The organism is Campylobacter concisus, assembly GCF_002914005.1.
GTDB classification, from domain to species: domain Bacteria; phylum Campylobacterota; class Campylobacteria; order Campylobacterales; family Campylobacteraceae; genus Campylobacter_A; species Campylobacter_A concisus_N.
The window spans coordinates 1-57,375 of record NZ_POZU01000033.1 but is presented as its reverse complement, the minus strand read 5'-3'; the positions used below and the strand labels follow the sequence as shown (position 1 = coordinate 57,375).

Sequence of the window (57,375 nt, the reverse complement as noted above, 5' to 3'; positions counted from 1 at the left end):
CTAAAGCCTTTAAGCTGCGATAGTTACTTGGTAAATTTTCTATATCTATCTGACTAAAATCATCTCCAAGCTTATCAAAAAGCTCTTTTTTACCGCCCCTAAATTTATAGATACTTTGCTTCGTATCTCCAACATAAAAAAAGCTTCCGAGTCCGTTTTGTCCGTATCCCGAAACAATTTCATTGATAATTGGCAAGATGATCTCATATTGGATCACGTTTGTATCTTGGAACTCATCTATCAAAAGGTGATTTATGCGGCCATCAAGCCTGAAATAAAGCACATCTTTATCAAAATTTTCAACCAAAAGCTTAAAGACCAGCTTATTTATATCAGCAAAACTTAAAGCATTTATCTCCTTATTTAGCTCTAAATTTGAGTATTTATAAACGTTTAAGAGCTTGCTAAAACCGCTAAGTCTGTATCTTTCAACCTCCAAAATATACTCTTTTGCCGCCTCTTTTAGCTCGTTAAAGAGCCTATCAAGCTCACTTGTATAAATTTTGCTAAAAGTGCGGTAATCTAGGCTCTCTCTTTCAAAGACCTTATTTTTAAAAAGCTCAAACAAATTCTGCTCTTTAAATGTCTTTTTGGCCGTATCGCTAGCACCATTTTGCAAGGCTATATGCTCATTTATCTCTTTTTGCGCTGCTCTTACCTTGCTATCATCTGGATAGCTTGCGCCACTATCTTTTAGCTCACCGCCAAAGCTCTCATAAAATTTAGCCAAAGTCTGCGAAAAACTCGCCTCTTTTTGGCTTGAGATTATCATCATGAGTGCAAGCTCACTAAGAAGCTTTTGATCTTTACTTGCCTCTTTTACAAATTTTTTCCACGCCAGGTCTTGCAGACTATCTTGCACGCTGTAATCAGGACTAAGTCCTAAATTTTGACTAAATTTCTTTAGAATTCCAGAGAAAAATGCATCAAATGTATAAATTTTTAACTCACTTTGTAAAAACCTATCAAGCTTCTCATCGCGTCTTTTTATGACCTCATCTTGGCTCAAACTAAGCTCTTTGCAAAGCTTATCAAGCTCGTCTTTTTTGTTTTGCAAGTCCAAAAAAGTTGTGATTATGCGCTCTTTCATCTCATTGGCCGCTTTTTTGGTAAAGGTTAGAGCGATGATCTCGTTTATATTTTCGCCTCTAAGTACCAAAGCGATATAACGAACGCTTAAAGCGAATGTTTTCCCGCTTCCAGCACTTGCTTTTAGGGCTAAAAAATCTTTCATAACTCTCTCCTACAAAGTATGGCATACTCGCAAAATTTACAAGCTCCGCTCTTTCTTTCAAAATTTATCTTAGTATTATTTATACTCTTTAGATTTTCTATCTCAGTCTTTAGATCATCCACGCTTTTTTTCGAGTTAATAAGCACTGGTTCATTCTTTAGAGCAAAATAAGCACTTTTTACCTCGCTACCATAAAGTGCTTCATAAAATGCAAGCTGAAGTGAGTTCGCATTTGCCTCACCAGTTTTATAATCAAGTATAAAAGGCTCACCATCAGGGCCAGCATCGATCCTATCGATAATGCCTTTTATCTTTACATCACAAAAATCACTCTCTATATCTTTTTCACACTCAAGCACTCTAAAGCCAGCACTTAAACGTTTATTTTCAAACTCTGCGTATTCTTTAAATTTCTGCGACCAAATCTCAAGCTCAAGCGAAGAAAAATCTTGCTTTGCGAGTATTTCTTTAAAAATAGCCAAATCAAAGGTATTTTTTTGTCTATAAAAATCACTTGTGTAGTATTCATAAAGCGCCTTATGCACGCTATTTCCTTGCTTAGATCCTGGCTCAGTTGCTATTGCTTTTGCTCCTTTTATACCAGCTATCTTTGCGTAATAATACTTTCTTGGGCAGGTTAAAAATAAATTTAGTGTCGAAAATGATAGCGGTTTAGTGAAAAAATCATACTCCAAAATAATCTCGTCATCGCTTAAATTTAGGCTTGTATTTCCTTTTAAAAATAATTTTAAATACGCCTCATCACTAAATTTCTCATCTTTTATTGTTTTGAAATTTTTTAAAAATCTTGAAGGAATACTCTCTTCATTTAAAACACAGCTTATGGCGACCTTTTTGGCATTGTTTATAAGGCTTTCATAGTAAAATCTCTGCAAATTTTCACGCTCAAGGTAGCTTATAAGCCCTGCTTTTTGCCTCACTTTTGAGTTTAAAAACATCTCATTTGTGCTTCTTGCTGGGATAAAGTTATCATTAAAATCAACTATGATCACACCATCAAATTTCATTCCACGGCTCTCAAGCATGCCCATGACACTGATCTTTCCACCGCCCACATCATTGATGCTAAGGCGTAATATATTTAGCAAAAAAATTTCACTTAACTGCTTTAAGCTAAAGCTAAAATACCTACATAAATTCTCGATCCTAAAAAGCTCAAGTGCGAGCTTTTCTTCGCATCTTGACTCATTTTCAAGCATTAAAAGCTCATCTATTAGCTCTTTAAATTTAGCAAAGTCGCAAAGGTCAAAATATCTTGATTTAAATTTATTAAAAAGCTCTTCGCTTACACCAAGCGTGCTCAAGATAAAGCCAAGCTCCTCGTAGCTCTCACACTTATTTTGATCAAAAATCGGCCTTGCCTCTTCATTGATCGCTCTTGTAATGTAAAAAATCACCTCATAAAATTTTGTATTTTTAAAGCTCTCGCCCATAGCGTAGTTAAAAATTTTATCTCTATCATGAAGCCTTAAAATTTCACTAAAACTCTCATCTGGTAATATGACAGCGATATTTTCAGGCTTTATTCCATCACGCACAAACTCGCTCGCCTTTGCCATAGCGTAGGCACATTGCAGGCTTCTAGTGGCAAATCGCTTTTCTAAAACTGGCTCAAATTTTTTGATATTTTCTAAGCAAATTAGCTCATTTGTCTTTAAATTTAGCTCATATTTTTTGTAATTTTCAATCTCGCTAATAGCTGAAATTTGCTTTATTTTATTAATTAGCTTTGCATTGAAAACACTGGTTTGAAAGATAATTTTTAGCGTAGTTAGCTTTGAGATTTTCTCTAAAATTTCCCACTCAAACTCACTTAAAATTCCATCTATATGCAGTGAAATTTCACTAAAGCTTTTGATGTAAGTCTCATTTATGTTATAAATTTTTGGCAAGGTTATATCATCGTAGAGATTTTCTCTATCAAGCAAGCTCTCATACTCTTTTAAAACCTCTTCAAGTATGTTTAAATGCTCCTCAAAATTAGCGTAAATATCGTTAAATTTGATCTCTGCGATACTCTTTTTACTAATAGCTAGCTCTTTAAAAAATGAAAAAAGATAGTCATTATTTTTCAAAAACTCAAAAAACTCAGTTGGAATTTTAAGAACTGAGTTTGCCTTTTTGACACTGGCACAGGCTCTATTCATAAGCACTAAAGCATAGGTGCTATCAATCTCAAATCTACCATCTACATAAACTATCTTTTTATAAAACTCGGCAATGCTTAGGCTTTTTGGGATTAGCTCATCATTAAAACTTGCATTAAATTCACGAATCTTACGCGAGTTCGTAAATACAAAAAGTTGGTTTAGGTTATGCATTTTTCTCTCTTAAATTTTTAAGCAATGATAGCTAAATGCTGATAAAAGAGCGCTTTTTACGCTTAGCCAAAGCTTTAAATTTTCATCTAAATACATTAAAATTTTAAGCCTTAAAGAGCCAAAAGCTACAATCACAAAAAAGGAGCAAAAATGCATAAAGAGTTAAACAGACAAGGTTTTTACTACGGCTTTCCGGTTTTACTGGCTACCACAAAAGATAAAAACGCAAACGATGATATCACGGTGCTTTCATCTTCTTGGACATTAGGGAACACGGTAGTACTTGGCATAGGCATTGAAAATCAAGGCTTTAAAAATATCAAAAATGGTTCAGATATCACGCTAAATTTATGTGATGAGGGTCTGTTAGAAGCTGTGCAAAAAATGGAAAAACTAACTGGCGATAGTAACGTACCAGAAGAAAAAAAGAATCTTGGCTACATCTACGAGCACGACAAATTTAAGGTGGCAAATCTCAGCAAAGAGCCTGGTATAAATGCAAAAACCGTCAGAATAAAAGAGTGCAAGATACAGATAGAAACAGTTATAGAAAAGATAGAGTTAAAAGAGTGGTTTAGCATCGTTACTTGCAAGATTGCAGGCATTTTTGTAGATGAAAATTTGCTAAAAGATGAAAAGATAGATACGCAAAAATGGCATCCATTAATCTATAAATTTAAAGAATATGTCGGCACTTGCGAGCGTTTAGGATTAAATTTTGGATTTAAAGAGATTTGATTTATAGCTTTATTTAATAAAAACTTAGTATTTTGGTTTTAAATTTGGCCAAAAGATTAGTTTATTAAAATTTAAGCCCAGCTTTGAAATCTTTTCCATATACCAAAGCTGCAATTTTAAGATCATTTTGTGACATTAATGTCAAATTTATAATACCTTGTATCATTAGTGTCACTTAGCCTTAAAAGTAGCTGCCACCTGCCTTCTCTTAGACTTGTTTCTTCGCTTACTAGATCATTTTCTTGCCGTGAAGCTCTTAAAATTTTATTTTCTTTATTTGTCTGTGGGCGAGTAAGTAAAATTTCATATTTTAAAGCTGAAATTTCTCCTTTTTTAGGAGTTAGATGAAATTTAAACTTAGCATTTAGAGCATTAAAATTTGGCTCAAATTTTAGATCAAATTTCTCATCAAAACGTTTTTCACTATCTTTGATAAAGGTTATGTTTTCATCGACATTTTGGTAGCTTTGCATATAAGAGCTATCCATTTCGACTGGATGTTTCAGTGCTATGATGATCGTTACTGCACAAGCGATAATGATAGCAATGAAGCTAAGCACAATAGCATAAGGCCAAAAGGTTTTTTTATCCATTTTTTACCTTTTTATAAAAGATAACAATTATAAAAAATGCAACCAAGCCATAGATGAAAAATCTTAAAAAATTTAACGTAGTTTTGTTTGAATTTCCAACACTACTTTTAAGCTGTAAATTTAAGCTAGATGCGATTTGCTCGGCAATATCAGCGTAGCCATTTAATATAGCAGCATTATAGATATCTTTGCCATTTTTAGAAACTAAAATAGGAATTATCGTTCCTGATTCTGGATTTACACTTAAAATTTGTCCTTTATTAAAAAGCTTTGAAGTATTAGCATCGGCAAAAATTTCTACTTTCTTTTTGCCTTTTATAAGCAGTAAAAAAGCATAAGGTGAGCTAAGGTTTTGCTCTTTAAAAAGAGTTTCTAGCTCACCATCTTTATATACGCCAACTACTAAATTTATACCGCTTTTTGTGTAAAGCTCACTGCCGATCTCATTTAGCTTTACACTTACTTTTTGGCTTAAAATTTCATCATTATTTATCACAAAATTTGCTCCCAAAGCCAAACTTTGTGAGAGCAAAAATATAAAAATGAGTATAAATTTTCTCACACCTAGCCTACAAAAAGGTGGTTTGATGTAAGCACTGACCACGCACAAATAGCTCCTGCAACAACTATAAGCAAGATTATGGCTTTTTCTATTATGCTTAGCATCACTACTCCTTTATAATGACGTGTTTAGCGTTATCAACGCTCTTCATCTCAATGCTACTTGCATCTTTTAATGAGTAAGGCTTGGTTGCTACATCTTTTTGCAAGCCAATACCAATATAAGTAAGTACACCAAGGATAGATAGCAAAAGCAAAACTGCCACCAAATAACCGCTAATGCCATTTAAAGCAAAGATGTTTCTATTTTTATTTTCCATTATTCGCCCTTTGATAGCGATATGACATATTCGCCAACTGCTTTTTGTTGTATCTCGTTTAATCTACCATCATTAAATTTAGGCATAACACCGATGTTGCCGTTTTTACCACGATTTAGTACATCTACGATGAACTCACTTGAACCATATTTACTAATATCAGCCGACATACCATCCATGCCTTTGCCATCATCTCCGTGACAAGCTGCACAAGCTGCGTAAAGCTCTTTTCCCATAGCTACTAAATTTTCATTTTTTGTACTTTTTATAGCACTTATCTCTTTTGCAACATAAGCTGCGATAGCCTTTGCTCCATCAGCATCAGCTAGCCCTGCTGGCATCTCACCCATAGGATAATCAAGCCCTTTTGAGCCATTTAGTATCGTATCAATTATTCCTTGTTCGCTACCCCAAATTTGCAAATTTGCAGCTTTGCCACCAATGCCATCGCCTGTGATGCCATGACATGCTGAGCATTGCACCAAAAATACGCTCTCTCCCATAGCGTGAAGCGTTTCTTTGCTTGGGTTTGAATACTCTTTTTCAAATTTAGCGTTTGCCTCTTTTACCTCTTTATTATATTCACCGATTTGTGAGTAAGAATTTAGTGGATAACCTAGTAAATAATACCAGATCGCCCAAACAAGCGTTAGTAAAAAAACTACCGCCCAACCGAATGGAACTGGATTTTTATACTCGCCTATCCCATCCCAGTTATGCTCGCTAAGCTCTACACTTTCATCTTTTTTAACTTTCATTTGACCAACATACTTACCAGCTACAACGACAGTTAGTACGATAATTAAGATGGCACCTATTAACGCAAGTAAATTTATATTATCTTCTAAATTTAGCCATTGCATACGCTCTCCTTTGTAGCCTTTTGCTCTAAAATTTTACTTCCGATCTCATCATCTAGGGCTAATTTCGAATATTTCTCATAATTTCTTCTACCTTGCTTTTCACTTTTGTAAAGATGAAAAAAATAAGCGTACAAAGTGATAGCTAAGAATGCTGTCAAAATAAAATAGCCATAAGCTTGAAGTTCTCTAATATCCATTATTAACTCCTATTTTAGGCTATTTAGATAGGCGATAAGTGCCACGATCTGGCGAATTTCACCCTTTGCAAAGGCACTTTTTACTTGCTCATCTTTCATACTTTCAACGATACTTGCAGCCTGCTCTTTCACGTTGGCATTTGCTTGCTCAAAAGTACCAAGAGCTGGCATATCTTTCTCATCATAAGGCGTGTTAAAGACCTTTTTAACAGTTAGTGCTTCAGCGTAAGCGGTCTCTATATCAGCATTTTTCTTAAATAAAAATGGATATGCTGGCATGATCGAACCTGGCACAACAGAGGCTGGGTTTAACATATGATTTTCATGCCAATCTGTCGTTCTATAATTACCCACACGCATAAGATCTGGGCCCGTTCTTTTTGAACCCCAAAGATGCGGACGATCATAAGCAAATTCGCCACTTAGCGAATACATGCCATATCTATCAGTCTCAGCTTTAAACGGACGTATCATCTGTGAGTGGCAGGTGTTGCAACCATTTTGTATATATATATTTTTTCCAGCAAGCTCTAAAACCGTATAAGGTTTTGTACCCTCAAGTGGCCTAGCTCTATTTGCAAAGTCAGGTAAAATTTCTACCACGCCAGCATAAGCTATGACTATAAAGACGCAAACTGCAAAAAAGAATGGATTTTTTTCTAACCAAGCAAACATTACATCACCTCCGCATTGGCTTTAGCACTACCCATAGGCGTTGCACTTTTTGGCTCTGCCAAAATAGCTTTAGCAGAAGTTGATTTGTAGATATTGTAAGCAAACATCAAAAAGCCAATCAAATATAAAAGTCCACCAATAGCTCTAATGTAATAATAAGGTATAAGTACTACGACAGTATCAATAAATGAGTAGAGTAAATTTCCATAGCTATCGGTCGCTCTCCACATCATACCTTGCGTAATACCAGCAATCCACATCGAAGCAAAGTATAAAACGATACCTGTTGTTTGTATCCAAAATTGAGCTTCCATTAAGGATTTTGAATAAATTTCACGCTTAAAGACACGTGGCGTCATATGATAAAGTGCCGCCATAGTCATAAAACCAACCCAGCCAAGTGCACCATCATGTACATGTCCTGGTACCCAGTCAGTATAGTGAGCTAGTGCATTTACAGATTTAATAGCTAAGATAGGACCTTCAAGAGTTGAAAACATATAAAAAGTTGAAGCTAGAATCATAAATTTAATAAGCGGGCTCTCGCGAAGTTGCGTCCATTCGCCTTTCATTGTAAGAAGCATATTAATAGCTGAACCCCAAGAAGGTAAAATCAAAACAATAGAAAAAACCGAACCCATAGTCTGCATCCAATCAGGCACAGCAGTATATATTAGGTGGTGACCGCCAGCCCAAAGATATATAAACATAAGGCCCCAGAATGAAAATAACGAAAGCTTATAAGAAAATATTGGCTGTCCGCTCTCTTTTGGCAAGAAATAATAAATTTGGGCAATGATCGCTACTGTAAATACAAACGCAACTGCGTTGTGACCGTACCACCACTGAACCAAAGCATCATTTGAGCCAGCATACATCGAAACTGAGTGTAGCCATGAGCCATATCCACTAACTAGTCTTGTTGGAATTTCCATGTTATTAAATAGATAAAGCATAGCAACGCCAAGAAATGTAGCAATGTAATACCAAACTGAGATGTAAAGTGTCTTCTCACGGCGTATACCAATAAGTCCAAATATACTAACGCCCCAAAGCACCCAGACTACTACTACTGCGATATCTAGTGGCCACTCAAGCTCGGCATACTCTTTAGATGTACTCTCGCCCATAAAAAGTGTCACGACAGCTAGAATCATAACAAGTATATAAAGCCAAAAATGAAGCTTACCAATGAACATCAAAAACGGAGATTCACTCATTGATACTTTTAGGACACGCTGTCCTATGTAATACCAAGTGGCAAATATACCAGAGAGCATAAAACCAAAAATGATACCGTTAGTATGAAGAGGACGCAATCTACCAAATGCCGAATACTCACCAGCTATATAGTTTAGATCAGGACAGGCAAGCTGAAAAGCTACCAAAACACCAATAGCCATGCCAACAATACCAAAAAATATCGTGGAGAACATAAAGAGTTTTGCCACACTATAATCATAATGTAGCAACTGGGATGGTCGCATAAATTTTCCTCCTAGTTAAATTTATATTAATTTTCGGTTATTTTAGAGTAGAAAAACTATAAAAAGACTTAATTAATATAAATTATCTTTTACTAAGAGAGTCTTCTATCTATTTTGTAACCAAGCCCAGGAACATTTTTTATAAAATTACTGCCAACTTTATCTCTAACACGTTTAACAAAGGTCCTAATAGCAGCTTCTGTTACGCTCTCGCCAATCCAAACAACATTTTTTATTTCATCGTGAAGTACAAGCGTACCAAGTCTTTTTATGAGTAAGGATATAAAAGCAAGTTCTTTTTTTGTAAGAGAAATTTCAACACCATCTCTGATAAGCACACGTTTTATTTTATTAAAACTATATCCATTTGTAACCTGAATAATATTTGCTGTTTCTATCTTATTTTTAGCAACATTTTCTAAAGTAACCAAAAAATCATCAAGATCAATCGGCTTTAAAACGTATTTATCAATACCAACATCTATCGCTTTTAGAAGTGTTTCTTTTTCACTATTTGTACTAAAAACTATAATAGGTGTATCTTTTGAAATTTCTTTAATGCTTTTAGCCATATCAAGGCCATTCATTATAGGCATAAAAACGTCTGTTATAACCATATTTGGATTATATTTTTTAAATTTCTTAAGTCCTTCATCTCCATTTTGAGCAGTGATAACTTTTTCGAATTTATCTCGCATAACTTCTTGTACTATTTTTTTACCATCTCCCTCATTTTCAACGATAAGAACAGTTAGATTATTAAGAATCTTGCTCATTTATTCTTCCTTTTTGGTTATATTTATCAAACTTCATAAATTTTGACGCAATTAACAATTATTTCTCTTATTTTTTATCTTAAGCATTTGCTCTATATCCTAAAAATGATAGATAAATTCCATTTATTATCATTATGCTAGCTGAGATCTTAAACATTATGTCTTTAAATTTTTCATTTAAAATTCCAAATACAAAGCTAGCTAAAAGCATAGCTGGCAATGTACAAAGACCAAATACAAGCATTATAAAAGCCGAATCAATAAAATTTGCACTTAAAATCCCAAGTGCCAAAAAATAATAAACCACACCACAAGGCAAAAAGCCATTTAAAAAACCAAGTAATAAAAAATTTGCTAAATTTTTCTTTTGAATCCTTGTTTTTGCAATTCTTACTACAAAATTAAGCGCCTTTTGATTCTCTACAAATTTTAAAAGCTCACCCCTAAAAAGTAAGGCAATGCCGATAAACGCGATCACTAAACCAACTATGAAAAATATAAGACCTCTTGCCTGCATGCTAAAGCTAATAACAACTCCAAAGGCGCCAAACAAAGCTCCTAAAACTACATAAGCAAAAATTCTAGCTAGACTATAAAGTGTGCTTAGCATTAAAATTTCTATTTTATTCTTACCTTTAAAAAATAGAGTCTGCAAGCTCAAAAATCCGCTGCACATACCTACACAATGACTAAAGCTACTTAAAAATGCAACTGAGACAATCATGTAAAGGTTTATGTTTTGCATCTTATAAAATTTCTAAAAACTGCTTAAATATATATTTACTCTCGCTTGGACCACCACTTGCTTCTGGGTGGTGCTGAACTGAAAAGATCGGATAGTCTTTGTATCTCACACCCTCGATCGTGTTGTCAAATAAATTTCTATGAGTCACAACAGCTACTTCTGCGATACTCTCAGGTACGTTGTAGTTGTGATTTTGTGTTGTTATCTCGATCGCTTTTGTCTCTAAATTTAAGACTGGGTGATTTGCTCCGTGCTGACCAAATTTAAGCTTATATGTCTCATATCCAAAGGCATTTGATAGTAGCTGATGCCCAAGGCAAATGCCAAATATAGGTATCCTAGCCTCTATCATCTTTTTGATCTCGCCTATTTCGGCCTTTAAATTTTTTGGCTCACCAGGACCATTTGATAAGAATACCCCATTTATCTCACCGTTTTTAAATTTTTCTATTAAAATTTCAGCCTTAGTGTCGTGTGGCACGACAATAACCTCAAGGCCAATTTCACATAGCTCGTTTAGGATATTTTTCTTTACACCAAAGTCAAAAACAGCTATCTTTTTGCCAATACTTTTTAGCGGCTTATATGACTTTAAATTTCTATCCCAAGCGCCTTTTTTGTGCTCATACTCATCCATCGCACTAACTGTTTTTACGTAGTTTATGTTTTCTATACGTCCGCTACTTTCAAGTCTACGTTTTAGCTCATCTTTATCACTTATTTGCGTTGAGATATAAGCCATCAAGGCACCTTCATCGCGTAGCATCTTTGTGAGGTATCTAGTATCAACGTCATAAACGCCGAATTTACCTTGCTCTTCGAAAAATTTTCCCAAAGATTTTTGCGAGCGGTAGTTTGATGGAATTTCATTGTAGCTTCTCATTATAACGCCACTTGCATGAATCCTAAGACTCTCCATATCGTCTTCATTTATACCTACTATGCCTATTTCTGGCATCGTAAAGACGATAAACTGACCAGCATAGCTTGGATCGCTCATGATCTCTTCGTAGCCAGTCATCGAGGTATTAAAAACGAGCTCGCCAGCACATTCACCGTGAGCACCAAAAGCTTTTGCTTCTAAAAAAACACCATTTTCAATATAAATGTAAGCTTTCATTAAAGCATGCCTCTTTTTTTAAGCTCATCTTGATACAAACGCTCAAAGACAAGATCATATTCATCAGTTCCTGGGATTAGCTTATGTTTATAATTTTGTATCATTTCATAAACATCATCTTCTATCTTCTCATAGCTTTTTAAGTACTCGTCTATCGAGTTATAAATCACATTTTTTACGCGATTTTCAGATACATTATAATCAACAAGACCGCTCTTCCAAATAGTTTCAAGCACTTTGTGAGCGATATTACTAAATCTATCTTCGTGGGTTAAGATTACATCAAATTCACCTGCGAGCTTCTTTTTAACGAGCCAAAACATATTTTTGCGGTCAATTTGCATAGTTTGCATCTCATCTTCATTTTTCTCCAAAAGCTCATTTACTCGCTCATCTAAAGCTCTTTCTTTTTGAATATCGACTGTTAAAATTTCACTTGTTTTTGCTACGATTGGCTCAATGCCTTTATTTAGTCTTACGAAACCACAATTTAGAAGATCTATTGCTATTTTATGTGAAATATACGGAACGTGTGGGAGTTTTAAACGCATTTTAAACCTTTAAATTTTTATGCCATTTTAACTAAATAAAGGTAAAACTTTACTTTGAAATTTTAACGACTTTATTATTATCGCTTCTTAAAAAATAAATTTCTCTTCGTCCTTCATAAAGTATCTTTCCATCAGTCTTTTGCTCATTTTCTAAATTTGATGAGATATCTAAAGATAGCGATTTGCTCATAAAATAATTCTCTCCTAAAGTGCGTCCAAAGTCAGGATACCAACTAAAAGCACAAACTATCAGCAAAACTAAATAAAAGGCTCTAAAAATTTTTCTAAAAGACGCGTAAAAAAAGCAATACCCAAATATAAAAAATACGGGCAAAAGCCATAAGAAAGGCACGTTATCAACAAAAATAACATTAAAATACTCACTTATGCCATAGTAAGAAAAGTAGTTGTTGTAAATTCCAACAAATAGCGTAAAAATAGGAGCAAGGACAAATATAATACCCGTAAAAAAAGCATTTAAAATTTTCATAATCTCTCCTTTTGAGTGAGATTATATTAAACATAAGCTTTAATATTACTAGATTGATGAAAGCTGGACTAAAATTTAAAGCAAAATTCTATATATGGGCATCTATTACTTCTAATAATACTTTAAAAAAACAGTTTAGCTATAAGCTAAACTGCCTTAAATTATTATTTTTTAGATAAATACTCTTGCAAGCTTTTTACCTCAAGTGCTTTGCCGGTTTGTACCGAGCTTAGCGACTTAGCAGCTGCAAGTGCTGCACGGATCGTTGTAAAGTAAGGAATTTTAAATCTAAGCACATTTTGGCGGATCTTTTTGCCATCATCCACGCTTGATTTTGTATCGCTTGTATTTATAACAAGTGCGATATCGCCGTTTTTGAGCCTATCTTCGACGTTTGGTCTGCCCTCGCTTATCTTATAGACAAACTCGGCCTCCACACCAGCCTCGCTTAAAATTTTATGCGTACCGCCAGTTGCGACGATGCTAAAACCAAGGGCTATTAGTTCTCTTGCAAGATCAGGCGCGTAAGATTTATCAGCGTCAGCTAGCGTTAAAAAGACCCTACCCTTGCTTGGTAAAGTGTTGCTAGCAGCGATCTGACTCTTTGCAAATGAGCTTGCAAAGTCGTGGCTAATACCCATGACCTCGCCAGTGCTTTTCATCTCAGGGCCAAGGATGAGATCGGCGCCACTTAGCTTGTTAAATGGCAATACACACTCTTTTACACAAATATGCGAGCTAACGCGTGGTTTTAGGATGTCGCCGTCCTCATAAACAACTTTGTAATCATCATAAAATTTAAGCGCCTCACGTAAATTTCCCTGCCACATAACTCTTGTCGCCACCTTTGCCATAGGCACGCCAGTAGCCTTGCTCACAAACGGCACAGTCCTGCTCGCGCGAGGATTTACCTCGATCATATAAAGCTCGTTTTCATAGATGGCAAACTGGATATTCATAAGGCCGACAACGCCTAAATTTAGTGCGATATCTCTGGTTTGCTTCTCTACTTTTTTTATCATTTCATCACTTAAGCTCATCGGTGGCAATATGCAAGCTGAGTCGCCAGAGTGGATGCCAGCCTCCTCGATATGCTCCATTATCGCGCCGATATAGACCTCTTTGCCGTCACATATCGCATCTACATCAAGCTCTTTTGCATCTTGTAAAAATTTATCAAGTAGCACCGGCGAGTGGTTGCTAACCTTTACCGCCTCGCTCATATACTCTTTTAGCTCGCTCTCGTTATGCACCCTTCTCATCGCCCTGCCGCCTAAGACGTAGCTTGGGCGAACAAGCACTGGATAGCCGATAGTTGCGGCCTTTTGCAAGGCTTCTTCTAAACTAGTGGCGGTATCGTTTTTAGGCTGAAGGACGCCGATTTTATTTATAAATTCGCTAAATTTCTTTCTATCCTCGGCCACGTCGATCACTCTTGCGGTTGTTCCGATGATCTTTGCGCCGATCACGCTTAGGCGTTTTGCAAATTTAAGCGGAGTTTGACCGCCAAAATGCACGATGACGCCGTCTGGCTTTTCACGCTCGATGACAGCTCTCACGTGCTCAAAATCGATCGGCTCAAAGTACAAAATATCGCTCGTGTCGTAGTCGGTTGAGACGGTTTCTGGGTTACAGTTGTACATTATTGTTTTTACGCCAAGGTCTCTTAGGGCGTAGCTTGCATGTACGCAGCAGTAGTCAAACTCTATGCCTTGTCCGATCCTGTTTGGACCGCCACCTATTATCATCACTTTTTTATCTGTTTTTGCTAGCTCTTTTTTAGGAAATTTAGTGATATTTGTAGATGAATAAAGATACGGCGTTAGTGCCTTAAACTCACCTGCGCAAGTATCAACCTCGTTGTATTCAAGCTCGATGCCAAGCTTTTGCCTAGCAAAATAGATATCATTTTGACTAAGCTCAAGATCGTCTTTTTCATTTATAAGCACAGCTATCATCTTGTCTGAAAAGCCCATGCTTTTGGCCTCTCGTAGCAGCACTTCGTTGTTTAAGATATCCATGTCGATCTTATCTTCAAATTTAACTATCTCATAAATTTGCTCTAAAAACCAAGGATCAATCTTGCTAAACTCATGCACTTCAGCCACGCTAAAGCCATCTCTAAATGCCTGCGCAATATATAAAATTCTCTGCTCGTTTGCATTTCTGATGCCATAAACCAAGGCATTTTTCTCTAGACTAAGGCTATTGAATCCGCAAAGATCACGCTCCAAGCTGCAAAGCGCCTTTTGGATACTCTCTTTAAATGTCCTACCTATCGCCATAACCTCACCAACTGACTTCATAGCGGTGCCTAGATATGGGTTTGATCCTGGGAATTTCTCAAATGTAAAGCGCGGGATCTTTGTCACGATGTAGTCGATCACCGGCTCAAAGCTAGCAGGCGTGCCTGTGATGTCGTTTTTGATCTCATCTAGGCTAAAACCAACTGCAAGCAGTGTCGCGACCTTTGCAATAGGATAGCCAGTAGCTTTACTGGCAAGTGCTGAACTTCGGCTAACGCGTGGGTTCATCTCGATAACGATCATGCGGCCACTTTTTGGATCTATGGCAAACTGCACGTTGCTGCCACCAGTATCAACGCCGATCTCACGAAGTATGGCAAAACTAGCATCACGCATAGCTTGATACTCTTTATCTGTTAGCGTTAAAGCTGGTGCGACCGTGATACTATCGCCTGTATGCACGCCCATTGGGTCAAAATTTTCGATCGAGCAGACGATGATGCAGTTGTCATTTCTATCTCTAATAACCTCCATCTCGTACTCTTTCCAGCCAAGCAAGCTCTCTTCTATCAAAATTTCATGTATTGGGCTTGCGTCAAGGCCGGTGTTGGCTAGCTCTTTAAACTCATCCATATTATAAGCCACGCCACTTCCTGCACCACCAAGCGTATAGCTAGCTCTTATTATTAGCGGGAAGCCTATCTCATTTGCTGCATTGAGCGCGTCATCCATGTTATAAGCATATCTACTCTCAGGCAGGTCCATGCCAATCTTTTGCATAGTTGCTTTAAAAATTTGTCTATCTTCGCCTTTTTTTATCGCTTCTGGGTTTGCACCAAGAAATTTCACATCCTTTAAAAGGCCACTCTCAAATACTTCCATAGCTGCGTTTAGCGCTACTTGACCGCCCATCGTTGGCAAGATGGCATCAATATTTTCTTTTTCGATGATCTTTAAAATGCTATCTTTTGTGATCGGCTCAATATACGTTGCATCGGCAAAATTTGGGTCAGTCATGATAGTGGCTGGGTTTGAGTTTATAAGCACTACGCGGTATCCGAGCTCTTTTAGTGTCTTGGCTGCTTGCGTGCCTGAGTAGTCAAATTCGCACGCTTGACCGATAACGATAGGGCCAGAGCCGATTAGCAAAATGGTATTTATATCTGTTCTTTTTGGCATTATTTTTCCTTTGTAACAACGTATAGGTAGTTTGGTATATTTAGCTTCACATAAGGCTCGACTATCACGCTTTGATAGGAGCTCTCTTTTAAAATTTTACTCACGCGCCCTACTGGCACTCCACTAAAAAATATCCCATCAAGCCCGCTTGTAAAGACCTCATCGCCCTCTTTTGGACTGAGCCATTGCGGGATAAATTTCACCATTATTTGGCCTTGATTTCCATGGGCAACGCCTGGAATTTTATCATTTCCTATGTAAACTGCAAAGATACTTTTTGGGTCATTTTGCAAGTAAGCTAGCGGTTTACCGTCTTTTGATATGACGATACCAGCACTACTTCCTTGATAGATGAGCCCATAAATTTTATTTGGATCGTACCCTTCAAACTCGCTTATCCAAATTTTATTATAATCCCCGATATGAACGTAGCTAAGCCCTTTTACAAGCTTTACAGCTGGGGCGTAGGCAGTCGAGTTTTTATCTTTTAAAATTTGATTTAGCTCGTTTGCAAAAGTAGAAAGAAGCGTAGCTGAGCGCTCTAGCTCTTCATTTTGCGCTCTTAATTTTTCTATCTCGCTAGCCTGCCTAAAATATTCGTTTATATAGTCTTTCACGCTTTTAGCAAAATTGTCGTATGAATTTGTAGCATAGTTACTAAGCCCAATAGAAAGATTACTTAAAATTTCTCCCTTGAAAACTGAGGCCATAGCAAGCAATGCTATAAAAACAAAAAGAACAATCTTACTCTTCATTTGTCAGCTGTTGTAAAAGCCCAATCTCTTCAAGTGCCTTGCCCGTTCCTCTAGCAACCGCAAGGAGTGGCTCATCTGCTACAAAAACTGGAAGTTTAACGATATCAGATAAAAATTTATCAAGCCCTCTAATAAGAGCACCGCCGCCAGTTAGTACGATACCAGTCTCCACAATATCACCAGCAAGATCAGGCGGCATCATCTCAAGCACAGTTTTTAGCGCATCTGCGATCTCTTTTAGCGGCTCTCTCATCGCCTCTCTCACATCTTCGCTTGTTAGTTCGACTCTACTTAAAAGGCCGCTCACTTGGTCGCGACCTTTTACCACTACGCTTAGCTCTTTTTCAAGCTGCACAGCAGAACCTACAGCAATCTTTATCTCCTCGCCAGTTCGCTCACCTATTAGTAGGTTATATTTCTCTTTTATGTAATTAACAATGCTAATATCAATCTTATCGCCAGCTGTGCGGATTGATTTTGAAATAACTAGACCACCAAGCGAGACAACACCTATCTCAGTCGTACCACCACCGATATCGACTACTAGGTTGCCTTGTGGCTCACGGACTGGTAAATTTGCGCCGATTGCTGCTGCCATAGGCTCTTCGATCAAAAATACCTCTCTTGCTCCAGCACTTAAGGCACTTTCTCTAACAGCTTTTCTTTCGACCTGAGTTAATCCATAAGGAACTGAGATGATGATCCTTGGGCGTAGAAAGCTTTTTCTTTTGTGAGTCTTTTCTATAAAATAGCGTATCATGCGCTCAGTCATATCAAAATCCGCAATAACGCCATCTCTCATCGGCCTTATCGCCTCGATATCGCCTGGAGTTTTTCCTACCATCTCTTTTGCAGCATGTCCGACCGCTAAAATTTTTTGTTTGCCATATTTCTCACGCCTTACTGCAACAACAGAAGGTTCATTTATTATTATGCCTTTATCTTTTACCAAAACAAGTGTATTTGCCGTACCGAGATCTATGCCCATATCACTTGAGAAAAAACCTATAACCTGATCTAAAAACATCTATTTCCTTTACGCTATTTTCTTATCGTGCTTTATTAAAATTGGCTTTGCCTTATCTTTTACAGTCTCTTTTGAGATAACAATATCATATTCTTTTAACTCTGGTAGCTCATACATTATGTCTGTCATGAGCTCTTCCATTATGCTTCTAAGCCCTCTGGCTCCAGTCTTTCGCTCGATAGCTAAACTTGCTATCTCTTCAAGTGCTTCATCATCAAATTTAAGTGTAGCACCGTCAATCGCACAAAGCTTTTGGTATTGCTTCAATATCGCATTTTTTGGCTCGGTTAAAATTTTAACCATATCTTCTTTTGTTATCTCGTTTAAAGTAGCTACTACGTGAAGTCTGCCAATAAGCTCTGGAATGAGGCCATATCTTACAAGATCGTCTGGCTCAAGTAGGCTTAGTAAATTTTCTTTTTCATTTTTGCCACGTTTTTCTTGGTTAAATCCAAGTACGTTTTTACCGACTCTTCTCTCGATAATATCAAGAAGTCCGTCAAATGCACCGCCACAAACAAATAAGATATTTGTCGTATCTATCTGTATGAAGTCTTGGTTTGGATGTTTTCTGCCACCTTTTGGTGGGATATTTACAACGCTTCCTTCAATGATCTTTAAAAGCGCTTGTTGTACACCTTCACCCGAAACATCCCTTGTAATGCTTCTATTTTCACTCATTCTAGCGATCTTATCGATCTCATCGACAAAGACAATGCCTTGCTCCGCCTTTTTAACATCGCCATTTGCAGCCTGTAAAAGCCTAGTAAGGATATTTTCAACGTCCTCGCCGACATATCCAGCCTCAGTTAGGCTTGTCGCGTCGCAAATCGCGATAGGCACATCAAGAAATCTCGCCAAAGTCTGAGCCATCAATGTCTTGCCGCTTCCAGTTGGACCAACAAGTAAGATGTTTGATTTTGAAATTTCAGTATCGTCTTTGATGTCGCTTTGTTTAAAAATTCTCTTATAGTGGTTATATACGCCGACGCTAAAGACCTTTTTAGCCCTATCTTGACCGATTACATAGTTATCAAGTACCGCTTTTAGCTCCTTTGGTGTGAGCTTTTGATACTCTATCGTTTCGTCATTTTTACTCTCTTCTACGCTAGTATCTCCATGTATCATATCGTATGCAGCAGCGATACAATACTCGCATATATAGGCATTTCCTTCGATATCAGCGAGTAATCTTCTCTCGGCAGACTCTGCCTCTCCACAAAAATTACACTTTCTAGCCATTAATCTCTTCCTTTTGCAAGCGGAATTCCTCTTGTCGTTTCTAATATAAATTTACACATTTTTTTAACATTTTCATCGCTGGTTTTTGCGATTAGCTCGTTTGCTTGATCTTTTAGGCTAATGCCTTGATTAAACAAAAATTTATAAGCGCGAACTAGCTCCTCAACCTGCTCTTTATCAAATCTGCGTCTAATGCCAACTAAATTTAAGCTTCTTATATAAGCTCTGTTGCCCTCAGCTAGGCAAAATGGCACCACATCTTGGCTAAGTGCGCTTGCACCTGCAATCATGCAGCTTTCCCCTACTCTAACAAACTGATGAATTGGCGTAAGACCACCCACAACAGCGTAGTCACCAAGCTCGACGTGACCTGCCAGGGTTGCGTTATTTGCCAAGATTACGTTACTACCGATGATACAGTCGTGTGCGATGTGAGAATACGCCATAATAAAAGCATTATCTCCGATCCTTGTTATACCATCGCCCTTGTGTGTACCAGAATTTATCGTGCAGAACTCACGTATAGTTGCTTGCTCACCGATAACGACACCGGTATCAACCTCATCTTTATAACTGATATCTTGCGGGATGTCACCCACAATCGCGTAGCTAAATACACGAGAGCTATCGCCGATTTTAGTCTTGCCAAGCACCCTTGCGCCTTGCTTTATCGTGACGTTGTTGCCAAGGACCGCATCTTTACTTACAAATGCATAAGCCTCTATATTTGCGTCATCTCCAATGATCGCTCCATCTTCTATAACGGCTGTTTGGTGGATATTTTTCATTGTCTCTCTTTTTCTTAAAGCCTATTTATCTACTATCATCGCTTTTAGTTCAGCCTCAGCGCAAAGTGCGTCATCTACGTATGCCTTGCCTTCAAGCACCCAGATATTTCCCTTGTGCTTTAGCACATTTAGTCTATACTCTAGTCTATCTCCAGGGCGGACCGGATGGCGAAATTTTGCTCCGTCTATGCTCATAAAATAGACTACTTTATTTTCAATGCCAGCTTGATGCTCGTCACTCATGCTCTTAAACGCTAGCACGCCACCAGCTTGCGCCATACCTTCGATTATCATTACGCCAGGATATATCGGATGGCCCGGGAAGTGTCCCTGAAATATCGGCTCACCAATGGTTACATTTTTATAAGCCATGATATTCTTAGCTGGCTCTAGCTCGACAACTCTATCGATAAGCAAAAATGGAAATCTATGTGGGAGAATTTTTTGAATTTCTACGACGTCTATCACGTTTTAGCCTTAGTAATGTAAATTTGTGGCGATTGTAACAAATTTATACTAAGAAAAAAATTATTAGCCTCTTTTAAAAATCTCTAAATTTCGCCTTATGTGGCAAAAATTTAATTCACTGCTTTAAGATAAATTTTATAAACTCGCCTTTTAGTCTAAAACCAAAATTTCTTCGCTGTCGTTATAAAAAACAGCCTTTGCGTAAATTTCATAGCTGCCCTTTTTGACCTCGTCTAAGATGACGATAGGATTTTGCGAAAACTCCCCGCTTATATCACGGCGAAATTTCATCTCAGCGTCAAGCTCAAGCGGTCTTTTGCAAATCTCATCTATGCTTGCAAAATTACTATTTGTAAATTTATTAAATCGATTTAAGCTCATAAAAACCACACCCTCTTTTAGTTCATCATCCATCTCGCAGTCTCTTGCTACATTTAGCTTTAAATTTTCTCTTTTAAAACCAGAGTAAAGCACAAAGTAGCTCGGTGTCGCATGACCTTCAAATTTTACATAAGCACGTAAAAGTCTATAGTTTAAAAATCGCCTCCTAAAAAGGTGAAATTTCTCCCCCTTTGCCTCGCACTCGCGCACCCTTTTGTAAAGCTCAAGTCTTGCCTCTATGCTGCCATAAAGTGCCCTTGCGTGTAGCTCGCTTATTAGCTCACTTTGGGGCAAATTTTGTGAGTCCCTCTGTTTTTTTAGCGCAAAGACGCAGCCGCAGTAGTTTTGGTGATAGAGCTTGTCCTTTTTAGCGAGGATAAACTGCTCGCTTGTGCCGCCATTTTTTCTATAATCAACCGCAACCGCCTCTAAATTTGAGCCAGCCACCGCCTCATCGAGCGCCTTTTTAAGCTGATAAAAGTCTTTTTTTGGGCTCATTAAAAGCGTCGTCGTGATCTTACTAAGTCCTAGCTCAAGCGCCTTTTTAGCGGAGTCTTTCATACGAAAATCAAAGCAGTATTCGCACCTTTTGCCCTTTTCTGGCTCATCTTCAAGCCCTTTTGTGCCGCCAAGCCACGCTTCGTAGTCGTATTCGCCACATATTAGCTCGATACCAAGCTTCTCGCAGCTTCGCTTCACGTCCTCAAAACGCAGTAAAAATTCGCTATATGGATGTATGTTTGGGTCATAAAAATAGCCTACTATTCGTTCATTTGGATGATCTTTTCGTAGGCGCTGTAAAAAGTAGTGGCTATCGACCGAGCAGCAGATATGAACTAGCAAATTTGACCTTTTTTGCTTGCATTATATCAAAGTTTGTCATCATAAAATTTAGCTGCATCGAGGTATTTTTTAAGGACATTTTGGCTAGTAAGATCATCAAATTTACCAAAAGCCACTTGCTTGCCAGCTTCGATTATTAACACCTTTTGTGCTATCTTTATCGCGCTTAAAATATCGTGTGTGATAAAAATAATGCTGATCTTTTCATCTAAGCTTAAAAGCAAATTTATGATCTTTTGCTTTGTCGCATTGTCAAGCCCGCTTGTTATCTCGTCGCAGATTAGGATTTTTGGCTTTGAAAGAAGCGCTAGCAGTATCCCAACCCTTGTCGCCTCGCCACCACTTAGCTGAGAAGGAAATTTCTCTAAAATTTCATCTTTTAAATTTAAATTTCCCATTAGCTCTTTAAGCTCATTTTCACTAAAGCTAAGCTTAAGATACGACCTTACGTGAGCGATGGCTGTTTTTACTTTTAGCGCTGGATTTAGGGCTTGTTTTTGGTTTTGCAAGATATATCTGATATCTTTTTTGAGCTCATTTTTGTCCGTGATCTCCTCATCGTTTATATAAATTTTACCCCCGCTTTTTGGCTCGCTAAATGATATGAGCTTTGCAAGCGTGCTTTTGCCACTGCCACTTTGACCCAAAATGGCTAAATTTTCGCCATCGTCAAGCTCGAAATTTATCCCCTCTAAAAGGTGCAAAACTTCAGCCTTAGCGTTAAAATGTTCCTTAAAACTTAAACTTTTTGAGACGTTTTTGAGCCTTATTTTCACGCATTTTCCTTTAAATTTAGCCGCCCATCTCTCATCTGCCAAATCTCATCACTAAGATAGTTCGTCAGCACCTCATCATGCGAGATAAAGATGACGCTCATCTTGCCCTTTAAGCTCTCTAAGATGCCAGCCACGTGGCTACCGCTAATGCTATCAAGCCCGCTTGTTATCTCATCGCAGATTAGGATCTTTGGCTTCAGGCAAAGCGCCAGAGCTATCTGCACGCGGCTTGCCTCGCCACCACTTAGCTCGTATGAGTATTTGTGCCAGATAAGATTTGCATTATCTAGCCCAAACTCTCTAAAATAAGCAAACGCAAGCTCTTTATTTGCCTTTTTGTCGCCATTTAGATAGGCATTAAAGTGATCGCCCACGTTTAAGAGCGGATGAAGGCTGGCAATAGAGTTTTGAAAAACGAGCGCAGCGACCTTTCTTCGGTGCTCTTTTAGCTCATTTTGACTAAGTTTTAAGATATCTTTTTTATAAATACTAAATTTATCCGCCCTCACTCTAAACTCATCATCAAAAAGCCTTATTAAACTCTTTGCAAAGAGCGATTTGCCACTGCCACTAGCGCCTGTGATACCTACAAATTTACCCTCGCTCATGTCAAAATCAAGCTCGCTCAAAAGCTTTTTGTCCTTATAAAAAACGTTTAAATTTTTAATCTCTATCATATTTTTATATTGCCATTTTTTGAATTTGATGTGATGATCGATGTTGCTAGGATGAGCAAAAAGAGCGTCACGCCAGGGAAAAGCACCATCCACCAAGAGCCAAGGAAAAGTGCCTCTTTGCTCTCATTTAGCATGATGCCAAGGCTTATTTTATTTGCGTCACTACCCACACCAAAAAAGCCAAGCGTAGCCTCTATGACGACCGCGTTTATCGCGTTTATGCCAAAGATACTAACTATTAGATGCTTTAAATTTGGCAAAATTTCAAAGCATATAAGGCTAAATTTGCTAGCGCCATTTATCACGGCTTGCTCGGCGTAGTCGCACTTTTTATTAAGTCTTAAATTTTGCATAAAAACTTTTGCGCCCTGCATAAACGAGCAAATGGCGATGATAAAAGATGTTATTAAAAGATCTCCGCTACTAAATGAGCTAAAAAGCATGATAAAAACGATGTTTGGTATGCTTAAAAAAGCATCAAGCCCCTTATCAAAAAGGCTCTCGCAAACTCTGCTCTTGCTCGTGCCAAAATATGCGTAGATGAGCGAGAAAAGCGTCGTTAAAAAGCCAGCTAAAAGCAAGATAAGAAGCGAGTTTTTAAACGCGTAGGCAACCCTTATAAGATTGTCCCTGCCTAGGATGTCAGTGCCAAAGATATGCTCGCTACTTGGGGCTAAATTTACCGCCATAAAGTCAGTGAAATTTGGCTCAAATTTAGAAAAAAATGGCGTCACAAAGGCAAATGTGACAAGCGCTAAAAAGACAAAACAGGCTAGGAAAAATATGACTTTTCTCATAAATTTCTCTTATCTGCCAAGATGGCAAAAATTTTAGCCAGTAAATTTGCAAAAACGACAAAAACAGCCGTTAGCAAAATGGTCGCAAGTGCGACTGGATAGTCCTTGGCGATCACCGCATCAAGGCTAAGCTTGCCTATGCCTGGAAATGAAAAAATGCTCTCAATGACGTACGAGCCAGCAAAAACGCCAGCCACAAGGGTTGCGAAATAATAGACTATATCGGTGCTTGCGTGCTTTATAGCAAAGAGATAAATTTTGCCGCGTCCCAAACCTCTAGCGTGAGCCGTCTGGATGAAGTCGGCATTTAGGCTTTGATTTAGCCTGTCACGCACAAATTTCACGTTTGCGCCAAGGTGTGGCAAGATGATGGCGAGCGTTGGCAAGATGATAAATTTCACCCTAACACTGCTAGATCCTAGCTCGTTTGCCCCAGAGCTTGGCAGCACGTTTAGATAGATGCTAAAGATCGCTATTAGCACAAGAGCGATGTAAAAATGCGGCAATGATGCCAGCAAAAAGGAGCTAAAATTTATAAAGATGTCGGCAAATTTATTCTTATAAATGGCACTTAAAAGCCCTAAGAAAAAGGACAAAAGAGTTATCAAAAAAAACGAAGCAAAAAATAAAATGAGTGAGTTTAAAAGTCGCTCTTTGATAAGCATAGAGACACTTGCCCCGCTTACAAAACTGGTGCCAAAGTCGCCTGTGATAAAGTGAGTAAGCCATCTAAAATACTGCACGAAAAAGTTATCTTTTAGCCCTAAATTTCTTAAAATTTGCTCTTTTATGGCGAAATTTATCGCCTCACTCCTTGAAAACATCGCGTCAGTGACATTCCCTGGTAAAAAATATATGAGCAAAAATAGAAAAAACGAGATAAAAAACAGCAATCCAAGACTTGAGATCGCTGTTTTTAAAATGGCTCTAGACAAAATTTTTATCCACTATTTTACTTGCCACTCTCTTATATTCCATAAAAATCCAGCCCCATGGTGACCTAAAATTTGCGTCTTAATGCCTGAAATTTTGTTATTAAACACAAGTGGATAGTCAAGATAGGCTATAAAAATGTAAGGTGGGTTTTCATGAAGCGCTTTTAGAAATTCTTTATAGTGTTTTTTCCTAAGCTCCACATCCTTTGTATATCTCGCGTTTTTTAAGGCAAGATCGACATTTGCGTCCTTGTAGTGGCTAAAGTTCCAGCCATTTTCATTTACGCTCACATCGGCAAACCCGCCAAAAATTCTATATGTGTGAAAGTCTGGGTCAAACGGACTTCCCCAGCCGATCACAAAGCTATCCACCTTGCTTAGGTCAAAGGCTGTTTTTGGCTTTGCATAGGCTTTGGCTTTTACGCCAAATTTTTCGAACTCGCTGCTTAAAATTTTGGCTAGATTGACCCTTAAAACGTCGTTATTAAAGGCGTAGATGTCAAAGCCAAGCTCCTTGCCGTCCTTTTCAAAAAATCCAGCCTTGTTTTTCTTAAAGCCGCTTTTTTCAAGTAGCTCTTTAGCCTTTTGCGGATCGTAGCTGAATTTAAACTCGCTGTCATTTGCAAAGCTTTTTTCTATCGGATTGTTCGCTACGCTTGCATATCCGTGAAATAAGCTTTTAACTATCTCATCTTTATTAACCGCATAGTTTAGGGCTATTCTTACATTTTTATCTTGAAAGATAGGATCTTCAAGGTTAAACATCAAAGCCCTGTAGTCTGCACTTTTAAACTTAAGCAAGCTAAGTTTTTTATCATCTTTTATGAAATTTACCCCAGTTGGAGAGATGAGCGCAACGTCGATCTCACCGCTTTTTAGCCCAACTAGTCTTAAATTTTCATCGCCAACAATTTTAAAAAATACCTTTTTTATCTTTGGCTCACCCTTGTAAAATTTCTCATTTACCGCAAATTCCAAACTCTCATCTTTTTTCCATTTTACTAGCTTGTATGCGCCAGTGCCGATAGGGGCATCGTTAAATTTATCAGTTGCAATATCTTTTCCTTTTAGGATATGCTCAGGTAAAACGCCAAAACTAAGCGCATCAAGAAATGGCGGAAATGGCTCACTAAGCGTGATCTTGACCCTATAATCCCCTAAAATTTCAACGCTTTTTACCACCTCGTAGTTTGATATAGCTGGCGCGTTTAGCTTCTTATCTTGAGCTGCTTCAATGGTAAATTTAACATCCTTTGCGCTAAATTTCACCCCATCGTGCCAAAATGCGTCATCTCGTAGCTCAAAAACATACTCCAGCCCATCATCACTCACCTGCCAAGACTTCGCGAGCTCTGGCACAAGCAAGCTATTTTCATCGTGGCTTGTAAGGCCAGAAAACACTAGCGAAAGTGTTGGATCGTGATCTTCGTCGTAAAGTGGATTTATACGAGGTGTTTGCTCCTCGATAGCAACTACGACTTTACTCTCATTTGCGTAAAGATAGGTGCTAAACAACAAGAAAAATACGAATAAAATTCTCTTCATCACTGCATCCTTTGTTTAAAAAGTATTTGTGAAATGGTAATACGAATTTTATAAAAGTATTATTAACTAAAATGTAAATTTATACGTCTAAAAATTTGGAAATTTCTAACTAGAATTTAACCTTATTTAAAGTAAAATCAAAGTTTATTTTAGATCACTTCAAGGTAAAAATTTAAATGAATAAAAATAAAAAAATAGCCCTAATTTCAGGCATAAGTTTAGTTTCGCTTTTGCTTATTTACACGCTTCTTGGCTTTTTTGGTGTTCCTTATGCTATCAAAAATATTGCTCCAAAGTATCTAAAAGACTACAATGCAACACTTTTTGTGAAAGAGGCTAAATTTAACCCATTTACTTTTGAGCTAAACGCTACAAATGCCGAACTAAACAGCACTTCGCCACTTTTTAGCACAAAGCAAGTCGATGTCAAGCTAAAGCCATTTTCTATCTTCAAAAAGCTCATAGAGATTGATATTTTTAGACTTGATGAGCCAAGCGTAAAGATCGCAAGAACTAAGGATGCGAAATTTAACTTTAGCAACTTCATAGGTGAAGATAATGCAAGCAATGAGGACAACAGTACAAGCTCGATAAATTTCGCTCTAAATAGTGCCAAGATTATCAAAGGCTCATTTTCGTATAGCGACCAAAATCTCACAAAGCCATTTAATGTAAGTTTTGATGATATAAACTACGAGTTAAACTCGCTAAATACAAAAAAGAATAGTGCTGGCAATCATATCTTTGACTCAAACTCAAGCCTTGCACACAAGATCGATTTAAAAGGCGATATCAGGCTAAACCCGCTAAACATAAATGGTAGTGTCGTCATTAAGGACTTTAGCATCAAGCCAGTTGCGATAAGCTTCATCGATAACGATACACTAAACCTTAAAAATGCAGTTATAAATTTAGGTATCAACTACGATATAAACGCCGATGAAAACGCCACTAAGATAAATTTAAAGGATAGTTTTTTAAATATAAAATCACTAAATTTAAACGAAGGTGAAAATGAGATAAGCCTTGGCGAGCTTGATCTGCCAAAATTTGACCTAGATAGCAAGATAGCGGACAAAACAGACGCTACTCTAAATTTAAGCGCTATAAATTTAAACGATATCGCCTTTAAAAGTACGGTATCAGCGAGCTTAAAAGCGCTAAATCTAAGCGACATCTCACTTCTTGCAAATTTAAATGAAAAGAGCGAACTGGACGCCAAAGCGGAGCTAAAAAATATAAGCGCAAGCAGCCTAAAGGTAGATGAAGTCAGTAAAAATTTAGCTACATTAAAAGACCTCAATGCTTCAAATTTAAAGGCAAATTTGCTAAATGAAAAGATCGAGCTTAGCCTTGAAAAAACCGCGCTTAGTGGCATAAATGCACCACTTAGTAAGGATGCGACCACAAACGTAACAAACATACAAATTTTTGGCACAAGTTTTACACAAGATAGCAACAAAAGTGAGGCTAGTGTTAATGAGCTTAATGTAAATAGCATAAATTTAAAAGCTAAAAACAAGGAAATTTTAAATGTGCCAGAAGTCATTGCAAAGAGCATAGGCTTTAATATTTTAAAAATGGCTCTAAATACTGCTAGCATCGATGTAAATAAACCTAAATTTACTTCTGAGCTAAGTGATAATGGGCTAAGCGCTATAAACGAATTAGGACTTGGCAAAGAAAAACCAACAAAAACAGCCAAAAAAGTATCAAAAGATGAGAAAAAAATGCAGAGCAAAGCTGCTTCAAAAAGAAAAGGTAGCGAGTTTAAATTTGATATAAAAAATATCAATGTAAATAACGCTGACATCGCTTTGACACACCTTTTTGAAGGTGAGAAGATCGCTCATAAATTTGATAATCTATTTATAAAAGTTGCAAATTTAAGTAGTGATTTTAGTAGGCCATTTGATGTAAAAGTGGATATTAAAAGCTCACAAAAGCTAAACCTCAATGTAGACTCAAAGATCAAGATCGAGCCACTTGATGTAAATGCAAAAATCAAACTAAATGATACAAATTTGCCAAAGTATTTTGCCTACGCAAAGCCATTTTTAGAGGCAGACCTTTCAAGTGGAGAGATGAGCGCAAACGCCGAACTTCACTATACAAAAGATATAAAAGCAGATGCAAAGCTTAGCGTAAAAGATATTAGATTAGATGATAAAAATAAAGAAAAGCTAATCGCGTTTAAAAGTTTAGAAGTGGATAAAATTTCACTTTTTAAAAATAATCTTGAAATTACTGGAGTTGCTTTAAATTCGCCGTTTATCAAGGCTCATCTAAGTAAAGAGCGCGAATTTAATCTAAGCAAAATCGTAAAAGAAGATAAAAATAAAGTTCAAAATGAGCAAAAAACCGAGAGCAAAAAGGCAGCTAGCAAAAAAGACAATGAGCTAAATTTTAGTATAAAAAATTTCTCACTTAACAACGGCGAGGTTGATTTTTCAGATGCGTCACTATTTATGCCATTTGCTACAAAAATTTCAAATCTAAATGGCAAGCTAACTGACATTGATAAAAAACGTCCAAGTTCGGGTGAGTTCAAAGGCACAGTTGGCAGAAATGGCTTTTCTCAGATTACAGCAAAATTATTTCCTTTTGAGCTAAAGCAAAATACCGATATTAAGCTAGATTTTAAAGATATCGATCTAATTGATATAACGCCATATAGCGGACAATTTTTAGGCTATAAAATAAAAAAAGGTAAGTTAAATTTAAATCTAAATTATAGCGTTGTTGATTCAAAACTAAACGGCTCAAATCTTATAAATTTTGACACACTCACACTTGGAGAAAAGGTTGATTCAAAAGATGCTGTAAATTTGCCACTTTCGCTTGCTATATCGATATTAAGCGATCAAAATAATCAAATAAATATCGACCTGCCAGTTGAAGGAAATTTAGACGATCCTGACTTTAAATATGGCGGTGTCATTTGGGCTGCTGTTAAAAAGCTCTTTGCTGATATCACATTAGCTCCGTTTAGATTTTTAGGTAATGCTCTAGGGCTTGGCGGCAAGGATCTTAGCTCTATTGATTTTCTTGCTGGAAGTAGCGAGCTAATAAGCTCAGAAGCGCCAAAAGTAGCTGATTTTATAAAATTAACTACTGCAAAGCCTATGATGAAACTTAGCATCACACCTACTTACTCTGAAATAGATGTGCTCTACTTTGAAGAAAAAAAGCTTGATCAAAAGATAAATCAAATAATCGCCTCAAGCGGGAAAGATTATATTACCGTGCTAAATTCTCTCGTTCCAAACGCTAAAGACAAAAGCGATAAGGCCTTAAGAGAAGAGGCAATAAAAGCTATCGAAGTGGATAAGGAAAAGCTAGTTGAGCTAGCAAATGAGCGTGCAAATGCAGTAAAAGAAGCACTCATAAAGGCTGGGCTTGAGGCTAGCCGCATAAATATAAACGATGCAACAAGCTCAGAGCCTAAGCAAAATACCTACACAAGCGTGCTTATGGGAGTGGTGAATTAAATTTCATTTATCTCGCTACTTCTTGCGTTGTAAACAAACCAGCTAAGAAGTATAAGCATCATGAATGCGCCAAAAACTAGGCTTGCGTAAAAATATAAGTTAAAGTCTTCGCCTAGTAAATTTGCATTGTGAAGAGCGATCATAACGCCAGCAAGTGAAATTAAATATCCAATTAGCTTTATGATGAAAATTTTTGGATTAACAAGGATGAGTAAAAGCCCGCAAAGCATGGCACCAAGGGCTATTTGTAAATTTAAAATGTCAGTTTGAGTGCTTGAGCCAAATGTCAAAAAACCGAGCAAAAATATGACTAAAACCATCAAAACAGCATAAACTACCCTGCTTCGTCCAAAGCCATACATAAAGCAAACAAAGCCTTTATTGTGTTTGTTGTAGTCCATTTTCCGCTCCTAGTAACAAGTTTTTGTATTTTAATGCCTAATTCTTAAATAAAGGCTTTAATCTGAAATTTCACTCAATTTAGTTAATATTTCACATCTTAAAAAAGGAGTAAAAATGCCTTATGTAAATATAAAAATAGCAGGTCCAGAGCCGACAAAAGAACAAAAAGATCAAGTTTTTAAAGAGGTGACTGATACGCTTGTAAGAGTGCTTGGCAAGAAAAAAGAGGCGGTGATGATTTTCATAGAAACTCACGACGCTAGCAACATCGGCGTAGGTGGCGAGAGCGTAGAAGATAAGAGAAAGGGGATAAAATGAGCGAATTTAGCAAAGCAGATATTGAACGAAAAATAACACTTGAAGTTGGTGACAAGGCGCCAGAGTTTGAAGCGCTAAATCAAGACGGTGTAAAGGTCGCACTAAAGGACTTTATAGGCAAAAACGTGGTGCTTTACTTCTACCCAAAGGACAACACTCCAGGCTGCACGACTGAAGCTTGCGAATTTAGCGCAAACTACGATCAGTTTATCAAAAATGACACAGTTATAATCGGCGTTAGCCCAGATAGTGTGAAGTCTCACGTTGGCTTTATCGCAAAGCAAAATTTAAAGCACATTCTATTAAGCGATGAGGATAAAGAAATTTCAAAGCTTTATGGTGTTTGGCAAGTTAAGAAAAACTATGGCAAAGAGTATCTTGGCATCGTTAGAAGCACCTTTGTGATTGGCAAAGACGGCAAGATAGTTAAAATTTATAAAAGCGTAAAAGCCAAAGACCACGCCGCAAAAGTGCTAGCTGATCTTGTAAAATAAGGAGCAAAGATGAAGCTTATAAAAATGCTAATTTTAAGTGCGTTTTTTGCGCTAAATTTATCAGCACTAACTGAAGGTGTGGAGTATCAAACTCTAGCAAAACCGCTTAATGTGCCTAAAAACTCGGTAGTTAAGGTCTTTAGCTACGACTGCCCACACTGCTATAAATTTGACCGGACTATAACAAGAAAGCTGATGTCAAAGCTTGAAGATGTGAAATTTATCCCATATCACCTAAGCACAAAAGGCAAGCTTGGTGAGACTGCGAGTAAAATATTTGCCGCTCTTATATCGATAGATGAAATAAATGGGACTGATCTACTAAGCGATGAGTCAAAATTTAAGCAAGCAAAATTTGCGATCTATAAAGCAAGACATGATGAGAAAGATGATTTTAATGATGGCAAAGACAAAGAGAAATTTATAAATTTAGCCCTTAAAGCAGCTCACGTGAGCAAGGACGACTACGAAAAAGCACTAAATAGCGAAAGAGCAAAAGAGCTTTTAGACACATGGTTCGCCTCTTATGATGTTGCAAGTATCAGCGGTGTGCCAGCTTTTGTAGTAAGCGGCAAATACCTAATAAATTTAAGCGCAGCTTCATCAATCGATGAGATGGCAAAGATCATACAAGAGCTTTTAGATAAGTAGTTTTGGCGGGTAATATCTGCAAATTTTGGTCTTAGAAATGTAAATTTAAAGCAATTTTAGATAAACTCAGACCAAAATTTCTAAGAAAAAAGAAAGGTTTAACAATGAATGCTTCAGAATTTATCTGGATGGATGGAAAATTAGTTAAATGGGACGATGCAAAAGTACACGTTCTAACTCACTCTTTGCACTACGCTAATGCCGTATTTGAGGGTACAAGAGCTTATAAAACAAAAAAAGGCCTAGCTATTTTTAGACTCCAAGATCACACAAAAAGGCTTTTAAGATCAGCAAAAATGACTGTTTTAAATGTACCTTATACAGAGGAAGAGCTTGAAAAAGCGCAAATAGAGCTTCTTCGTGCAAATAAATATAATGGCAATGTTTATATCCGCCCACTTATCTTTTTAGGATACGGCGTAATGGGCGTAGCTCACACAAAAGCGCCAGTGCAAACCGCTATCGCTTCATGGGAATGGGGTGCTTATCTTGGCGATGAAGGCCTAGAAAAAGGTATCAGAGTTAAAATTTCAAGCTTTGCCAAACTCGCACCTGCTGCTCAAATGAACAGAGCAAAAGCTAGCTCAAACTATCTAAGCTCACAAATGGCAAACTACGAGGCAAAAGAGGCTGGATACGACGAGGCACTACTTCTTGATAGTGAGGGCTTTGTGGCTGAAGGTCCAGGCGAGTGTTTCTTTATCGTTGAAAATGGTGTTTTAATCACTCCGCCAAACGACAACAGCCTACTTAGCATCACTCAAGATACAGTCATAAGACTTGCTCACGATCTTGACATCGAAGTAAGAAGGGAGCGCATCACAAGAGATCAGGCATATACAGCTGACGAGGCATTTTTCACAGGCACAGCAGCTGAAGTAACACCGATAAATAGCATAGATAACCGCATCATTGGTAACGGCGCTAGAGGCGAAGTGACAAAGAGACTACAAAAAGCTTATTTTGACGTAGTTTATGGACTAAATAAAAAATATGAATCATTTTTAACATATATTTAAAAATTTAAAGGAACGAAATGCCCGCTGATTTAAACGATTATTTCAATAAAAAAAAGCCAGGTAGTGACAACAGAGGCTCAGGTCAAAATAGCGACAAAGAGTCGCCTTTCAAAAAGGACTTTAAAATGCCAAATTTACCAAGTGGCTTTGGTAAATTTGGAGCACTTGCCTACATTGTAATTGCAATTATTGCTATTTTTGCTATCACTCAGCCATTTAAAGTGATTCACTCAGGTGAAGTTGGCATCAAGTCTACAGCAGGTAAATATGAGCCAAATCCTTTACAGCCAGGCTTTCACTTCTTTTTACCTTTTATCCAAGACATCATCATCGTGGACACCAGAGTTAGGATCATAAACTACACTTCTGGTGAGGATATGGGCGAATCAATGCAAAAATCATATCAAGGCGTTGGTGCTGGAATTTTACGTAAAAATTCTATTTCAGTGCTTGATGCTAGAAATTTACCAGTTAGCATTGATATTACTGTGCAATACCGTTTAAATCCAGAAAATGCCCCTCAAACTATTGCCTCTTGGGGTCTTAGCTGGGAGAGCAAGATAGTTGATCCTGTCGTGCGTGATGTGGTTCGCAGTATCGCTGGTAAATATACAGCAGAAGAGCTTCCAACAAAGAGAAACGACCTAGCAAGACAAATCGATGATGGCATAAGAAAAGACATCGACTCTCAGCCAAATAAGCCAGTTGAGCTTTTAACAGTGCAGCTTCGTGAGATCATCTTGCCTTCAAAGGTAAAAGAGCAAATTGAGCGCGTCCAAATTGCTAAACAAGAGGCCGAGAGAACAAAATACGAAGTAGAAAGAGCAAATCAAGAAGCCTTAAAACAAGCTGCACTTGCAGAAGGTACCGCTAAAGCTGCGATCATTGAAGCAAAAGGTAAGGCTGATGCCATTAAAATCGAGGCTGACGCAACTGCGTATGCAAATAAAGAGGTTGCAAAAAGTGTCGATCAAAATCTACTAAATTTAAAGCAGATCGAAACACAAAACAAATTTAACGAGGCTCTAAAAGAAAACAAAGATGCTAAAATTTTCTTAACACCTGGTGGGGCTGTGCCAAATATCTGGCTAGATGCAAAAGATAAAGTAAGAGCTAGCTCAGTAAGCGAGAGATAAAAATGAATAGCGTAACAAAAAGTATAGACTGGCAAAAGGTTGGTGGATTGCTTCCAGTAGTAGTTTGCGATCATGCCACAAACGAAGTTTTAATGCTTGCTTACATGAACGAAGAAGCATTAGATTTAAGTCTATCTAGCCGTTACGCTCACTATTTTTCACGCACTAAAAATAGAATTTGGAAAAAAGGCGAAGAAAGTGGCAACACTCAGGAGATAAAGGCTGCTTTTTTAGACTGCGACAACGATACTTTGCTTTTAAAGGTGATTCAAAACGGAAGCGCTGCTTGTCACACTGGAGCAAGGTCGTGTTTTTTTAATGAGATAAATTTGCATGACGGCAAAATTTTAGATACAAAAGTTGAAGTCAAAAAAATAAATTATGGTGTGCTTGATGAGCTTTACCATGTGATAGAAGATAGAAAGCTAAATGCTAACCCTGAAACTTCATATGTGGCAAGTCTTTTTAAAAAAGGCAAAAATCAAATTTTAAAGAAAGTTGGCGAAGAGGCTGGCGAATTTATAATGGCTGCAAAGGATCTTAGTTTCGCGGAAAACTCAAAGCAAGATGAGCAAAAAGCAAAAGATGATCTGATCTACGAAGCAGCCGATCTTTGCTTTCATGCACTTGTAGCACTTTCAGCCCATAATATCCATCCAGATGCTGTAAAAAACGAACTTGCAAGGCGTTTTGGTATGAGCGGCATTGAAGAGAAAAGATCGCGAGATGTTAAACAGCATTAAGCACAACTTGCTTTTTGTATTGCAAAATGCAAAGCTCATTGATTTTCTAACCTATGGCTGGATATTTTTAGCATTTATACTAATTGTGCTTTTAGGGATTTTTATAGCGATAAAGTCGTGGTGGCAGATAGGATTTTTATTTATTCTAGCTGGTTTTTTCGGACTTTTTGTAGGTAATTACTACGCAAACAAATATATAAATGAAAATTTAAGACCAGTTAGCATAAGCAAAATAACCACCAAACAGCTTCAATATGTCGATGCGCTAATGGTTGATTTTAATATTACAAATAATTCAAATAATATACTTAATATCTGTAAAATCGAGCTTGACTTCTATCTAAGCTCAAGGCAAAATACGAAAGACTTTTTTAACTCACTTAATCCATTTGCTAGAAAAAGAATCATCTTAAACGAGGAATTTTTGCCAAAGCAAAGCATTGAGGTTAAAGAATTTGTCAATGATTTCGCATTTATAGACTACAATATCTCTAAAAAAGTGGAGTGTTTTTGATGAGCTCAGCATATTTTACGATCGTTCATATTATCGTTCTTTTTGCGATTGCTCTGCTTTCTATTTTATTTCTTGTTCTCTCACTTAGAGCTGAGCGAAAGTTATTTTTATCACTATTTTTTACAAACATTCTAGTCTCAACCACACTTGCTGTTTTTTTGATGCTAGTGCTTGATAAATATACAAAAAAAGGCATGCTCGAAAATGTAAAAAGTGAGCGAATTTTACGAAATGAGAGTATCGTTTTTAAAGGGCAAGTGAGAAATATCGGTAAATTTACAATTAGCAACTGCACACTGACAGTCAAACTAATCAATCAACCGCTAAATAAAAATGATCTTGGTGGGGAAGCATTTTTTAAGCCAAGTGGGCTTTCATTTTTCTCATGGGTTCTTGGCACAGATAAGGATGAGAGGCCAAATACAGTTGAATATAAATTTGATGTAGCCAAAAATTTACCAAAGCAAAAAAGCACACCATTTACCGTATATATGCCATATCCGCCTTACTTTAAAAATGGCATGAATATCACAAAACTAAATTGCTACTAAGTCAAATTTAAAGCAAATTTTTACAAATTTCATAGGATAAAACGCTAAGTCTTGGTTTGATTTTAGATTAAATTTTATCTTTTTAGCATCTGCAATAAACACGATTTTTTAAGATAAAGATTTAAAAAGTACAAAGTATATCAAGTAGCCTGCCCAATTTTTGTAGGTCATTTAAAAAGAGCTGCTTTGTCTTTTGTGTAAATTCTTTTGCTTCTTCTAGGATTTTAGTCTCGGCTATATTATAAACAAACTCTTTTTTTAGGATCTTTGAACCTTTTTTATAAAAGAAATTTGCATCTATTAAGCTTGCAAAAAAGCTATCATCTCTTAAATAATAGTTTGTTGCCACATTTATATGCACTGGCTTTTGTAACAAAAAATCACCACAAATACTATTTTGTGAGCTAAATTTAACACTCTCAAGCACATCGGGCCTTATCTCATAAAATTTTATCTCATTAGCTTTTTTTAAAGCTAATATATCTCTTGATTTATTTAAATTTATAGAGTTGTTATTTACTTCAAGTACATTTATAGTACCCTTTGCAAGCGAATAAGCATTTAAAATCTTATCTTCTGCTAAAAAATTTACTATACCAAAAAATGGCACACTAGTATTTTGTTCTGTAAAATTTTGAGCAGTTTTTATTTGTAGCTGCTGTTTTGTGCCATTTATCTCATAGTAGCTTACGTAAATAGAAATTTCATCTTTTTTGCTTGGACTCTTTTGTGAGCAACCACTAAAAAATATTGCAATAAGCAAAAAAATGGCTAAATTTTTCACTTTATGAAATAGTCACCATCAAAGCTTACAAGCGAATATTTTCGCTCATTACCGATACTTTCTTTAAGTTCGTCTATACTTAAAAATTCTAAGCTATCTGCACCGATATATTCTCTTACTTCCTCTGCATTTTTTTTAGAGCTTATTAACTCTTCAAAGCTTGGCGTATCGATACCGTATCGCTCAGGGTATTTAAGCTCAGGGCAAGCGACTCTAAAATGAATCTCTTTAGCGCCCGCATGTCTTAAAAGATCAACCACCTTTTTTGAAGTAGTACCGCGAACGATACTATCATCGATAACAACGATACTTTTACCTTTTAGAACCGATGACATCGGATTAAGTTTTAGCTTGACTTTTAAATTCCTCATCTCTTGGCTTGGCTCGATAAAGGTTCTACCCACATAGTGGTTTCTAGTGATAGCTAGCTCAAATGGGATTTTGCTCTCATTTGCGTACCCAAGCGCTGCTGGTACTCCGCTATCTGGTACAGGTACGACGAAATCTGCTTTAATTTTGCTCTTTTTAGCTAGTACTTCACCCATTTTTTTTCTAACTTCATAGACACTTTTACCTTCTATCACGCTATCTGGGCGAGCAAAATATATATACTCGAAGGCGCAAACTCTAGGCTCTGGCTCAAAAATTTGTAGGCTTTGAAACTCACTTTTTCCATGTTCAAAAACTATCATCTCGCCAGGCCTGATATCTCTTATAAAACTAGCCCCCACAAGATCAAAAGCACAAGTCTCGCTAGCTACGATATATCCACCATCTTTTAGCCTGCCAAGACTTAGCGGCCTAACACCCCAGCGATCTCTTATTGCAAAGGTTTTATGGCGTGACTGGATAAGCAGACAATAAGCACCTTTTATCTTATCAAGTGCTGCGATAATACGGTCCTGCAAGTGTTCGCTATGGTTTCTTGCGATTAGATGGATGATGTTTTCAGTATCCATATTTGTCTGAAATATCGCACCATCCTTAATAAGCTCATCTCTAACCTCATCTTTATTTACCAAATTCCCATTATGGACGATTGAAATTTGTCCCAAAGAGTAATTAGCGGCTATTGGCTGAGCATCACGACCCGAGTTTTTACCAGCAGTTGCATATCGGTTGTGACCAATAGCCATATCACCTTTTAGCGATCTTAAAATTTCTTCATTAAAGACCTCTGTAACTAGGCCATTACCCTTGTGAGTAGAAATTTCTCCATCATCACAAACGCTAATGCCGCTTGCCTCTTGGCCACGATGCTGCATAGAAAATAACGCATAATACGCAGTTTTTGCTGCATCTTTAGAATTTATAATACCAACTATTGCACACATTTTTTTCCTTTAGTTTTCATCATCTTTGTAAATTTCAAGAACATTTTTGTAGTTAAACTTGATCTCATCGCCAACATTTAAACAGCCTTTTGTAAATAAATGGTTCATTGTCTAAAATGCCGGTAAATTCGCCGTTATTTGTCTCGCTAACGACCACCCACATGCGCTCAACCTAAGCAAACTCATCATCTTCAAATCTAAATATAAGCTTTACTATATCGTCAGTTCTTAAATTTTGACGCTTTTCACACTCCGGCAGGTAGAATTTATCACCAAATTCTAGCTTATAGCTCTCTATATCATCAAGCTCAAATTTAATCATCAAGCCCTAAACTATCGTCTATCGAGTATAGGCCACTACTTTGATCTTTTAGCCAAATGGCAGCTCTGATCGCACCTTTTGAAAAAGTTGCCCTACTCGTTGCGGTGTGATTTAGCTCAATAAACTCGCCGTCATTATAAAAGCCAACCGTGTGGCGACCGACCACATCTCCACCACGAAGTGCCATAACTGCGATCTCGTCCTTGCTTCTTTCGCCCACCATGCCGGCTCTACCAGTTACTAAAACATCTTTTAAATTTAGATCCCTTGCCTCAGCTACGCAGCCGGCTAGCGTCATCGCAGTACCACTTGGAGCGTCCTTTTTGTGCCTATGGTGTTGCTCTACTATCTCTATGTCAAATTCTCTTAATGTTTTTGAAGCAATCCTTGCAAGGCGGTTTAGTACTGCTACGCCTAAACTCATATTTGTTGCGTAAAGAATAGGCATAGCCCCTGATGCTAAATGGAGTAAGTTTTTATCTTCGTCATTTAACCCGGTCGTACCGATAACTAATGGTTTTGGATTAGTTCTAGCGTAGTTTAGCAGTGCTACTGTAGCCTCTTTTTGGCTAAAGTCGATTATCACATCGCATGCTTCAAAAAATTTAGCAAAGTCGTTTGTTAGAAATTTGCTATTTAAATTTTCAACTTGATTTTTTTGGCTAAAAGCGATACTTAAAGTGGCATCTTTTTCATCTTTTAAACAAGAAATGATACTTTGAGCCATCTTTCCACTAGCACCATAAAGGCCTATTCTTACCAAAATTTATCCTTTGATTTTTGGTTGAAATTTAACATAAAATTTATTATAGATAGATTACAAATAGGCTTTAAAAATGCGTATAAAATCAAAAAAATTTAATAGAAAAAAAGAAGAAAAATTTAGCCAAAAATTTGGCTAAATTTAAGTATTAATGTAAGCTTTCTATGTAGCTCATAGCGCTAAGTGCAGCCACTGCGCCATCACCTGCTGCTACGATGACTTGCTTTGGAGCGTCCTCTCTGATATCACCTGCTACAAAGAGCCCATTCAGGCTGGTTTGCATCTTAAGGTTTGTCTTAACCTGTCCACCATCGACCATATCGCAGATAAATTTGCCGTTTTCATCTTTTAAAATTTCGTTATTTACATTTAGTCCGACAAAGGTAAAAATTCCTGGCACGTCAAGTACGCGCTCACCATTTTTAGTATCAAGTACGATCTTTGTTAAACCCATTTTATCGCCAAGCGCCTCTTTTATCGTCGCACTTGTTATAAATTCGATCTTCTCATTTTTTCTAGCTTTTTCAACCGTAGTTGGCGCCGCTCTAAACTCTTCACGTCTATGGATTAGATAGACTTTTGAGCAGATATTCGCTAGATAAAGTGCCTCTTCAACAGCTGTGTCGCCACCGCCAAGAACAGCTACCTCTTTATTTTTGTAAAAAAATCCATCGCATGTTGCGCATGTGCTAACACCTTTGCCAAAGAACTCATCCTCGCCCTTAAAGCCAGCACGTCTTGGAGTTGAGCCAGTTGCTACGATGACAGCCTTTGCCTGCTCGCTCTTACCGCCCTCAAGTAAAATTTCAAAGCTACCGTCGCTGTTTTTTCTAACACCAACAACGTTTGCCCATTTATGAACTAGCCCAAATGCGCTGCACTGCTTCCACCAAGTGCTCATAAAATCAAAGCCACTCTCACCAGGGGCTTTTTGGCCTGGGTAGTTTTCTATCTCTGAGCTCGAGGTGATCTGACCGCCAGGCTCGCCTTTTTCAAACATTACAACATTTTTTAATCCGCCTCTAGTGGCGTAAAGTCCGGCGCTTAGTCCTGCTGGACCGCCTCCGATGATCGCTAAATCAAGCATAATTTTCCTTTATTCTAAAACATTTATGGGCGAATTTTGTTTATAAATTTCGCCCCTTTGATGAACTATCTCAACACTACTTGGAAGCTTTGTAATGCTCAAATTTCGCATCAGCTCCAAGACCGTATTAATATCCGAGCTTATATATTTTAGTGTTGAGTTTGACTCATATCTTTTTTGAAAGATATCGATTGCCACAACTGTTTCATTTTTGATTGGTAAAATTTCGTCTAATTTTGATTGATTTGAGCTGAAGATTAAAAGCGTGTATTTTGGCTCTTTTGGAGTGAAAATTTCGCTTTTTTCGTAAAAAACTAGCTTCGCAAAATCAACAAATTTATATTGTGAAAAACGATAGTTGCTATACGCAAATGCAGCTGCTATCATAGCTGCACCAAAAAATGAACCAAATATATATGTAAGAGGAAGTAGGCTTCCTCTTCTTTTTTCGCTCATTAAAGAAGCGAATTTAGTTTGTCAGTTAAGGCTTGTTTTGACTGTGCACCGACCATTTGCTCAACTAGCTCGCCATTTTTGAAAAATAGCAATGTTGGGATCGATCTGATGCCAAACTCAACTGCAAGATCTTGCACTTCGTCAGTATTTACCTTGCAAATTTTTGCTTTGCCATCAAAGTCTTCAGCAAGCTCTTCGATCACTGGAGCTAGCATACGGCAAGGTCCGCACCATGGAGCCCAAAAGTCTACTAAAGCAACGCCTTCTTTTGTAACATCAAAATTTTCTTTTGTAAGTTCGATGTATTTTCCCATTTTTTCTCCTTATTTTTAAAATGTGGCAATTATACAAATTAAATTTAAACTTTATCTAAATAATAAATTCTATTATAAACTAATATTTTCTATCAACTCTAAATTTTCATTTTTTATAACTAGTAAATCGACTTGAAAATCTCTATTTGGCTCATTTTTCATCATATAAAAATTTATAGTTTTTAAAATTTTTATATATTTTGTCTTATTTAATCGGTATTCTACTTCATATTCTCCACTAGTTGCTTTTACCTCTATAAAGTGTAAAATTTTATCACTACTTAGTGCAATAATGTCGATCTCACCAAATTTAGAGTGAAAATTTCTCTCTAAAATGATAAAACCAAGCTTTTGTAAAAATTCACACGCCCTATCTTCTGAGTTTTTACCGAAGAGATACTCTTTTAACCCCAAGCTACTCCTCGATCCTCATCATAAATGGCTCTTCTTTTATATACTCTTGCTCTTTTAAAATTTCAATTGTCCTTCTTACATCAGCCTCAAGACTCGTATGTGTCGTAAAAAACAATACCGCAAATTCGCTCTCATCTTTTGGTTTTTGAAGTATGCTATCGATCGACAAGTTATTTTCACTCATTAAATTTGTAATCTTTGCTAGCACACCCATTTTATCTTCGACTTTTAACCTAAAGTAATACTTTGTCTTTATCCTATCGCGGTCAAGTAGTTCAAGCGTATTTAATTCAAACGGCGCTTTATATCCTAGCATCGGCGACTTACTATCTCTTGCGATGTCGATAAGATCGCTGATTACCGCGCTTGCCGTTGCATCGCCACCAGCCCCAGGGCCATAATACATCGTCTCGCCAACAACCTCGCCAACGACGCTGATCGCATTTGTCACACCGCTTGCCTTTGCTATCATTTTATTTTGCGGCACAAGCGCTGGATGCACGCGTAGCTCGACTTTGCCCTCGCTTTTTTTGGCGATAGCTAGAAGTTTTATCGAGTATTCAAAATCTTTTGCAAAGAATATATCCTCAGGAATGATGCCTTGTATTCCTTCTATCAAGATATCCTCTGGGTCGCCGTGCACGCCGTATGCGATGCTAGCAAGGATTAGCAGTTTGTGTGCTGTATCAAAACCACCCACGTCAAAAGTAGGATCAGCCTCGGCATACCCAAGCTCCTGCGCCTTTTTAAGAGCGTCTTTAAAATTTGAACCCTCATCCATCATCGAGGTTAGGATAAAGTTACTAGTTCCGTTTAGTATGCCATTTATGCTAACGATGTGATTTGCGCTCAAGCCTTCTCTTAATGCTCTAATGATCGGTACGCCACCAGCCACACTAGCTTCAAAACCAAATGGTATATTTTTAGCTAAATTTTGCAAGGCATATCTATGATAGGCTAAAAGTGCTTTGTTTGCAGTGACTACTGCTTTTTTTCGTTTTAAAATTTCACTCACAACCCTAAAAGGCTCTTCCACACCACCCATAAGTTCAACAAAAACATCGATATCATCGCGGTTTATAACGCTATTTATATCGTCAGTCAAAGGGATGCCAGCATTTCTTTTTTTATTTAAATTTCTGACCACTCCTATGACTGGTACGATCTCCTCGCCACTTCTTGCTGCGATTAGCTTTTTGTTTTTTAGTAAAATTTTAGCAACTGACTCACCAACGGTTCCAACGCCCAATATCGCTACATTCATTCAAATTCTTTCAAATATTTTTTTATATTTCTAGCTGCTTGTCTTATTCTATTTTCGTTTTCGATAAGAGCTAGACGCACATAGTCGTTTCCGCCCTCGCCAAAACCAATACCCGGACTAACTGCGACTGATGCCTTTGTAAGAAGCTGCTTTGAAAACTCAAGACTACCTAAATGGCTAACTTTTGGTGGTAGTTTCGCCCAAATAAACATACTAGAGCTTGGTTTTTTAAGCTCCCAGCCAGCCTGAGCAAAGGCCTCTATCATCACATCTCTTCTTTTTTCATAAATTTGGCGTATCTCTTCAACGCAGCTTTGATCGCCGTCAAGTGCAACAGTAGCAGCCACCTGGATCGGAGTAAACATGCCGTAATCAACCCATGATTTTATCTTTTTAAGTGCGGCGCAAAGTCTTTTATTTCCGCACATAAAGCCAACTCTCCAGCCAGCCATATTGTAGCTTTTTGAAAGTGTGTAGCACTCGACTGCAACGTCTTTTGCACCATCGACCTCAAAGATACTTGGCGTTTTGTAGCCATCAAATGTAAGATCCGCGTAGGCTATGTCAGATATGACGTAAAATCTCTCTTGCTTTGCAATGCTTACAAGGCGCTCGTAAAAGCTCTTTTGCACGGTTACGGTCGTTGGATTGTGAGGAAAATTTACGACTACATATTTTGGCTTTGGTGAGCTAGCGTGTATAGTCTGGATCAAATTTTCAAAAAATTTATTCTCATCTAGTTCAAATTTATCATTATAGTGAAGCGGCATCTTTGCGACACTTCCGCCAGCAAATAAAAACGCTTGCGTGTGTATCGGATAAGCAGGGTCAGGCACGATAGCCACATCGCCTGGGTTTATCACGGCTTGAGCTAGGTGAACAAAGCCCTCTTTGCTACCCATCGTAGCGACTGCTTCGGTATCTGGGTCTAAATTTACGCCGTATTTTCTTTTGTACCAGTTGCAAATGGCAAGGCGGAGCTTGTAAATTCCAGCACTGGCTGAGTAGCCGTGAGTCTTGTCCTTTTGCGCGCTTTCGCATAGTTTATCGACGATGTGCTGTGGTGTTCTGCCCTCAGGATTACCCATAGAAAAGTCGATGATGTCCTCGCCAGCTCTTCGTGCAGCCATTTTTATTGCATTTACTTCGGCAAAAACGTAGTTTGGCAAACGCTCAATCGTATTAAATCTTATCTCATCAAACACTGCTTACTCCTATTTTATAAGCTTGATAATTATCTCATTTTTTATATTATTTATATCAACATTGTCGCTAATTAATGCGTATTTTGCACCTATTGCTAAATTTATAGAAACGGTAGTTTTTGCTTGCTCCTCTTTTATAGAGTCAATCTGATTTAAATTTTTATCATAAATCCTAACAAGTGGCATCCATCTATTTGACTCTTTTGACGCGATATCCAGACTACTTGCACCCTCAACATCAACAAAATAAGTACCACCGCTTTTTAAAAGTGGTGTCTCTTCGTCAAAATTTACCTTTGTAGCCTTAAGGATCATATTCTGAGCATCTAAAAATATCTCTAAATTCCCATCAACCCTATCAAATCCTAAAATTCTAAAACCGCTTTGACTAAGTGCTAAGCTTAATAAACTTGGATCTATTCCACCATTTTTTATGGCTGAAATTCCATAAGAAATTTGATCTCCATTTTTTAGAGAATTTATCCTTGAAATACTTATATTGGCATCGTCTAGAGTTGAATTTATTGATTTTACAAATAGTGTAGAAGGAGCTTTTTGCTCGCTTATAAATTTTAAATTCAAACTATTTGAGCCAAATGAAATGCTATCGTAACTTGAGTTTTGTTTTAATCTTGATACTAGCTCATTGACATTGAGTGAGCCATTTTGGTCTAAATTTTCTAAAGAAATTTGCACATTTTCAACATTGCTTAAAGCACTTGCACTAGTTTGTAAGCTAAAAGCATAGGCAAATACACTAAAAGCGGTGAAAATCGCTATTTTTCTTACCAAGATTTGCCCTTGTTAAGTTCTACAAACTCGTCATAACTCACAAATTTCATCTCTCCATTTTCTACTAAAAATCTAGCTGGACGGCTTGGATTATATTTTGTCACCTTGTCGCCAATCTTTAGCTCAATGTTGCCATTTCCACAAACTACGAGCTGTCTTTGGTCTAAATTTATATTTATGCTTTTGCTTGTGTCGTTTGATACTTTTTGACCATTTTCAAGATTAATGATGCCTATCCAGACACGTTGTTTTGGTGTAATGACCGCCTCATTTAGTGGCTTTGTAATGTTTTGCTCTATCTTAGGAGCTGGCTGAGCTGCCATGCTTGGCTTTACAGCATTTTGCTCCATGTTTGCAGGACTTGTTGTCACATTTTGCTCAACTGGAGCTGAAATTTTTACGCTTGATATGTTTGCTTCTATTTTAGGGCTATTTTGAGAGATAGTGATATTTGTATCGATGATATTTTTCTTCACCTCATTTACTATGCTTGACTGCGAATAGCTCACGCTTTTATTCTCGTCATTTAAAAACGATAAAAAATTCTCGATATATTTGTAAGCATCAAAATGATATGCCCCACCAGCGATAATAGCTAAAATGATGAGCCAAAATAAAAATCCAGCACCGCCACTACCGCTTTGTTTTTGTATGGTAATATCTTTTGGAGTGTAAGAAGAAATTTTTGGAGTAACTTTAGTTTTGTGACTCTCATCTGGAGTGTTTTCTTGCATAAAGGTATCATATTCAGTGAGCAATTCGCTCAAATCAACATCATATTCACGTTGTAAAATTTTGGCATAGCCCCTAATATTTAAACGTGATAATTTTTCAAAATTTTTATCAAAAATATATTGTAAAAATGTAGGCTCAATATGCGTTTTACGTGAAATTTCCTTTATACCTATCTCTTTTAAATTCTCTAATTCATTCATCTATCATCCTGTCACAAATTATTGCAAAAGCTGCACTTACATTTAAGGAGTCCCAGCCCTCTTTTAACTTTATACCAATACACTCATCACACTTTGCTAGAGCTTTTTGCGGTATGCCTTCGCCTTCTGAGCCCATCACCAAAGCTCTTTTACCAGCAAACCTCATCTCTTTTACGTTTTTGCCATCACTTGCTGTTGCATAAATTTTAAAACCAAATTGCTTTAGTTCATTTAACAAACTAAGTCCGTCTTCAAAAATCGCTATTGGTATCTCATAGGCAGCGCCACTACTTGATCTTAAAACGCCTTGCATATTTATGCTTTTTGCTACTATTACAAGACCTTCGCAGCCTAGAGCATAGGCACTTCTAGCGATAGCACCAATATTGCCAACATCGCTTATGCCGTAAAGAATGGCGATAAAATTTAGCTTTTTAAGCTCAGCAATGTCTGAAAATTCAAACTCACTAACATTCGCTAAAAAACCTTGATGGTTTCCACCGCGAGCTAAAGACTGCGCTTTTTGATTATCCACGCGAATAATTTTTTTGCCTGTGCCACAAATTTTAGAGAAGAGTTTTTTGTCACACTCTTTTGAGAGATATATCTCTTCTAATATCTGTGGTCGCTTGTTCAAAATATGTAAAAATAGTTGTTTTCCGTATATTATCATGGTAACTTATGGTAGCTAAAGTCAATTAAAATTTAACTTATTTTTGTATGTAGCTAGAGTAAATTTTGCACTTTCGTTTCAATGTCACTTAGTAGTTTTGCGGCCTATAATTTAAGCTTTCGTAAGTTCATCATATATCTTTTTTACATCTTCTCCAGTTATTTTGTTAAGCAATTTTGCTTTTACTTTTGGAGCAAGATCAAGCAAAAGTATCTCATCTTTTGTGATATTTTGAGTGGCTGTTTTGTTACTTTTTGAGATGACAATCGCCCACTCTCCACTTAAATTTGCTTTTTCTAAAATTTGGACTAAATTTTTAGCACTATCTTTAATCTTACTCTCAAATTTTTTTGTGGCCTCTTTTATGGCAAAAATTTTTCTCTCAGGCTCTAGATTTGCGATACTTTGTACTAAGCCTAGTATGCGTTTTGGGCTTTCGTAAATAACGGCTGGATAGGCTAAATTTAGAGCATTTTGAATAGCCAAGGACCTATCTCTACCAGTATTTGGTAAAAAGCCTAAAAAGACAAATTCTTTATCACAAAGTCCGCTTGCAACTACACTTAAAAGTGCGGCATTTGCTCCACTTAAAATTTCATATTCGATATTATTTTTTTGAGCGTATCTTACTAGGCTAACGCCTGGATCACTGATACCTGGCATACCAGCATCGCTCATGTAGGCTACATTTATGCTAAAAAAATCATCACTTAAATTTGTGAAAAAGTCATCTTCGTTATGGGTGTGAAGTGGAATAAATTTTGAAATATTTATACTTGCGTTAAAGCGTTCATTTAGCAAGTTTATAAGACTTTTGCAGACTCTTGTATCTTCGCAGATAGCTATCTCGCATTCACGCAAAATTCTAATCGCACGAAGCGAGATATCTTCTAAATTTCCTATTGGAGTAGGAACAAAGTAGAGCAAGGCTTATTTTTGAGCGTATTTTTTCTTAAATTTCTCAACACGACCAGCACTGTCAACTATCTTTTCGCTACCTGTGAAAAATGGGTGGCACTTGTCGCAAATGTCAATTCTGATTTCGCTTTTGTTTGACTTTGTTTTAAAAGTGTTTCCGCAAGCACAAGTTACAGTGCAATCTACGTATTCTGGATGGATATCTTTTTTCATCATTTTTCCTTTATTATTTTTGGGCTAATTATCTACATTAAAAGTTGCTGATTATATAAAAAGAAATCTAAAAATCAAATAAATTAAGCCAGGAATTTTGCAGCCACCGAGATAACCGCGGTCTGCGATCTTAAGATGTTTTTAGTATTTAGGCAGTAACTATTTTTAAATTTAGCCGTCTCATCCTCGCTAAATCCACCCTCTGGACCGATTATTAAAAGCTCATCACCTTTTTTTTCATTTAAGCTTTTACCACCAAAATTTATAGCTGAGACATTTTTATAAATGCTCATTAGCTCATCCAAATTTTTATAAATTTCAAACTCCATTAATGAAGTTCGTCCGCACTGCTCGCAAGAGAGAGCATTTATGTAGTTTAGCCTTTCAATATCTATCTTAAAATTTGCTTGAGAAAATTTAGTATAGACAAAAGCTATTTTACCAACACCAAGTTCGTTTAAAAATGGTAATGTCTTTTCGATCGTCTTTGGATCGACGATAGCCCAAGCGATCGTAAAGTCGAATTTTTGCTCTCCATTTGAGCTGGCAAAGACAAGACTTAAGCTCGCACTTCGCCTATCAATCTCATCAATTTCATAAATATACTCTTTAAAATCTCGTAAATTTCTAACGCTTATTCGCTCACCAGCTTGCATTCTTCTAGCTTTTAGGTGCAAAAAAGCTTCATTTACTATCTTTAAGCTTTCATTACCTGCATTTTTATCATATAAAAATTTCATCTAAATCCCTGCAATTACGACTAAACCAAGATCACAAAAACCCTTAATAAGGGCAAATTTTTTAAATTTCTCTAGGTTACCATTAGCTGCATAAATTTTTAGCCTTTTAAACCCTATGGCACTAAGCGCGATTAAAATTATTAAGACAATTAACATTTTTATGGCATTAAATTTAAACTCATATCCGTAATACGCCCATAAAATAAGTCCGGTTAGCACAAGAAAACTAAGTAGCATATGATAAATCGGCAAAAAATATCTTATACGAAGCACATAGTTTTTACCATTGCTGCTAAACTGAGTAATTATTAAATAAAGCACATTACAGGCAACTAGTGCATAAAAAAATATCACATGAAAAGGCAAGGTGTATGCAAAAAGTGAGGAGAGATGTTCGTTCATTTCTTATCTTTAGAGGGCTCGTTCTCTTCAACGACTGGCTCAGGCGGGAGTTGTTCATCGATTGTGACATTTGCGTCTGGTTGAGCTATGGTCACATCACTAGGTACAGGCTCGCTAATATCATTTTTAGCCTCATCTTTATCTCCACAACCCACAAATAGACCAGCCATAAATAAAAAAGAAGTTATAATTTTTTTCATCAAACATCCTTTGAAATTTCTATTTTTAACCTATTTTTCATTTTCTCGAATAAATTTTTATCTTCCCACTCTTCTATGATAGCGTCTGAAAATTTGATCTCATCTAGCCTTATCTCGCCCATTTGCGCATTTATGGCGTCCTCTTTAAAGCACTGCGCATAGCCCGTATCAGTCTCATGCACGATAATGCTATGAAGCTTCACTTCACGCTCGCCGTTTTTCATCACACTAAGCTCAAGTAGTCTTTCTATGAGTACAAAAAATATACGGCAAAACTGCTCTGCACTTGGATTTAACGGGATCTCGATCCATCTTGCCGAGTGCTTTTTTAGATCATTTTTATATTCATCATTATCGCCTGAAAATATTGTTGTAGCGTGATCAAAACTATCAATGATCGTTTTTATATTTTGCTTCATCAAGCCAAAATCATAAACCATGCCGGCGTTATCAAGAAAATTTGAGCTAAGTAAAATTTCAGCCACATAGCTGTGCCCGTGGATGCTAGTCCTACAACGCTTTGAGCTACAAAATCTCACAATATGTGCATTTTCAAATCTAAAAAGCTTTCTAATAATCATCAAACACCTTCTTTATCGCCCCAAAGCCTGATGTGGATACGCTCTGAGTAGTTAAATCCATACTTTATGGCAAATTCTGCTGTTTTTAAAGCATTTTCGTTTAGCTCAGCTTTATTCGCCCCTATTGCCATGCACCAAACTGGCAAATCAACTTGATTTTTTATATTTATAATCTCGTCCAACTCGCTTTTGTCAAAGCGCGAGAGGACAAATTTTAAAAAGCTACTTCTTGCATTATTTTTAATAGCTAAAATAGCGTCTAAATTTATGCGTTTTTGCTCGTTAACTCCGCTATTTGCGAGCTTTACTCCAAGTGCAAAATGGCAGTTTTTATAAATTTCATATTTAGCAAAATCAACTAAAATCGTGCCATTTGTCTCAAAATGCACTTCATAATCTTCAAGCAATTTCTTTACCAAATTTATAAAATTTTCATTTTCGTGCCAGATAAGTGGCTCGCCGCCGGTCAAAACAATGATCGGTTTTTGTATTAAGCCTTTACATAGGTCATCAACTATGCCTAAAATTTCATCTACACTATAAATTTTATAATTAAAATGCCCTTTAAAAACAGCCCTTATACTATCACATCCTAGTAGGCTTTCACCAGTTTTTAAAGACTTTGTTTGCACGCCAAAGCCAGAGCAGTTTAGGTTGCAACCTAAAAAGCGTAAAAATATAGCGAGTCTGCCTTGGTAAGCCCCCTCGCCTTGGATACTTAAAAACGCTTCAACTAGCTCTAGCTCTTTGCTCATCAACCACCAGTTTGATAAAAGGCACGCGAAGAGGTTTCATTGCTAGCACCTATCGCCCATTTGTTCTCTTTTGGTTTGTTTGCTAGCACTTGCCTTAAAATTTCACTTGCAGCTACGATATCACCTTTTTCAACCGCTTTTTTGATGCTAAGAGCTTCTTCAAAGTAAAGGCAAGGTATCAAAAGTCCTTCAGCACTTAGCCTGATACGGTTGCAACTCTCGCAAAAGTCGTGCTTGTGTGGATCTATGATGCCAAATTTATAACCATCATCGAGCCTATAAATAGACGCGGGCGCATTTGGTAGTTTTCCATCTTTCGTGACATTATATTTTTGTGAGATGATTTTTAAAATTTCATCGCTACTTAGCCCTTTTAAATCATCTTTAGCGTGTGAATTTTCCATATACTCAATAAATCTAATCTGAGAATCTCTAAATTTAGCAAACTCGAGCAAATTTATAAGCTCATCATCATTTACGCCTTTTAGTGCGACAGTGTTGATTTTTACCTTTAATCCAGCATCATGAGCTGCTTCAAAGCCAGCTAAAACTTCGTGCAAGACACTTTTTTGTGCGATAAATTTAGCCTTTTGCTCATTTAGTGTATCAAGCGACATATTTATGCGCTTTAGTCCAGCATCTTTTAGCCTTTTGGCAAAGTGTGAAAGCATATAACCATTTGTAGTAAGCGCTAGATCAATGTCTGGATTATAATCACTTATCATCTTTATAAAAACGTCCAAATCCTTACGTACAAGCGGTTCACCGCCAGTGATTCTTATCTTTTTTATACCTTCATCGATAGCCACTTTTACAAATAAAAATAGCTCTTCAAAGGTTAATAAATTCTCTCTTGGCGTCCAGCTAAATGGCGTTGTAGGCATACAATACCTACACCTAAAGTTGCAACGCTGAGTTACAGAAATCCTTAAATAATCAACAACCCGACCATATTTATCAACTAGCATAAAGCACCTTCTTAAGCTTGGTTAGAGCTTTTTATAATTTTTTCAATTATATGTTAAAAGATTTAAATCAAAATAAAAATTTAAGCCAATTTTTGTAGTTTAAGAGTAGATTAGTCTTTTTAAAATTAGCCTGTAAATTTAGGCTAATTTATGAAATTTAAGTACAAACTCAACTCGCCCCATTCCAACATGAAGGTCTTTTGCGATCATCGCTGCACTTTTCCCGTCTTTAAACATTTTTAGAATTTGTTCTTCTTCATTGATGACGCTTGGTGCGATTTTATTAATATCTCTTGTTCGCTCTTCAAGACTAACTATCCTATCTTTTTGCTCCGTTGCAAAATCATCAATTACTCGCTCGATGCTCTTAATCGCACGAATTATTGGCACAATTTTCTCATTTATTTGCAAATCAATATTTTCTTTTATCTGTTTTTTAAGTGGCTCATATTGTTCACTATTTTTAAATGCCTCGCCCTCAAGCATTGAAATTTGCTTTTTTAGATTGAAATTTTCTTGCATAACGCTTTCTATCGCTCGCTCAAATCTCGCAAATTTTTTATTTGTCTCACTATCTTTTATCAACATTAAAGCTACTATTATCGCCAAAACGATACCAAAGCCTAAAAAAATATAAATTTCCATATTTTTCCTTTACGAATTCGCTCTCATTTCTCTTATCATTACACGCTCTCTAGCTGTTACATAAGCGTTCCAGTCGGCTTCATCCTCTTCGTGCATATTTTCTATCTTTGCTAAATTTTCACTAATAGCTCTTAAATAAAGACTCAAATTTCTCTTTGGAAAGATAGGCATAGCAATCCTTGCGTAGTAAATTTCATCTTTTATAAATTTTTCTTCGCTTATTTTGATGTGTGTAAAGCCTATTTCTTCGATACCAGCCCTCTCTTTTAGTGGCAAATATTGCTTATGTTCATTTTTAATATAATCACTCAGCGCATCAACTTTTCTGTGAAGCTCGATCAGCAAAGTTAATAAAACTTGATCACTCTCTTTGGTTTCGCCACGTGATTTAGCTCGTTTTAGCCAAGCCCCAAGCGCGTCCTCTTCGCCCGGTAAGATAGAGTCAAACTCTCTTTTAAATTTCTCGCTTCCATCTTTATCAGACTCAAATTCCATATCAAGAGGTGCTTTAAACAGCTTACTCTCACTCATAATACGCTAATCCAAACAAAGATAAAAAATAAAATTCCCAAATAGCCATTTAACGTAAAAAATGCTCTATCTATCTTGCTAAAGTCGCGTCTTACGATCCTATGCTCAAAAAATAAAATAACGCCACTTACTAAAATTCCAAAAAATGCCATCGCTCCAAGCCCAGCTGCCCAAGCAAAAAGTAGCCAAAATATAAAAGCTAAAGCGTGAAAAATAGCCGATAAAAAAAGCGTAGCCTTGTCGCCGTAAATAGCTGGTATGCTAAAGAGCTTATTTTCTTTATCAAATTTCATATCCTGAAGTGAGTAAAGCAAGTCAAATCCAGCTACCCAAAATGTCACACCAAGGCAAAGTAACACGCTCCAAAGCGGTATAGCAGCGCTCACTGCCACCACACCAGCGATAGGAGCAAGACCTAGGCTAAGGCCAAGCACCAAGTGCGCTAGCTCGCTAAAGCGCTTAAACAGCGAATATCCACCAAGAATAGCTAAAATAGGAAAACTTAGCCAAAATGCGAGCGAATTTATAAAATAAGCGCATACGATAAAAATAAACGCATTTGCCACGATAAAAAGCTGCATATTGCTCCTACCGATACGACCATCAACACTTGGGCGGCTTGCAGTTCGCGGATTTAGCTTGTCGATGTCTTCGTCTTTATATCTATTAAAAGCCATAGCAAAATTTCTAGCACTAACAGCGCAAAAAGTACCTAGAATAAGCAGTTTAAAGCCAAACCAAGCCAAGCCACTTTCTATCTTGCTAGCAACTATCATCGCAACAAAAATAAAAGGCAAAGCAAAAACAGAATGCTTAAAAACGATAAGTTCAGCGATAATTTTTAATTTTTCTATCATTTGATAAATTTCCATTTTCTTTAAAAATGGTTGATTTTACACCATTTTGCTTTAAATTTGAATTTATATTATCATTACAAGATTAATTTAAAACAAAGGGTTATTATGGGCAAAATAGCAATTATTGGAGATAGTTTTAGTGCGTTATTTACGGCTTACGAATTAGCTAAAAAAGGTGAAGAAATTTTAATTATTAGCAGCCAAAAAGATGATTTTACAAATGGAATTTTAACGCCTTTTGGTACACACGCTCTTGCAAAAGATGGAGCGATATCTAGCTCGTTTATGGGGCTAGTTAGCAAAAAAAGCGAGCTTGATATAAGTATTTGCTTAAATGAAAATTTTAGAGCTTGGATGACAAATTTTACACTTAAATCAACCAAAGCTCACGACAAAAAGATGCAAATTTTGTTTTCAAAATTTGGTAAGAGAAGCTTTGAAATTTTAAGAGATTTAAGTAACAAATATCCGCAGATAAATTTCGATGAGAGCGGCGTTTATCTACTTTTTAGCAATGACGAAAGCTTTAAAAAAAGGCTTGATGAGATAAAGGTTGCCCATAGCGAGCAAGAAATTTTAAGCATAGATAAAGAGCTTGCAAATTTTGGGCTAATAAATAAAAACATAAAAGGCGCTATAAATTTAGCCAACAACGCAAGCATTGATACAAATGAGCTCAAAAAAGCTTTGATAAATGAGTTAAATTCTCTCGGGGTAAAATTTATAAATGATGAAATTTATGAGCTAAAAACGCAAGGGCAAATAGTGCAAAAAGCTACCAGCAATAACGGAGAATATGAGGCCGATAACTTTGTGATCGCTTCAAAAAATTTAGAGCTTTCAAATAAACTAGGCACGAGCATAAATGCGATTTTGGCTAAATTTTATACCATTGATCTTAGCCTAAACGAAGGACAAATCCCTAAAAAACCAATCATCTTAAATGATCTATTTGCCAAAATTTATCCTACTAAAAATGGTGTTACGATTATTACAAATTTACAAGTCGGCGCTATCGATACGCTTGTTAAAACTGAAAAGATTAATGCATTTTTAAATGAACTAAAGATACATCTTGGTATAAGCGAGCTAAAAGAGCCTAGCTTTAGGGCAAACTACGTACTTCTTAGCTCAAACGATAAACCAGCTCTTGGACGCGATAACATATATAGCAACTTGATCTATAACCAAGCTTATGGACTAAATGAACTTAGCTTTGCTCCGTATTTTGCTGGCGTTTTAGCAAGTCTTATAAAAGATAGCAAAAATAACGAGGAAAATGATGAAATTTTACTCTTTAGCTCGTTTTACGAGGGCTAGACTTGTTTAAAGAATTTGCAATAATTGGCACCACAGCAAGCGGTAAAAGCGATCTTGCATTTGAGCTTGCAAAGAAGCTTAACGGCGTCATCTTAAGCCTTGATTCGCTTGCACTTTATAAAGAGATAGATATCGCCAGCGCAAAGCCAAATAAAGAGCAGCTTGAAGCCATAAAGCACTTTGGTGTAAATGAAATTTATCCTGATGAAGAATTTAGTGTTGGGGCATTTTTTGAAATTTATAAAAATGCAAAGGAATTTGCACGCTTACAAGACTGCCCACTCATCATTACAGGAGGCAGTGGCTTTTATCTAAAATCAATGCTTAGCGGACTTGCACCAGATGTGCCAAAATGTGAGCTAAATTTAAGCAATGAAGAAATTTACGAGTTAGCTGCAAAAATCGATCCTGAGTTTGCAAGCAAATTTAGCCAAAACGACTCTTATCGCCTCGAAAAATGGTATCAAATTTATAAATTTAGTAACCAAACCCCAAGCATTTGGCTAAGAGAAAATACTAAAGAGAGCATCATAAAAGAACTAGCGATATTTGAAATTTTATGGGATAAAGATGAGCTTAGAGAACGTATCAAAAAGAGAACAAAAGGCATGCTTGAAGCTGGACTCATAGATGAGGCAAAATTTTTGTTTAATAAATACAAAAGTGAGCCAAAACCCCTAAAATCAATAGGTTTAAAAGAGTGCAAGCAATTTTTAGATAAAGAAATTTCTCAAAACGAGCTTGAAGAGCTCATAGCTACGCACACGGCTCAGTTAGCAAAACGTCAGCGAACCTTTAATCGCTCGCAGTTTGAAAAAAAATTCGTGGGTGATTTGGATCAAATTAGAAGTGAAATTTTAAAATTCTTAAGAGAATAAAACTAGCCCACAAGGGCTAGTTAATAAAATCAAATAGGCATTACCCTAATTTTTGGGCTTAAGCTCTCTTGTAAGACATTTTCAATCGCGTAAAGAGTGCCAGTTGAGCCACTTGCACAGCCCGAGCAAGCACCAAGATAGCGGATATAAATATCAGTATTTTCTCCATTATCATTTCTGATATCTAAAATTTCTAAATTTCCACCATCCATCTCAAGCATTGGGCGAATTTCTTTATCTATGACAGACTCGACTGCTTTTAACTGTCCTACCATCGTCATATTTTCAAAGCTAATGTCACCTAAAGTGTGATTTGCTTGGGCATTTGCCTGAGCTTCGATCTTCTCACGCTCCATCTCAGCCCTAGTATCACGCAAAATATCCACCAAATAATATTCTCTTTTTTCATGACCACCAGGCTTTACGCAAGACTTGCAAAATGCACCAGCTTTGGTGTATTGCGTGATCTCCTCTACTGTGTGAAGGTCATTTAGTCTTATAACTTCTTTAATCGTACCAAGGCTTACCCTGGCGCACTCGCAAACGATGATCTCATCTTCAAAATGCTCTGGATCTATGCCTTTATAGCTTGCAGCTGCTGCTTTTATAACATCATACGCCATAACTGAGCAGTGCATCTTTTGAGGCGGGACAGCTGGGGTTTCTGGGTTGTCACGCATAGCTTTCTCGACGTCTAAATTTGTTATCTTGACCGCTTCATCGACCGTTTTGCCGACGCATAACTCAGCCATAGTATCAGAGCTAGCTATAGCCGTGCCACAGCCAAAACTTTTAAATTTAGCGTCTATTATCTTGTCGGTTTTTTCATCAACCAGCCAGTATAGCCTAACCGCATCACCGCAACTTTCTGCACCAAAGTCAGCCACAATAAGCTTTGCGTTTGCCTTTTTAGCATCTTCTTCGGTTATCTCTCCCATAAATTTAGGGTTATTCATCCTGTCTTGCACTACCTTAGAATACTCATCCCAGATAGAGCCTCCGATCAAATTATTCTTTGCCATGTTATTTCCTTTAAATTTTATAATCCACTCTTATGCCATTCTGGGGCGTAGGCAAATGTGCTAGAGATACCTCTTAGTCTATTTACTGCTTTTGTTATATGCTCAATCGCATAATCAATCTCTTCTTCTGTATTAAATCTAGAAAGAGATAATCTAAGTGCGGTGTGAGCCAGCTCTTTATCTGCCCCTATGGCCTCCATTATTGGGTTACTCTCTAATGTTTCACTTGCACATGCTGAGCCAGTTGAAGCTGCGATGCCAGCTTTGTTTAGATCCCAAAGCATCGCTTCGCCTTCAACGCCTTTTATAGAAGCCAAAATGGTATTTGGCACACGTTGTTCTTTTTTTCCTACAACGCTAACGTCAGGAATTTGTAAAATTGCATCTTCAAGCTTGTCACGTAAACGGCGAACATGAGAGTGCTCATAATCCATAAATTTATTTGCCAGTTCAAGTGCTTTGCCCATACCAATAATGCCAGGAACATCGAGCGTGCCACTTCTGCGTCCGCCCATGTGCTCGCCGCCGTGAAGCAAGCTACTTAGTGGCATACTATTTTTTATAAATAGTGCTCCAACACCCTTTGGTCCGTGAAATTTATGCGCAGAAAAGCTTAAAAAATCAACGTCAAGGTCTTGGACATTTATCTTTATCTTGCCAACTGCTTGAACCGCATCCGTGTGGAATAAAGCTCCATATTCATGAGCGATACTAGCAAGCTCTTTTACAGGAAAGATCATGCCAGTTTCGTTATTTGCACTCATTATAGAAACAAGTGCTACATTCTCATCCATTACAGCTCTTAGCTGTTCTGGTGTGACTATACCATCGTTATTTACATCTAAAACAGTAAGCTCTACGCCATATTTTTCTAAAAATTTACAAGTCGCCAAAATAGCTGGATGCTCAACTGCGGTTGTTACGATACGCTTTTTCTCGCCAGTTGCTATTTTATCGAAGTAGATGCCTTTTACTACCCAGTTGTTGCTCTCAGTTGCACATGAGGTAACGACGATGTCATCGCTATCTTTTGCGTTTAGTCCGGTGTAGAGTTGATCTAGCGCTGTTCTTAAAGCTGGGTGTGTTTCAGAGCCAAATTTATGAAGCGAGTTTGGATTACCGTATTTTTCACAAAAATATGGTTTCATAAGCTCAAAAGCTTCAGGATCAACCATTGTTGTAGCGTTATTGTCTAAATATACTCTCAAATTTAAAACCTTAATTAGGATAAAAAATATCCTTTTTATTTTCGATGGGATATTATAACAAAAAAGTTAAAAGCAAGTTTAAAAATATGCTTTAATTTTTTCAAAATTTAGCTCATTTTGATAT

General features: G+C 37.1%; 65 protein-coding genes (1 of these 65 only partly in view). 12 read left to right on the top strand and 53 right to left on the bottom strand.

Features of this window, described 5'->3' with window-relative positions; all coding sequences use genetic code 11:
• Positions 1-1,234: the beginning of a RecB-like helicase gene (locus CYP54_RS03470; RefSeq protein WP_103604216.1), read on the bottom strand. Its footprint begins 1,586 nt before the window's first position; only the first 1,234 of its 2,820 coding nucleotides appear in the window; it begins with the start codon at positions 1,232-1,234; the stop codon falls past the left edge of the window.
• Positions 1,231-3,576: a PD-(D/E)XK nuclease family protein gene (locus CYP54_RS03465; RefSeq protein WP_103604215.1), complete on the bottom strand. Its 2,346-nt coding sequence runs from the start codon at positions 3,574-3,576 to the stop codon at positions 1,231-1,233. The genes CYP54_RS03470 and CYP54_RS03465 overlap by 4 nt, the downstream gene beginning before the upstream one ends.
• A 150-nt stretch (positions 3,577-3,726) precedes the next feature.
• Here CYP54_RS03465 and CYP54_RS03460 point away from each other — a divergent pair, with 150 nt between their 5' ends.
• Positions 3,727-4,314: a flavin reductase family protein gene (locus CYP54_RS03460; RefSeq protein WP_103604214.1), complete on the top strand. Its 588-nt coding sequence runs from the start codon at positions 3,727-3,729 to the stop codon at positions 4,312-4,314.
• Positions 4,315-4,436: 122 nt separating this feature from the next.
• On the opposite strand, the gene CYP54_RS03455 is transcribed toward CYP54_RS03460, so the two are convergent.
• The 24 genes from CYP54_RS03455 to CYP54_RS03340 form a co-directional block, all read right to left on the bottom strand.
• Positions 4,437-4,907, bottom strand: coding sequence for a FixH family protein (locus CYP54_RS03455; protein WP_103604213.1), 471 nt, complete (start codon positions 4,905-4,907; stop codon positions 4,437-4,439).
• On the bottom strand, positions 4,900-5,469 hold the full coding sequence (locus tag CYP54_RS03450) for a hypothetical protein (protein ID WP_103604212.1): 570 nt from the start codon (positions 5,467-5,469) through the stop codon (positions 4,900-4,902). The genes CYP54_RS03455 and CYP54_RS03450 overlap by 8 nt, the downstream gene beginning before the upstream one ends.
• A 106-nt stretch (positions 5,470-5,575) precedes the next feature.
• Entirely contained in the window at positions 5,576-5,788 is a 213-nt protein-coding gene (locus CYP54_RS03445) for a DUF4006 family protein (RefSeq protein ID WP_021090794.1), read from the bottom strand.
• A complete protein-coding gene (locus CYP54_RS03440; protein WP_103604211.1) occupies positions 5,788-6,651 on the bottom strand; it encodes a cbb3-type cytochrome c oxidase N-terminal domain-containing protein in 864 nt (287 codons plus the stop codon). Before CYP54_RS03440 ends, CYP54_RS03445 begins: the two co-directional genes overlap by 1 nt.
• The gene (locus CYP54_RS03435; protein ID WP_081004420.1) at positions 6,639-6,851 is read right to left on the bottom strand and encodes a cytochrome c oxidase, cbb3-type, CcoQ subunit; all 213 of its coding nucleotides are present in this window, start codon (positions 6,849-6,851) and stop codon (positions 6,639-6,641) included. Before CYP54_RS03435 ends, CYP54_RS03440 begins: the two co-directional genes overlap by 13 nt.
• A 6-nt stretch (positions 6,852-6,857) precedes the next feature.
• The gene (ccoO, locus tag CYP54_RS03430; protein ID WP_084041629.1) at positions 6,858-7,523 is read right to left on the bottom strand and encodes a cytochrome-c oxidase, cbb3-type subunit II; all 666 of its coding nucleotides are present in this window, start codon (positions 7,521-7,523) and stop codon (positions 6,858-6,860) included.
• Positions 7,523-9,010 carry a cytochrome-c oxidase, cbb3-type subunit I gene (gene ccoN, locus CYP54_RS03425; protein WP_084041628.1) on the bottom strand — a complete coding sequence of 496 codons (1,488 nt, stop codon included), beginning with the start codon at positions 9,008-9,010 and terminating at the stop codon, positions 7,523-7,525. Before ccoN ends, ccoO begins: the two co-directional genes overlap by 1 nt.
• Before the next feature lie 92 nt (positions 9,011-9,102).
• The gene (locus CYP54_RS03420) at positions 9,103-9,786 is read right to left on the bottom strand and encodes a response regulator transcription factor (protein WP_103604210.1); all 684 of its coding nucleotides are present in this window, start codon (positions 9,784-9,786) and stop codon (positions 9,103-9,105) included.
• Positions 9,787-9,865: 79 nt separating this feature from the next.
• Positions 9,866-10,531, bottom strand: coding sequence for a sulfite exporter TauE/SafE family protein (locus CYP54_RS03415; RefSeq protein WP_257639240.1), 666 nt, complete (start codon positions 10,529-10,531; stop codon positions 9,866-9,868).
• A 1-nt stretch (position 10,532) separates the two neighbouring features.
• Positions 10,533-11,651 (bottom strand): glutamine-hydrolyzing carbamoyl-phosphate synthase small subunit, encoded by a 1,119-nt coding sequence (gene carA, locus CYP54_RS03410; protein WP_084109140.1) that lies wholly within the window; start codon positions 11,649-11,651, stop codon positions 10,533-10,535.
• Positions 11,651-12,202, bottom strand: coding sequence for a DUF507 family protein (locus tag CYP54_RS03405; RefSeq protein ID WP_087578297.1), 552 nt, complete (start codon positions 12,200-12,202; stop codon positions 11,651-11,653). The genes carA and CYP54_RS03405 overlap by 1 nt, the downstream gene beginning before the upstream one ends.
• 49 nt (positions 12,203-12,251) lie before the next feature.
• A complete protein-coding gene (locus tag CYP54_RS03400; RefSeq protein WP_072593936.1) occupies positions 12,252-12,692 on the bottom strand; it encodes an isoleucyl-tRNA synthetase in 441 nt (146 codons plus the stop codon).
• Positions 12,693-12,856: 164 nt separating this feature from the next.
• A complete protein-coding gene (gene carB / locus CYP54_RS03395) occupies positions 12,857-16,117 on the bottom strand; it encodes a carbamoyl-phosphate synthase large subunit (protein ID WP_103604209.1) in 3,261 nt (1,086 codons plus the stop codon).
• Entirely contained in the window at positions 16,117-16,872 is a 756-nt protein-coding gene (mreC, locus tag CYP54_RS03390; RefSeq protein ID WP_103604208.1) for a rod shape-determining protein MreC, read from the bottom strand. The genes carB and mreC overlap by 1 nt, the downstream gene beginning before the upstream one ends.
• Complete coding sequence (locus CYP54_RS03385) at positions 16,862-17,899, bottom strand: rod shape-determining protein (RefSeq protein WP_021090637.1); 1,038 nt, start codon at positions 17,897-17,899, stop codon at positions 16,862-16,864. Before CYP54_RS03385 ends, mreC begins: the two co-directional genes overlap by 11 nt.
• 9 nt (positions 17,900-17,908) lie before the next feature.
• Positions 17,909-19,141, bottom strand: coding sequence for an ATP-dependent Clp protease ATP-binding subunit ClpX (gene clpX, locus CYP54_RS03380; RefSeq protein WP_021090629.1), 1,233 nt, complete (start codon positions 19,139-19,141; stop codon positions 17,909-17,911).
• Positions 19,141-19,929 (bottom strand): acyl-ACP--UDP-N-acetylglucosamine O-acyltransferase, encoded by a 789-nt coding sequence (gene lpxA, locus CYP54_RS03375; protein WP_103604207.1) that lies wholly within the window; start codon positions 19,927-19,929, stop codon positions 19,141-19,143. The genes clpX and lpxA overlap by 1 nt, the downstream gene beginning before the upstream one ends.
• 21 nt (positions 19,930-19,950) lie before the next feature.
• Positions 19,951-20,397, bottom strand: coding sequence for a 3-hydroxyacyl-ACP dehydratase FabZ (fabZ, locus tag CYP54_RS03370; protein WP_103604206.1), 447 nt, complete (start codon positions 20,395-20,397; stop codon positions 19,951-19,953).
• A 150-nt stretch (positions 20,398-20,547) separates the two neighbouring features.
• Positions 20,548-21,621: an epoxyqueuosine reductase QueH gene (locus CYP54_RS03365; protein ID WP_103604205.1), complete on the bottom strand. Its 1,074-nt coding sequence runs from the start codon at positions 21,619-21,621 to the stop codon at positions 20,548-20,550.
• 26 nt (positions 21,622-21,647) lie between these two features.
• Entirely contained in the window at positions 21,648-22,397 is a 750-nt protein-coding gene (locus tag CYP54_RS03360; RefSeq protein ID WP_103604204.1) for an ATP-binding cassette domain-containing protein, read from the bottom strand.
• Complete coding sequence (locus CYP54_RS03355; protein ID WP_103604203.1) at positions 22,394-23,074, bottom strand: ATP-binding cassette domain-containing protein; 681 nt, start codon at positions 23,072-23,074, stop codon at positions 22,394-22,396. The genes CYP54_RS03360 and CYP54_RS03355 overlap by 4 nt, the downstream gene beginning before the upstream one ends.
• Positions 23,071-23,871, bottom strand: coding sequence for an ABC transporter permease (locus tag CYP54_RS03350; RefSeq protein WP_103604202.1), 801 nt, complete (start codon positions 23,869-23,871; stop codon positions 23,071-23,073). Before CYP54_RS03350 ends, CYP54_RS03355 begins: the two co-directional genes overlap by 4 nt.
• Entirely contained in the window at positions 23,868-24,806 is a 939-nt protein-coding gene (locus CYP54_RS03345; protein WP_103604201.1) for an ABC transporter permease, read from the bottom strand. Before CYP54_RS03345 ends, CYP54_RS03350 begins: the two co-directional genes overlap by 4 nt.
• A gap of 12 nt (positions 24,807-24,818) precedes the next feature.
• On the bottom strand, positions 24,819-26,351 hold the full coding sequence (locus tag CYP54_RS03340; RefSeq protein ID WP_103604200.1) for an ABC transporter substrate-binding protein: 1,533 nt from the start codon (positions 26,349-26,351) through the stop codon (positions 24,819-24,821).
• A gap of 176 nt (positions 26,352-26,527) precedes the next feature.
• Here CYP54_RS03340 and CYP54_RS03335 point away from each other — a divergent pair, with 176 nt between their 5' ends.
• Complete coding sequence (locus CYP54_RS03335; RefSeq protein ID WP_103604199.1) at positions 26,528-29,842, top strand: DUF748 domain-containing protein; 3,315 nt, start codon at positions 26,528-26,530, stop codon at positions 29,840-29,842.
• On the opposite strand, the gene CYP54_RS03330 is transcribed toward CYP54_RS03335, so the two are convergent.
• Entirely contained in the window at positions 29,839-30,243 is a 405-nt protein-coding gene (locus CYP54_RS03330) for a hypothetical protein (RefSeq protein ID WP_103604198.1), read from the bottom strand. The two genes, CYP54_RS03335 and CYP54_RS03330, sit on opposite strands and share 4 nt — an antisense overlap.
• A 115-nt stretch (positions 30,244-30,358) precedes the next feature.
• Here CYP54_RS03330 and CYP54_RS03325 point away from each other — a divergent pair, with 115 nt between their 5' ends.
• The 8 genes from CYP54_RS03325 (at position 30,359) to CYP54_RS03290 (ending at position 35,670) form a co-directional block, all read left to right on the top strand.
• Positions 30,359-30,562, top strand: a complete 204-nt coding sequence (locus CYP54_RS03325; protein ID WP_103604197.1) for a tautomerase family protein — start codon at positions 30,359-30,361, stop codon at positions 30,560-30,562.
• Complete coding sequence (gene bcp / locus CYP54_RS03320; RefSeq protein ID WP_021088154.1) at positions 30,559-31,056, top strand: thioredoxin-dependent thiol peroxidase; 498 nt, start codon at positions 30,559-30,561, stop codon at positions 31,054-31,056. Before CYP54_RS03325 ends, bcp begins: the two co-directional genes overlap by 4 nt.
• Before the next feature lie 9 nt (positions 31,057-31,065).
• Positions 31,066-31,707, top strand: coding sequence for a thiol:disulfide interchange protein DsbA/DsbL (locus CYP54_RS03315; RefSeq protein ID WP_103604196.1), 642 nt, complete (start codon positions 31,066-31,068; stop codon positions 31,705-31,707).
• A gap of 104 nt (positions 31,708-31,811) precedes the next feature.
• Positions 31,812-32,726 carry a branched-chain amino acid transaminase gene (locus CYP54_RS03310; RefSeq protein ID WP_054196075.1) on the top strand — a complete coding sequence of 305 codons (915 nt, stop codon included), beginning with the start codon at positions 31,812-31,814 and terminating at the stop codon, positions 32,724-32,726.
• 17 nt (positions 32,727-32,743) lie between these two features.
• Entirely contained in the window at positions 32,744-33,862 is a 1,119-nt protein-coding gene (locus tag CYP54_RS03305; protein WP_103604195.1) for a prohibitin family protein, read from the top strand.
• A gap of 2 nt (positions 33,863-33,864) precedes the next feature.
• Complete coding sequence (gene hisIE, locus CYP54_RS03300) at positions 33,865-34,605, top strand: bifunctional phosphoribosyl-AMP cyclohydrolase/phosphoribosyl-ATP diphosphatase HisIE (RefSeq protein WP_103604194.1); 741 nt, start codon at positions 33,865-33,867, stop codon at positions 34,603-34,605.
• Positions 34,589-35,119: a DUF2393 family protein gene (locus CYP54_RS03295; RefSeq protein WP_103604193.1), complete on the top strand. Its 531-nt coding sequence runs from the start codon at positions 34,589-34,591 to the stop codon at positions 35,117-35,119. The genes hisIE and CYP54_RS03295 overlap by 17 nt, the downstream gene beginning before the upstream one ends.
• Positions 35,119-35,670, top strand: a complete 552-nt coding sequence (locus CYP54_RS03290; RefSeq protein WP_021090969.1) for a DUF2393 family protein — start codon at positions 35,119-35,121, stop codon at positions 35,668-35,670. Before CYP54_RS03295 ends, CYP54_RS03290 begins: the two co-directional genes overlap by 1 nt.
• Positions 35,671-35,791: 121 nt before the next feature.
• Here CYP54_RS03290 and CYP54_RS03285 read toward each other — a convergent pair whose 3' ends face one another.
• From CYP54_RS03285 to mqnP, 24 genes are all read right to left on the bottom strand, one after another.
• Positions 35,792-36,454, bottom strand: coding sequence for a DUF8095 domain-containing protein (locus CYP54_RS03285; RefSeq protein WP_103604192.1), 663 nt, complete (start codon positions 36,452-36,454; stop codon positions 35,792-35,794).
• A complete protein-coding gene (gene purF / locus CYP54_RS03280) occupies positions 36,451-37,788 on the bottom strand; it encodes an amidophosphoribosyltransferase (protein WP_103604191.1) in 1,338 nt (445 codons plus the stop codon). The genes CYP54_RS03285 and purF overlap by 4 nt, the downstream gene beginning before the upstream one ends.
• A gap of 172 nt (positions 37,789-37,960) precedes the next feature.
• On the bottom strand, positions 37,961-38,110 hold the full coding sequence (locus CYP54_RS09865) for a hypothetical protein (RefSeq protein ID WP_181001513.1): 150 nt from the start codon (positions 38,108-38,110) through the stop codon (positions 37,961-37,963).
• The gene (gene dapB / locus CYP54_RS03275; protein WP_103604190.1) at positions 38,103-38,873 is read right to left on the bottom strand and encodes a 4-hydroxy-tetrahydrodipicolinate reductase; all 771 of its coding nucleotides are present in this window, start codon (positions 38,871-38,873) and stop codon (positions 38,103-38,105) included. The genes CYP54_RS09865 and dapB overlap by 8 nt, the downstream gene beginning before the upstream one ends.
• A 148-nt stretch (positions 38,874-39,021) precedes the next feature.
• Positions 39,022-39,960 (bottom strand): NAD(P)/FAD-dependent oxidoreductase, encoded by a 939-nt coding sequence (locus CYP54_RS03270; protein WP_103583685.1) that lies wholly within the window; start codon positions 39,958-39,960, stop codon positions 39,022-39,024.
• Between the two features lie 9 nt (positions 39,961-39,969).
• Positions 39,970-40,416: a hypothetical protein gene (locus tag CYP54_RS03265; protein ID WP_054196066.1), complete on the bottom strand. Its 447-nt coding sequence runs from the start codon at positions 40,414-40,416 to the stop codon at positions 39,970-39,972.
• Entirely contained in the window at positions 40,416-40,730 is a 315-nt protein-coding gene (gene trxA / locus CYP54_RS03260; protein WP_012001054.1) for a thioredoxin, read from the bottom strand. The genes CYP54_RS03265 and trxA overlap by 1 nt, the downstream gene beginning before the upstream one ends.
• A 72-nt stretch (positions 40,731-40,802) precedes the next feature.
• Complete coding sequence (locus CYP54_RS03255; protein WP_103604189.1) at positions 40,803-41,144, bottom strand: YraN family protein; 342 nt, start codon at positions 41,142-41,144, stop codon at positions 40,803-40,805.
• Between the two features lies 1 nt (position 41,145).
• Positions 41,146-42,408 carry a homoserine dehydrogenase gene (locus CYP54_RS03250; RefSeq protein ID WP_103604188.1) on the bottom strand — a complete coding sequence of 421 codons (1,263 nt, stop codon included), beginning with the start codon at positions 42,406-42,408 and terminating at the stop codon, positions 41,146-41,148.
• Positions 42,405-43,613, bottom strand: a complete 1,209-nt coding sequence (locus CYP54_RS03245; RefSeq protein WP_084109200.1) for an LL-diaminopimelate aminotransferase — start codon at positions 43,611-43,613, stop codon at positions 42,405-42,407. The genes CYP54_RS03250 and CYP54_RS03245 overlap by 4 nt, the downstream gene beginning before the upstream one ends.
• Positions 43,614-43,622: 9 nt before the next feature.
• Positions 43,623-44,405, bottom strand: a complete 783-nt coding sequence (locus tag CYP54_RS03240) for a hypothetical protein (protein ID WP_103604187.1) — start codon at positions 44,403-44,405, stop codon at positions 43,623-43,625.
• Positions 44,399-45,340, bottom strand: coding sequence for a phosphatidylglycerophosphate synthase (locus CYP54_RS03235; RefSeq protein ID WP_103604186.1), 942 nt, complete (start codon positions 45,338-45,340; stop codon positions 44,399-44,401). Before CYP54_RS03235 ends, CYP54_RS03240 begins: the two co-directional genes overlap by 7 nt.
• A complete protein-coding gene (rlmB, locus tag CYP54_RS03230) occupies positions 45,333-46,013 on the bottom strand; it encodes a 23S rRNA (guanosine(2251)-2'-O)-methyltransferase RlmB (protein WP_103604185.1) in 681 nt (226 codons plus the stop codon). Before rlmB ends, CYP54_RS03235 begins: the two co-directional genes overlap by 8 nt.
• Before the next feature lie 111 nt (positions 46,014-46,124).
• Positions 46,125-46,940: a 16S rRNA (cytidine(1402)-2'-O)-methyltransferase gene (gene rsmI / locus CYP54_RS03225; RefSeq protein ID WP_103604184.1), complete on the bottom strand. Its 816-nt coding sequence runs from the start codon at positions 46,938-46,940 to the stop codon at positions 46,125-46,127.
• Positions 46,941-46,943: 3 nt separating this feature from the next.
• Positions 46,944-47,144, bottom strand: coding sequence for a 50S ribosomal protein L31 (gene rpmE, locus CYP54_RS03220; protein ID WP_002942443.1), 201 nt, complete (start codon positions 47,142-47,144; stop codon positions 46,944-46,946).
• An 83-nt stretch (positions 47,145-47,227) separates the two neighbouring features.
• A complete protein-coding gene (locus CYP54_RS03215) occupies positions 47,228-47,884 on the bottom strand; it encodes a 16S rRNA (uracil(1498)-N(3))-methyltransferase (protein WP_103604183.1) in 657 nt (218 codons plus the stop codon).
• The gene (locus tag CYP54_RS03210) at positions 47,885-48,286 is read right to left on the bottom strand and encodes a hypothetical protein (protein WP_054196056.1); all 402 of its coding nucleotides are present in this window, start codon (positions 48,284-48,286) and stop codon (positions 47,885-47,887) included. It lies immediately after the preceding gene.
• Entirely contained in the window at positions 48,283-48,486 is a 204-nt protein-coding gene (locus CYP54_RS03205; protein WP_103604182.1) for a hypothetical protein, read from the bottom strand. The genes CYP54_RS03210 and CYP54_RS03205 overlap by 4 nt, the downstream gene beginning before the upstream one ends.
• A complete protein-coding gene (locus CYP54_RS03200; RefSeq protein WP_103604181.1) occupies positions 48,486-49,067 on the bottom strand; it encodes a 6-pyruvoyl trahydropterin synthase family protein in 582 nt (193 codons plus the stop codon). The genes CYP54_RS03205 and CYP54_RS03200 overlap by 1 nt, the downstream gene beginning before the upstream one ends.
• Positions 49,067-49,822, bottom strand: a complete 756-nt coding sequence (locus tag CYP54_RS03195) for a 7-carboxy-7-deazaguanine synthase QueE (RefSeq protein ID WP_103604180.1) — start codon at positions 49,820-49,822, stop codon at positions 49,067-49,069. The genes CYP54_RS03200 and CYP54_RS03195 overlap by 1 nt, the downstream gene beginning before the upstream one ends.
• A complete protein-coding gene (moaA, locus tag CYP54_RS03190; protein ID WP_035167294.1) occupies positions 49,822-50,790 on the bottom strand; it encodes a GTP 3',8-cyclase MoaA in 969 nt (322 codons plus the stop codon). The genes CYP54_RS03195 and moaA overlap by 1 nt, the downstream gene beginning before the upstream one ends.
• 138 nt (positions 50,791-50,928) lie before the next feature.
• Positions 50,929-51,435 carry a DUF6115 domain-containing protein gene (locus CYP54_RS03185; RefSeq protein WP_021091068.1) on the bottom strand — a complete coding sequence of 169 codons (507 nt, stop codon included), beginning with the start codon at positions 51,433-51,435 and terminating at the stop codon, positions 50,929-50,931.
• 9 nt (positions 51,436-51,444) lie between these two features.
• Entirely contained in the window at positions 51,445-51,966 is a 522-nt protein-coding gene (locus CYP54_RS03180) for a hypothetical protein (RefSeq protein WP_103604179.1), read from the bottom strand.
• Positions 51,963-52,823 carry a menaquinone biosynthesis prenyltransferase MqnP gene (gene mqnP / locus CYP54_RS03175; protein ID WP_103604178.1) on the bottom strand — a complete coding sequence of 287 codons (861 nt, stop codon included), beginning with the start codon at positions 52,821-52,823 and terminating at the stop codon, positions 51,963-51,965. Before mqnP ends, CYP54_RS03180 begins: the two co-directional genes overlap by 4 nt.
• Positions 52,824-52,928: 105 nt before the next feature.
• Between mqnP and CYP54_RS03170 the strand changes: the two genes are divergently transcribed.
• Together CYP54_RS03170 and miaA are read left to right on the top strand one after the other, a co-directional pair.
• Complete coding sequence (locus CYP54_RS03170; protein ID WP_103604177.1) at positions 52,929-54,143, top strand: FAD-dependent oxidoreductase; 1,215 nt, start codon at positions 52,929-52,931, stop codon at positions 54,141-54,143.
• 2 nt (positions 54,144-54,145) lie between these two features.
• On the top strand, positions 54,146-55,021 hold the full coding sequence (gene miaA / locus CYP54_RS03165; RefSeq protein WP_103604176.1) for a tRNA (adenosine(37)-N6)-dimethylallyltransferase MiaA: 876 nt from the start codon (positions 54,146-54,148) through the stop codon (positions 55,019-55,021).
• Positions 55,022-55,050: 29 nt separating this feature from the next.
• Here the strand turns inward: miaA and CYP54_RS03160 are convergent, their stop codons facing one another.
• The gene (locus CYP54_RS03160) at positions 55,051-56,043 is read right to left on the bottom strand and encodes an iron-sulfur cluster assembly scaffold protein (protein ID WP_103604175.1); all 993 of its coding nucleotides are present in this window, start codon (positions 56,041-56,043) and stop codon (positions 55,051-55,053) included.
• 17 nt (positions 56,044-56,060) lie between these two features.
• A complete protein-coding gene (locus tag CYP54_RS03155) occupies positions 56,061-57,251 on the bottom strand; it encodes a NifS family cysteine desulfurase (RefSeq protein ID WP_103604174.1) in 1,191 nt (396 codons plus the stop codon).
• Between the last annotated feature and the right edge of the window lie 124 nt (positions 57,252-57,375).

Bases quoted from the DNA above. Each gene is read 5' to 3' on its own strand.
- CYP54_RS03210 (WP_054196056.1), bottom strand. From the start codon at position 48,286: ATGAACGAACATCTCTCCTCACTTTTTGCATACACCTTGCCTTTTCAT.
- CYP54_RS03305 (WP_103604195.1), top strand. From the start codon at position 32,744: ATGCCCGCTGATTTAAACGATTATTTCAATAAAAAAAAGCCAGGTAGT.
- CYP54_RS03325 (WP_103604197.1), top strand. From the start codon at position 30,359: ATGCCTTATGTAAATATAAAAATAGCAGGTCCAGAGCCGACAAAAGAA.
- CYP54_RS03455 (WP_103604213.1), bottom strand. From the start codon at position 4,907: ATGGATAAAAAAACCTTTTGGCCTTATGCTATTGTGCTTAGCTTCATT.
- CYP54_RS03180 (WP_103604179.1), bottom strand. From the start codon at position 51,966: ATGAGTGAGAGTAAGCTGTTTAAAGCACCTCTTGATATGGAATTTGAG.
- CYP54_RS03265 (WP_054196066.1), bottom strand. From the start codon at position 40,416: ATGAGCGAAAAAAGAAGAGGAAGCCTACTTCCTCTTACATATATATTT.
- CYP54_RS03170 (WP_103604177.1), top strand. From the start codon at position 52,929: ATGGGCAAAATAGCAATTATTGGAGATAGTTTTAGTGCGTTATTTACG.
- CYP54_RS03215 (WP_103604183.1), bottom strand. From the start codon at position 47,884: ATGAAATTTTTATATGATAAAAATGCAGGTAATGAAAGCTTAAAGATA.
- ccoO (WP_084041629.1), bottom strand. From the start codon at position 7,523: ATGTTTGCTTGGTTAGAAAAAAATCCATTCTTTTTTGCAGTTTGCGTC.
- rpmE (WP_002942443.1), bottom strand. From the start codon at position 47,144: ATGAAAAAAGATATCCATCCAGAATACGTAGATTGCACTGTAACTTGT.
- CYP54_RS03405 (WP_087578297.1), bottom strand. From the start codon at position 12,202: ATGCGTTTAAAACTCCCACACGTTCCGTATATTTCACATAAAATAGCA.
- CYP54_RS03295 (WP_103604193.1), top strand. From the start codon at position 34,589: ATGTTAAACAGCATTAAGCACAACTTGCTTTTTGTATTGCAAAATGCA.
- trxA (WP_012001054.1), bottom strand. From the start codon at position 40,730: ATGGGAAAATACATCGAACTTACAAAAGAAAATTTTGATGTTACAAAA.
- CYP54_RS03250 (WP_103604188.1), bottom strand. From the start codon at position 42,408: ATGAATGTAGCGATATTGGGCGTTGGAACCGTTGGTGAGTCAGTTGCT.
- rlmB (WP_103604185.1), bottom strand. From the start codon at position 46,013: ATGATAATATACGGAAAACAACTATTTTTACATATTTTGAACAAGCGA.
- carA (WP_084109140.1), bottom strand. From the start codon at position 11,651: ATGAAAGCTTACATTTATATTGAAAATGGTGTTTTTTTAGAAGCAAAA.
- CYP54_RS03350 (WP_103604202.1), bottom strand. From the start codon at position 23,871: ATGAGAAAAGTCATATTTTTCCTAGCCTGTTTTGTCTTTTTAGCGCTT.
- CYP54_RS03310 (WP_054196075.1), top strand. From the start codon at position 31,812: ATGAATGCTTCAGAATTTATCTGGATGGATGGAAAATTAGTTAAATGG.
- CYP54_RS03400 (WP_072593936.1), bottom strand. From the start codon at position 12,692: ATGAAAATTTTAAATGCTTTTTTTACGGGTATTATATTTGTCCTTGCT.
- CYP54_RS03460 (WP_103604214.1), top strand. From the start codon at position 3,727: ATGCATAAAGAGTTAAACAGACAAGGTTTTTACTACGGCTTTCCGGTT.
- CYP54_RS03420 (WP_103604210.1), bottom strand. From the start codon at position 9,786: ATGAGCAAGATTCTTAATAATCTAACTGTTCTTATCGTTGAAAATGAG.
- CYP54_RS03330 (WP_103604198.1), bottom strand. From the start codon at position 30,243: ATGGACTACAACAAACACAATAAAGGCTTTGTTTGCTTTATGTATGGC.
- carB (WP_103604209.1), bottom strand. From the start codon at position 16,117: ATGCCAAAAAGAACAGATATAAATACCATTTTGCTAATCGGCTCTGGC.
- CYP54_RS03440 (WP_103604211.1), bottom strand. From the start codon at position 6,651: ATGCAATGGCTAAATTTAGAAGATAATATAAATTTACTTGCGTTAATA.
- CYP54_RS03235 (WP_103604186.1), bottom strand. From the start codon at position 45,340: ATGAATGAATTAGAGAATTTAAAAGAGATAGGTATAAAGGAAATTTCA.
- CYP54_RS03185 (WP_021091068.1), bottom strand. From the start codon at position 51,435: ATGGAAATTTATATTTTTTTAGGCTTTGGTATCGTTTTGGCGATAATA.
- CYP54_RS03195 (WP_103604180.1), bottom strand. From the start codon at position 49,822: ATGAGCAAAGAGCTAGAGCTAGTTGAAGCGTTTTTAAGTATCCAAGGC.
- CYP54_RS03465 (WP_103604215.1), bottom strand. From the start codon at position 3,576: ATGCATAACCTAAACCAACTTTTTGTATTTACGAACTCGCGTAAGATT.
- CYP54_RS03415 (WP_257639240.1), bottom strand. From the start codon at position 10,531: ATGCAAAACATAAACCTTTACATGATTGTCTCAGTTGCATTTTTAAGT.
- CYP54_RS03270 (WP_103583685.1), bottom strand. From the start codon at position 39,960: ATGCTTGATTTAGCGATCATCGGAGGCGGTCCAGCAGGACTAAGCGCC.
- CYP54_RS03340 (WP_103604200.1), bottom strand. From the start codon at position 26,351: ATGAAGAGAATTTTATTCGTATTTTTCTTGTTGTTTAGCACCTATCTT.
- moaA (WP_035167294.1), bottom strand. From the start codon at position 50,790: ATGCTAGTTGATAAATATGGTCGGGTTGTTGATTATTTAAGGATTTCT.
- CYP54_RS03335 (WP_103604199.1), top strand. From the start codon at position 26,528: ATGAATAAAAATAAAAAAATAGCCCTAATTTCAGGCATAAGTTTAGTT.
- CYP54_RS03205 (WP_103604182.1), bottom strand. From the start codon at position 48,486: ATGAAAAAAATTATAACTTCTTTTTTATTTATGGCTGGTCTATTTGTG.
- bcp (WP_021088154.1), top strand. From the start codon at position 30,559: ATGAGCGAATTTAGCAAAGCAGATATTGAACGAAAAATAACACTTGAA.
- clpX (WP_021090629.1), bottom strand. From the start codon at position 19,141: ATGGCTAGAAAGTGTAATTTTTGTGGAGAGGCAGAGTCTGCCGAGAGA.
- CYP54_RS09865 (WP_181001513.1), bottom strand. From the start codon at position 38,110: ATGATTAAATTTGAGCTTGATGATATAGAGAGCTATAAGCTAGAATTT.
- hisIE (WP_103604194.1), top strand. From the start codon at position 33,865: ATGAATAGCGTAACAAAAAGTATAGACTGGCAAAAGGTTGGTGGATTG.
- mreC (WP_103604208.1), bottom strand. From the start codon at position 16,872: ATGAAGAGTAAGATTGTTCTTTTTGTTTTTATAGCATTGCTTGCTATG.
- CYP54_RS03160 (WP_103604175.1), bottom strand. From the start codon at position 56,043: ATGGCAAAGAATAATTTGATCGGAGGCTCTATCTGGGATGAGTATTCT.
- CYP54_RS03445 (WP_021090794.1), bottom strand. From the start codon at position 5,788: ATGGAAAATAAAAATAGAAACATCTTTGCTTTAAATGGCATTAGCGGT.
- CYP54_RS03385 (WP_021090637.1), bottom strand. From the start codon at position 17,899: ATGTTTTTAGATCAGGTTATAGGTTTTTTCTCAAGTGATATGGGCATA.
- purF (WP_103604191.1), bottom strand. From the start codon at position 37,788: ATGTGTGCAATAGTTGGTATTATAAATTCTAAAGATGCAGCAAAAACT.
- CYP54_RS03200 (WP_103604181.1), bottom strand. From the start codon at position 49,067: ATGATTATTAGAAAGCTTTTTAGATTTGAAAATGCACATATTGTGAGA.
- CYP54_RS03315 (WP_103604196.1), top strand. From the start codon at position 31,066: ATGAAGCTTATAAAAATGCTAATTTTAAGTGCGTTTTTTGCGCTAAAT.
- lpxA (WP_103604207.1), bottom strand. From the start codon at position 19,929: ATGAAAAATATCCACCAAACAGCCGTTATAGAAGATGGAGCGATCATT.
- CYP54_RS03355 (WP_103604203.1), bottom strand. From the start codon at position 23,074: ATGATAGAGATTAAAAATTTAAACGTTTTTTATAAGGACAAAAAGCTT.
- CYP54_RS03290 (WP_021090969.1), top strand. From the start codon at position 35,119: ATGAGCTCAGCATATTTTACGATCGTTCATATTATCGTTCTTTTTGCG.
- ccoN (WP_084041628.1), bottom strand. From the start codon at position 9,010: ATGCGACCATCCCAGTTGCTACATTATGATTATAGTGTGGCAAAACTC.
- mqnP (WP_103604178.1), bottom strand. From the start codon at position 52,823: ATGATAGAAAAATTAAAAATTATCGCTGAACTTATCGTTTTTAAGCAT.